Source organism: Nocardioides sp. NPDC006303 (assembly GCF_040613175.1).
GTDB lineage: Bacteria > Actinomycetota > Actinomycetes > Propionibacteriales > Nocardioidaceae > Nocardioides.
In genome coordinates this window covers 112765-170435 of record NZ_JBEXRR010000005.1, presented here as the reverse complement: position 1 = coordinate 170435, position 57671 = coordinate 112765, and the positions used below count along the sequence as shown (strand labels likewise).

Sequence of the window (57671 nt, the reverse complement as noted above, 5' to 3'; positions counted from 1 at the left end):
CCAGGACCGCGTCGAGGTCCACTCGGCTGAGCAGCGCGTTGAGGTCGACGTGTTCCAGGACGATATCGGGGTCGACGGTGACGACGACCCTTTCCGTCACCGCGCCGGCGACCCGGCCAAGGAGCCTCTTGCCGTTCTGACGACCCTCGGTCATGACGTCGCCGGCTCGGACACGTGGAGCGTCACGGCGATCAGCCGGTCAACGACTCGAGGGCGACGACCGCGACGGACACGTCCTCGATCCAGAGGTCGTCGCCTCGTCGTGCGCGCAAGATTCCCATCGCAGGTTCCGCCTCCTCCAGTCGTGGATCGAAGGAAGCCTAGAGCCGCCTGATCTGTCTCTCATCACCCATCTCGTGTGATTCGGCGGCCTCGACGTGGCCTCACGCAGGGCCGTGGAGCGCCGCGGGGGCGTTGCCGGGATCGTCCTTCAGACGCTGGCGGCGGGTCTCGATGGGTGGGCCATGGACCTCCCTCCGCTAGCTGCGTCAGTCCGGTGCACGGGCAGGCGAGGGTGAGAACTCCTGCAGTTTCTCGCGGCCACCCTTGACGATGAGGCAGGAGGACTCCGGCACCTCCCGCCACGCGCCCCGCAAGTCGCCCAACGGTTCGGACACTACGAGGCGTGCGTCATCGGAAAGCTGATGCAGTACTGGGTTGTCGGGGTATTGGAGACGGAGTGTGGCGACGTCGGCGTTGTGGAACAGCGATCGGGACCTACCCTCGCTGGAGTATCGGAATGCCCACGTGGTTTCCCCGTCGGTGGTCGCCACCGACATCTGGGTCGGGTATTCGACTCCGTGGCGTCGCCCCGTCTCCTCGATGAGGCCAACTGCCTGAGCCACCGCTTCCGGCGGGTTCTCTTGGAGTCCGAAGGTCAGGGCGAGGAAGAAGAACAGCTCCGAGTCCGTCGATCCCTCGATGTCGGGGAACAGCCCGGGCTCGACGGCCAGGGTCAGGTCACGCTTCAGCAACGGGAAGTCGGCGATGGCCCCGTTGTGCATCCAAAGCCAGCGGCCGTGGCGGAAGGGATGGCAGTTGGTCTGCTGGACCGCCGTGCCGGTCGTCGCTCGGATGTGCGCGAAGACCCGACCGGCGACAGCGTGGGCCGAGAGCTCTCGGAGGTTGCGGTCGTTCCAGGCGGGCTCGATGCTGTGGTAGGTCCCTGGGGTGTCCTGGGCGCCGTACCAGCCGACACCGAAGCCGTCACCGTTGACCGTCTCCACGCCCAGCCGTGAGTGCTTGCTCTGCACCACGAGCGAGTTCTCCGGCTTGAACAGAAGGTCCTCCAGGAGCACCGGTGAACCTGAGTATGCGAGCCAACGACACATGTCAATCTCCCCTCTCCGCCCCCGACATATATCGGAGCGCGACTGCTCCAGTACAACAGCGAAGGCGGGCCCAGCGGATCACCCGTAGCGGATAGCGGCGGACCCGAACCGGCAGCGTGGTGCGGTCGGACAGACGACCACGCCCGACCACCCGCTACGCGAGATCGGAGGCAGGGCAGGGAACACCGGTCACACCGACCCCCGCCGTGACGCAGGGCTACCTGTACCCGGATCACCACCCTTGAGGGCTGGTGGAGACGCACTTCGACCTCGTGAGCCCAGAATGGGCCCATGGCCCCGCCAACGGGCAAGGTGGTGGACCTCGCAGACAGGCGCAAAAACGCCCCTGCCCTGCGATTCAGGTCAGGGGCGATTCTGTCGGGCTGACAGGAATTGAAAGCGCGGGAATCTCCTCCGGCCAATTCCGGGCCTGACCTCGCAAAACGCCGCCTGACCTGCCGATACATGGCTGAGTGAGCTTTGACAGAGACTGACAGAAACCGTCACAGGCAGACATGCTTCGTGGCAATTTCGTGGCAGACGTTCTACCGTCGAACGGCGGGATCATCCTCGTGGTCCCTTGACCGTGGCACCGCCATTGGCCGCCGTGATGTTACCCATCACGCTCACTCACCCTAGCCAACGGTGGTGACCGTGTCGCGCCACCACGTCCGAAGGGAGTCACCGCATGCCCGAGCGTCGCTTCGGCAGTATCCGCAGGATGCCTCTGCGGACAGACAAGCCCGGCTCCCCCACCGGCCGCTGGCAGATCAGGTATCGCTGCCCAACGTGCCGGGTGACACATCCTGGCGAACTGACCTTCGAGCATCCCGCCAGGCTGGAACGGACGCCCGCCTACCCGGCAGGTGTCCCTGGCCGTGCGCTGAAGAAGCTCGAGAGCGTCCGGGACGACATTGAGCGCGCTCAGCTCGCCGGCGTGACATATCGCTGCTTCCGCACAGAAAGCGACGCCGACGACGATGAGGTCAGCGGTGGCGACCACGGCCTCCCTGACGCCGCCGTAACCACGTTCGAGGAGTACGCCCGGACGTGGCAAGCGGCGCGTGCCGTCACCAAACCTCTGAAGGCTCGGACATTGGTCGAGAACCTCCGCCTCCTTGGGAACGAGGTCTTCCCGACCTTCGGTCGAACCCCGATCACGAAGATCGCGGTCGAGGACGTCGATCGCTGGTGGGCGAAGCTCCTCAAGAAGCATCCTGCTCGCAACAAGCGCAACCGGGACGCCTACGGGATCCTTAAGCAAGCGATGGGCGCCGCCGTCCGCGACCGGCGGTATCCGGCCGTCGTGTCGAACCCGTGCCAGGTAGACCCTGACGACATCCCGAAGTGCAAGTCGAAGAAGATGCAGATCGCGACCATCGAAGAGATCGAGGCGCTCGCTCTCGAGATGCCCGACCGCCTCAAGCTCCTCGTCTTCCTGGCAGCATGGTCCGGGCTCCGGTATGGCGAGCTCGTCGAACTGCGCCGCCGCGACATCGATCTCAGCAGCGACCTTCCGCTCCTGCGTGTCGAGCGGGCGTACAGCAGGGTTGACGGCAGGGACATCGTGGACGACCCGAAGTCGGAGGCAGGCAAGCGAAGCGTACGCATCCCCGATTTCCTCAAGAAGCCACTCCGCAAACACATCGCCACCTACGCCCAGCCCGGGCCCGACGGCCTCATCTTCACCGCCGCCCGACCTGCGAAGGGGTCTTGCATTTGCGGCTACGACGGCTGTATCGGTGGCCACCTGCTCCACGCGACCTTCCATCGCTCGTACTTCAGGCCGGCCCGCGCGAAAGTCGGGTGCCCGAAGCTGCGTGTTCACGACCTACGCCACACCGGCGCGACCCTCGCCGCCCAACACGGCGCCACCCTCGCCGAGCTCATGCGCCGAATCGGCCACAGCACTCCGCAAGCAGCGATGATCTACCAGCACGCCACCGACGAGCGCGACGAGGAGCTCGCCCGCCGCATGTCGAAGGCGGCACGCAAGGCAAAGAAGAAGGCCGCCAAGAAGGCGAAGGAAGTCGCGCCCAACGCTCCAGGGAACCGCGCCGCGTAGAGAACATGCCGGCAACCCGGCTGCCGCACGCTTCAGACCGGCTGCACCTTAACGGGATATGCTGGCCCTCGAGCCTCTCAGCGATGACCGGCACCTTGAACCTCGACTACACATCAAACTCAGCGCGACGGTCCGTTCATAAGCGCGGTGCGACCACGGTCCGTCGAACAATGCGCACGCACTCCAAAGACACAGACAACCACTCCTTGTAAGTCCGGCCTGAGAAATTGCGGCTCGCCGTCTGTCCGTGTCGACGCCACCCTCGGTGGTGGCAGTTCAGGAGTGCGCCATGCCGTTGACCGCTGTTCTCGACGGTCGACCCGTCTATGTCTTCGACCACGATGCCCCCGCGCTTGCACGCATCGCCAGCGCGGTGCGGAGTCATCACCAGTCCTTGCGCTGCCAGGACTGCGACCACACGATGACTGTTGTCATGCCGACCCGCCGTCGATGGCACTTCCGCCACACACTCGGCGCTCCAGCAGAGTGCCGCTACGTCCAGGCCAACGAGTCCGAGGACCACCGCGACCTGAAGCGCCGCATCTATGACATGTGCCGAGCACGCGGCTGGGACGCAGAGGTCGAATGGCACGTGCCGGGCACCAAGCGCCGCGCCGATGTCTGGGCACGGGACCAGCTAGGTCGGCAATTCACCTTCGAGGTTCAACTCTCGAAGATCGCGGACGGCACCAGCTATGCCCGCTCCCTCGACCATCTCCATGCCGGGCTCACGCCAGTCTGGCTCATCGCCGGTGACCTACGCTCGTGGGCGTTCCCCGACGGCGCGCGGCGAGTGCGCCTCCAGAGACACGGCGAGTGGGTGCTCACCGGGCTTGGACACGTGGCCCACGAAAGGGATCTCGGGTGGATCCCGAAAGGCCCTGACACTCCCCACGCTCGCAAGGCGCGCGTCTTTAGCCTCACAATGCTCCTACCGCTCCTGGACTCCCCATCGCCAACTCCGTCATCGCACCGACGTACGAGTCGATCAGCGCTTCAGCCGCCGTTGATCCCTAGACCTCAGCTCGCGCTGCCAGCCCCTAACCCGCCCGTCGGAGAGGTCAGGCGCTGGCCAACCCATCCCCTCGCCGAATGGTGCAGACCGAAGCGCCTCGGGCGGGTGGACCGAGCCAGGAGCGAGCGACAGAAGTCAGAGCGCTCTGTGATCATCGACAGACTGCGAACACTTGCAGGCGTTCTTGCTGTTGGATCCGTCGGTGACAGTTGTCGCTTCCAACGCATGTCTGACCTGCCCACGCCACACTGGACGCACGAGCATTTCGCTGTCGCGCTGATGGAGGTCTGGGCCCATCGGCACTGGCTCTGGGAGCACGGAGTGCCACCGGTCTGCGGCGGCTGCGGGCTGTCCCTTGACGGGGCGTTGATCGATAGCGGTGTCCACATCGGATGCCGCGCACCGCAGACGAGGTGATCTACCAGCACGCAACTGACGAGCGCGGCGACGAACTAGTCAGGCGCATGTCGAACTCGGCCAAGGAGCCGAGGAACGAGCGGGACAATCGCTACAGCACCATAGAGCCGTCAGACGAAGCCACTGCTTGATCTTCCGACTACACCGGTGTCCACGTCCGCGCGAGACCAGCTCCATCGCCTCTGCCTTGCCGACGCTCGGGCGCACTTCGAAGCTCTTACCCAAGTCGAGCAGGAGGAAGAAGCCAGGTGGGTGCAAGACACGATCGAGGCTTACGTCGCCTCCAAGATCCCGCTCACCGTTACCGCGTCCGCTCGCCTGCTGTCAGCCCTCCCCCACGGCCCGTGTGGGCAACCGCTTGGGCAGGTTAGCTTTGGCCCGCAACGAGGAACTCGCTGGGCGTCCCTTCCCACATGACGACAAGTTCATCACGTGCTCGAGTCGCGGCCACGTAGAGCAAAGACCGCTCACGCTGGACAAGGTCGGCACGTTCATCCTCGGAAAGGCCTCGAAGCAGGTACGCCGCGGGGAGCAAGTCAACATCGGCACCGAAGATGAGAACGTGGGTGAACTCCATGCCTTTGGCGCGGTGCATGGTCATGAGTTGTGGACGGCCAGACCGACCCGCGGTCCGGGTCACCAGTTGGACCCCGACGTCACGCTCTTCGAGACCACGGCCGACGCGATCAGCCATGCGCTGGTCTCGCACCAGAATGCCGATGGCCTCGCCGGGAACTCCAGCGTCCTGCCAGCCGCGGACCACAACAGCGGACCGATCGAGCTCATCAGTCAGGGAGCTCGTGGCAACCCGCGCGGGCTCAGGACCGCTTCGCGCCGAGCGGAATCCCGTCGCGTCCGCCGAGACCTCCTCGAGGTCGACGTACGGCTCGCCGGCCAGGATCGAGGTGGCGAAGCCCAGGACCTCGGCCGTGGTGCGGTAGTTGAGCGTGAGCCGTCGGGAGCGGCCGACGATCTTGATGCCATATCGACCCAGCACCACCCGCTGGCCGTAGATTCGCTGCTGCGCGTCCTCGGCGAGGAAGAGGTCATCGGCGCCCGGGGCAACCACCGATCGCAGGAACTGCCACCGGGTTGCACTGAGGTCCTGGCCCTCGTCAACTAGGACGTGATCGAAGACGGGTGCCTCGAGCGCAGCCGCGACGGCGCAGACTTCGCCGAAGTCGACCTCGCCGCTCACGGCGGCAGCGGCACGGAAGGCGCGTACGACCTCCCAGACCCGCTGGCGGTTGGCCCGGTTGAGGGCGACGCCTCGACCGGGGCGGCGGACGTGGAGGTAGTCGGCGAGTGTGGTGACCTTGTTCGGGAGTACGACGGCGGCGTACTCAGCCTCGAAGAAGATCGGCGAGCGAAGATCGGCGGGCAGGTCGGTGTCGGCCGTCGCGATGGCATCACGCCATGCCTTGTCGGTGTCGACCAAGCGACCAGTCGCACGGTTGCCCGGGCCAAGGACCCTCTCGACGGCGGTGTCCACATCGGACGGTTTGGCGGCCGTGAGGATCTGGTTGGCGACCTGGTCCACCCCGGCGACATAGATGCCAGGCTCGCCCAGGGCACTCGCAAGGCGTACGCCTGGGTCGAGATCCTTGAGCTGGCGCCGCATGCCCTCAGCAAGGTTGCGGGTATAAGTGGTCAGCAGGATCCGGGCATCCGGGTTGTCACGGGCAAGGCGGCGAGCGCGATGGACGAGTACGACCGTTTTCCCGGTGCCGGCACCGCCGGAGAGGCGGAACGGGCCGTTGTAGGTCTTCTCAACGTAGGTGCGCTGCTCGGGATGAAGGAAGATTCGCCACCTAGAAAGGTCGCCAGCCTCGATGACGCGGCGAAGTTCGGCGTCGTCCTCAAGCCAGGCGAACTGCATCTGACCAGCGGCGGTCTTCATCGCTGCGAGCAGGCGCTCATCCTCGGTCGCACCGGCAGCGACATCGGGCTGCTCGTCGAGTCCGAGCTCCTCACGGATCTTCGTGGGGGTCCCGCCTGCAGCGAGAGCGAGGAGCACGTCGCCGCGCCAACCGCCCGCGCGCTCGGCCAACTCCAGGAGTTGGTCATCAGAGGTCGCCGACCAAGCCTGGCGTACGAGCTCCTCGTCGAGTCCGAACGTGTCCACGACATAGGCCTCGTCCAGATCTGGCTGGGCCTTCGCTAGCACCGACGACGCGGTCGGTGTCGGCACCGCAGGGGCAGGCGCCGGCGTAACAGCAGCAGGGGCGGGCTCGACGAACTTCAACTCCGGAAGAGCGTTGACCGGGTTGGTGGTGAGCACGGCGGTCCGAGCGATCTCGTTGGCCTTGTCGTGCGGCCATACCCCCGTGTAGACGTAGTGGTCCTGCCCGGAGCCGGTGACTTTGAAAAGCACCGCACGGTAGAAGTCATCAACCCGCCCGGTACGGACCTTGGGGTCGGCAGAGCCCTTGATCGGCTCGATATGAAGGCCGACTGCGGTGTCATCGGCGTACAGCTTGGAGAGGAACGCCGATACCTTCTTGCCGATCGACGGATCGTGGCCGCCGTCCTTGACCGGAGCGAAGATCACCATGGGCATCAGCGGGACACTCCGTTCAGAGCTGCTTGGATCTCGTCGAGACTTGCTGAGACTACCTGCCATCCTTCGGCTGAGAGCAGGTTCCGATCCTCCTCATCGAGGCCGTCGACATCCACAACGATCCGATGATCGACAAAGGCGAACACAGGTACGCCGCCGACCTCGTGCCCGAGCTCGGGCACCTGATCCACACCCACATCTCGCAACGAGTTCAGCAGGGCAGTCTCGGAGGGTGTCGCCATCTCCAGCACAGGCCCCCATACCGCGTCGACCTTCGGCCCTTCGACCATCTCGGGAAGGATCTCCGCGCCTGTGGCGCCGGCAAGCGTGCGTGCGGTGATCGCCGTGCCCGTGATGCGGGCGCCGAGCAGATTGGAATACCGCAGCCAGCTCTGCCAGGCCCCCTTATGGTCTGGCCCGACATGCTCGTCATCGAGGACGAGCACGACATCGGTGGAATAGGTCGTCGGATCGAACCGGTTGAGCCAGACCAACGTGTCCTCACACCAAGCCCAAGCCGAGGGGCTCCCGGTCATTTCCTTGCCCGCCAGCAGGTCGACGGCGGCCGCGGTGAGATCGCCGGAGCCGGCATCGCCCTTGACCTGTGCCGGCCCTGCGACCAGAAACGGCAGCACCTTTCCGATGGCTTGAAGCCCGGCGAGATCGGCGTTCTGGATCCACCAGATGATCAGGTCCATCGCGGAGCCGCCGATCACGTCGACGTGTTCGGGCTTGAGGCCGACATTCATCTGGTTGGCGGTCCCGATGACGGTCCCGGCGTCGTACCAACTCGGCTTCCCAGGATCCCCGGATGTCTCCAGGTCGGTCCATGAGAGGCCGACGACGAGGTTGCCGGACTCGCGCAGCATCCGACGGTTCTCGGCATCCTCTGCGATCCGGTTGGTTTTGGGGCTGGCGTGCCAGCGCCAGCCATCGCAGAAGATCACCATCGGCAGGATGTTGGGATCGGCCGTACGCAGCACGAAGTCGGGCTGGGTGTGTCCCATCTGCACCTGCGGGTCCAGCGACCAGTGTCGCCCGCCGACGTTGATGTCGTAGCGGATCCCGTGCGTCGAGGGGTGCTCTTTCACCGTCGCCCCGAGCACACCGAGCCGCTCGACCAGGCGCTTGCGGAAGAGCTGCTCCATCTTCGACTCAGGGTCGAAGGCAACGACAGGTACGTCGGTCACGGTCCAGGCGTCGAGACGCTGATTGGTCCCGGCACTGAGCAAGTCTCCCAGGAGCCGTTCGGCCTCGGACCGAGACACCAGTCGAGCATCACTGGGCCGAGCAAACGGCAGGAGGCACCGATGGCACGCCAGACGCCCATCCTCGCCACACGCACATCCAGCGACCACCGCGAGAGCCTGCTCCAGCACGGTCCGCATCATCGACGGCTCGGCCAGATCGATCAGATAACCAGTTCCTCCCGGCACCAGGTCGTGCAGCAAAAGGGCGTCGTAGACGAGACCCCCATGCCCATCGCCGACGTCGGTGTCCACCACCGACTCCACCGAGAGGTGATCAGGTGCTCCCCCGATGTGCTCGCGCAGCCCCAGCTTCAGCGCTGCCTCCAACGACGGCACCGCAAACGCATTCCCGGTCGAGGTCATCGGCGGCAGCCGCAGCACCAACCCTTCGGTAACGAGCGACCGTGACAAAGCGATCGAAACCGCGCTCTCGTCGGCCGACTCTCGCAGCGTGCACCAAGGCCGGTGCTCATAGCGGCTGTTCCGACTCGTCTCCTGGTCGAGCTTGCCGCACTCTCCGCAGACCCGGAACAGCTCCGCGTCCACCTCGTGTCCGCCCAGAACTTTGGTCGATCCATGGCCGGAGCGTCGCCCAAGGTTGAGCCAGGTCAGGTCCATGTTGCGCAGATGCTTGACCCCGAACCCATAGTCGGCGACGTACCACTGCCGAGTGACCTTGGCCGGATCGATATCAGCGATGAACCGCTCGTCGAAGGCGACCCGCTCGCGTTCGTCGGATGAGTCGTCAATCCCCGCCTCGTCACGACGCATCACCGAGGAGGCCCTGGTCAGCTCGACGACATCGAGACGCTGGCGTACGTCGGCCATCCCCCCAGCCGCGCACCGAGGACACGCACTGGGCGCCGCATCCGAGGTCACATCGGCACGGAAGCCACAGACTGGACAGAAGGCGTAGGTCCTCACCGCCTCGCCACCGGCGCCGAGGTCGACGGCGTCGATCTCGACCCGGTAGCCGCGGGCGTAGAAGCGGGCCCTCGGCGCGAACTCCCGCAGCGCGAGCGCGGCGTTGCGGTGGTAGTCGAGCGAGTCGGTCTCGTACGCACCGGACTCCGGGTCCATCCAGCGCAGGGCCACGTCGAGGGTCACGGAGTCGTCCATGAGTGTGTAGTTGGGCAGCAGTCCAGCTCGCTCGGCGACCGCGATCCAGTACTCACCCTGGAGGTCTGCGCGGTGCTTGCGGGCCAGCCGCAGCGCCGCGTTGGCGGACTGGAAGTGGTGCTTGTCCTCCTCGGTCGCCGCCGGAGAGTTCGCCTGCCGCTCGAGGACGGGAAGCTCCTTCTCTGTCTCGGCGATCCGGAAGGCGACGGTCTCCAGGTCGTGCCGCCACCGTTGTGACTCCGTGACCAACCGCTCGGCGAGCTCGCTGGTCAGGGGACCGCTGGAGCGGGTGGCCCACTCCCGCAGCCGCTTGGCCGATCCGTCATCGAGCACCGCGAACCCAGCTAGGAACTCCTCGACCACGTCAGGAGACGACTCAGCACGCGCCGCGATCTCGTGCAGCCAGGACCCAGGCGCGACCTTCTCCATCGCCGCCTTCGCTGCACCTGGCATGTGTGTGTCCGGATGCGGAGCATCCGGATCGCGCGCGATCCGGTCTGCGATCGAGGCGATCAGTTGGCGCCGCAAGATCTCCTCGGCATCCAGGTAGGTCGCCGGCGGGCGTACCTCGCCATTGATCATCGAGAGTGGGTCCCCGACCAGCGGAAGCTGCTCACCGCGCGCGGTGACGAAGGCCAGTCCGAGGGCTGATCCGGTCAAGCGGCCACCGCGACCGATGCGCTGGACGTAGGAGGCGACCGTGCGCGGCAGGGAGGCAAGCATCACTGTGGATAGGTCACCGATGTCGATACCCATCTCCAGCGTCGGCGTCGCGACCAGCACGTTAGGCGCATTCGGGGCAGTCTCGACCGACGCCTTGAATCCGTTCTCATAGCGCAGCCTGACATCGTCGGGCAGGAGCGAGGTGTGCTCGCGGGCGATGACCCTCTGTAACTCGTGGGATGCGTAGAAGCGGCGGTAGAAGTTGCCCGGCTCCCCCGCCATCGCGACCAGGCGCCCCTTGCAGCGGGTGGTGCTACACGGTGCGCCGACGAGCTCACCGATGACCCGCGGTGTGCCCGGGACCTGCGTCTGACACTCAGGACAGGCGAGCACCTGGTAGTCGTCTGTGAGCGGCTCGATCACCACCGACCCTTGCGGGATCGAGTAGACCCGGGCATCGGTCGCGGTGACCGTCTCGTTCACCAGATGCTGCGCGGCGAGCTTGCGCATGAGGGTCGCCACCAGTGAGGACGCCTCCTGAGCGGAGACCTTCAGCGAGCGTCGGGTCCAGTCGGTGTACCACGCCTGCGCACCCGTCACCGCGTCCAGCACCGGGTCCCGGAACGAGACGGCCTTACCGATCCGGGGGTACGCCGGCCCTGACCGTCCCGTCGGGAAGGCGGGCATCCCCTCCGACCGAGCGCGCCCGCGCCAGATCCAGTGCCGGTTACCGTCGTTCTTGATCAGGTTGCGGAACCACTCGTGCTCGATCGAGCCCCGCTCCCGCATCCGCTCGAGCACCCCGCGCACCCACGCGGTCAACTCTCGATCATCGGCTGCGACCCCGAGCAGCGCGGTGCCGCCAGCCTCGTCGACCGCATCGCGCGCTGCGCGCACCATCAGCCTGGCGGCCGCGTCGACCTCGACGCCCACTGAGCCGGTGGCCTGCAGCGTACGACCGAACTGCGACTGCAGCCCGAACTCAAGCACCGCGTCAAACGCGACCCGCTTCCGGACCCGGTTGCGGACACCGAGCGGCACCTTGGCCAGCTTTTTGGTCTGCCAGAAGGGCGCGAAGATCTCATGCTCGGCCAGGTCCGGCGGCAGTATCCGGAACCGCAACGAGGCATCGTCGCCCGCTGCCGCGATCACCCGGTCGGCCAGCAGGTCGAGCGATACGGGGCTGGACCCGACCGCGGCCCGCAGCATCGAACGCACTGTCAGCGAGTGGGAACGTGACTGTACGAACCCGGCGCGGTGCGCTGCATCCTGCACCGAGTCGGTAAAGACCAGTGTCTTCTTCTCCGACGAATCCAGGTTGGTGGAGCCGAAGAGAGTGGAGAGAGCCACCGAGAGCTGCGTCGCGATCGCAGAGCCGAGGAACCGGATCCCATCGCGCTGAAGACAGGACGGACACCTGTCCTGCGCGGAAGCCTCGTCAGCATCCGCCACGTGCGTCATCACCGGGATCACCGACCCGTCATGTGCCGCCTCCCCCTCGGGCGCCTTCATGAGAACTTGCCGCTGCGCGACATGGAACCAGCGCAGCGCGGCCTCCGGCTCCGCACCGGAGAGCACCGCCTCCCCCTCACGTCCCGCGTAGAGCACCGGTCGCGTACGACCCGACCGAGTCACGTGCGCCGCCCGAATGTTCTCGTCATCGAGATCGAGATCGGTCTCGTTCGCCGGTGACATCCGCAGCATCCACCCCGAGCGCCCGCAGTGCCGGCAGAAGATCGCCGGCAGCAGGGGTCCAACCCGGGAGTCGTCGCTGGTCCGCACAGCCGCGCCGTCGTCTGCCCAGAAGAACGCCGGCTGTGCCGCTACCTCCCGGTCGATCCGGGTCAGCTCCCGGATCCACAGATGCAACTCCACCGACGGCCACGCGCGTCCCTCAGTCTTCCGCAGATGCGAGAGCATCCCGAGGTACGCTGCAAGCGCCCGCTCCGCGGCGGCCGGATCCGCGTCAGGGAACAGTTCAGCCGCCAGGTCCGGCATCGGCCGCGCATTCCCGGTCGCCTCCAAGAGCTGCCGAGTCACCGGGTGACTCTTCACCTTGAAGGCGTCCTCGACCATCGCGTTGTCGTTGATCGCCCCGAGCATCCGGTTCCCGAGCTCGTCCGCCTCCGGATCCGGCCCGAGCTGGTCGAGCACGCCGTTTACGGCCTTGACCAGCTCGCTCCCGACCACCGGGGCACCGACCCGCATCTGGACGGACCAGTCATCGGCTCCGACCCGGGACTCCGTCACCACCGCGTCCGCCGGGAACGACACCCCAAACACATCCTCGGCGAATGCCAACATCGCCGACGGATCACCCTTCTCCCCAAGGGTCGCCGAGGTCGCCACCGGCGTCAGCGCGGCGTCGTCGTCACGCCCGTAGGCGCGCAGCGCCATCCGCAGCCGCCGAAGCAGCATCGCGACATCGGTCCCCTGCGCGCCGTCATACGTGTGGAACTCGTCGAGTACGAGGTACTGCAATGATGCCGCCGACTGTTTCCAGATCGGCTGGTCAGCCCGCCGCAGTAACAGGTGGTCGAGCATCTTGTAGTTGGTCAGCAGGATGTCAGGGGCGGAGGACCGCATGATCGCCCGGTCCTCGATCAACCCTTCCGCCGTCACCCGAGTCCGCTTCTGCTCCCCCTGCCCGGTGTAGAGCGCCGCGGTGACGCCGTCGAGCCGAGGATCGGAGCTGATCAGGCCAGCAAGCCGCTGCGCCTGGTCGTTAGCGAGCGCGTTCATCGGATACAGGATCAGCGCCTTCGTCCCCGCCTCACCCCGCGTCTTCGCACGCAGCACATGGTCGAGAATCGGATACAGGAACGCCTCCGTCTTACCCGACCCAGTGCCAGTCGTCACCAGCGTCGGCAGCGGCGCAGGCTTGCTCTCCGACAGGTCCCCTGACCCCAGCCGCGCGAACGCCGCCGCCTGGTGCCCGTACGGCGCGAACCCCTGCGGCCACCACGACAATGCCTCGGTCCACCCGTCCGCCGCAGGCCGGAACGGCAACCGCGTCCGCAGGAACGGCCCCCGGAAGATCCCGCTCTCCGGATCGTCGAGAAACCCCCGAAGCACGTCGCGGACCGTCACATCCGAGAGTGAAAACGTCGTCTCCAAGTACTCCAGCAGACCCCGCCGAATGCTGTCAGCCGCCAAAGTTGGCAGCAGTTCACCCACGAGCGCTCCCAGCGGTCAACGATTCATGCTCTGCCACGTCCTTAACGTTAGTCCTAGTCAGCGTTTTGCTCCGCAGATCGGCCAACTTCGATGTCTCGAGGATCACCCGCCGCAGCGCTCTACCAGGACAGTTGGGGGGAGGTCCCTTCCGCAGCTCCGAGCTTCTTCAAGTCGTCGAAGATCCACTTCGCAGCCCTCTGACTCGCTGGCCGTTCATGGTTCGTTTCGATAACGCTGCTCGCCGACGACATCCTCCAGAATGGGCCGCACTCAGACCGAAGCCGGAACTCTCCGCGTATGCGTTCTTCCGCCTTCTCACGAGTGTCTTCCCACCAGACCGAAGCGTCGTCGTCACTCAACGCCGGGAGAAACGCCGCCCGACCGTTGGCACTCCGAATCAGGGCACGGTGGTCAGCAAGTTCCTCAAACATGGCAACGGGAACTTGCACATACTCCATCACCGGCCGGTCCTCCCACCGCAACCCCGTTCCACGGAACCTCGTAATCCCTAGGATCCCGAATGGACCACCGGCTCCACGGCCAAGGCTCCATCCGAAGCGGCGCAGCGGCCCCTCTAGAGCCTCGTCGTAAGCCTGGCATGCAAGACCCATCATCTCGGCGCAGAAGGCGACGGTGGTCGGCCGGGAATAGAGATTCCAGGCCCACGCGCCGCCATCGGTTGGGCGCACATCTGGTGCAGGCACAGGCCGCGCAAGCAGCGGCGGCCCACTTGCAGTTGCGACCTGCCCCAACCTGACCAGATCAAAGCCCGTGATCACCTTCCCCTCGATTGTGATCTGGACCGGATCCGTCTCGATGTTCACGCCGGCGCCGCGTAACGGATCGATGTGGTCGGCGACCCGCTCCCGGACTTCGTCCATTGGAATCGGGTCGTGAAGCATTCCCCGGCGCCCGGTGAGGATGCGTGCGGCCCGCCAAGAACGCTCGCAAGCCCATACCCCGTCATCCGGACCGAGGACGTCGTGCCCTTCAAGCATCGGTATCACTGCGCGAGCCACCCAGTGTTGCACCGCCGACCATGGCCAAAGCGCGCCACTGTCGACGACCCCGGTCTGTATCGGCCACCACCCAGCAGGAATCTGGTCAATCGGGACTAACGGGTGGACATCGTTCGGAAGCACGGTGCAAGCGTCTTCAGCAAACGACCCAACACGTCGTCCGATCGCAAGGAATCTCCCTGGCCCGGACCGAACGCCCAGTTGGACGCCGCCTCCGTCCGCGGCAACCGGCAGTAACTGACCTGAGGCGGGCCCCAAACCGTCAGCCCAAGTACGTACCGCTGCAAGGAGGCGGCGCTCGGCCTCTGCCTGCGGGATTGTTGACGCTGACGGCTCGCGCCATCCGCGGTGTTTACTCACCTCCTGAACGATCCACGACGCGGCGCCCACGTTTCGGTCGAATCCGACCGCAAGAATCGCATCGATCTGGCGAGCCTGGGCACTTAGGATGGCGATGGCGATGGCCCAGCGCCACCGGGAGAAGCTGGATGGGCCGGCGAACCTCGCGGCCACTTCAACGCCTGGCTCCAAGAGGCTCTGGGCCGCGAACCACTGCTCGAAGATCGGTAGCGGGAACCTGACTTGACCGCCATCGATAGTGACTAGGCGTGTCGCACGTAAGCGCTGCCGCTCAAGAAAGTTCAAACCATCGTCTTGGCCGGCGTTGTCAGTTAGCGAGGCGGCGGCATGCACCAAAAGTGAGAAGAGCCCTCCCTCGCTTGTGGCCGACTGCCCACTCGCTCTGCTGAGCGCTTCCTCCACAAGCCCTCGGATGAGGTCCGCCTCACCACGGCCGACGTCGCCGGAACCCAACCGTCGGGCAGCGGCCAAGGCAAAGAACGGCGAGCGTACCGAGTCGAGCAACTCACGCGGCCAGGAGTACGTCCAATGTCGCCGATCGCTAAGTCGCTCGATCAGCTCGCGTGCCTCGTCCTCGGTGAGTAGACCAGCATCCACACCATCAAGCCCAGGGTCGAGTACATTCGGACGAGTCGTCACCATGGCTGCCGAATTTCCGTCGGCAACACACAGACGTACGTCCCGGAGAAGGCGCTCAGCCTCACTGCCATCTACTTCGTCGAGACCGTCAACGACGAGCAGAACCGCATCGTCTCTGTCGTGGCCCTCCGCAACGAACGGATTGTCCAACTGACGAGCAGCGGTTACCGCATCCACCCACAGTGGGATGCGGTTCTCGCGACCCTCGCCGTACGCAGTCACCGCCTGTCGATGCCACTCCTCAGCAGTCTCACTCTTGCCGGAACCAAACCGCCCGACAAGCACACGTACTTCCCCGGGCGCCACATTGGGTAGCCGGCCGCGCAGCGCTGCGAACTCAGGCTCGAGCGCTGCAGGCTCGATCTGGAACGGAGCGAGTCGGTCACGTCGGCGGGCGTCGGATGCCCTTAGTAAGCGATCGGCACATTCCCGGCGGTTCGGCTCGCGCTCAGGACCGCTCCCTCGGGTTGGGTCTGACGAGGCGGATTTAGCGTGGATGCTGCGCCGTCCGAGCGCATTCCAGAGTTCCCGCGCCACTCGCCACGAACGGTCCACGGCGGCGCGCTGCGCCTCTGCGATGAGTACATCCCAGGCCGCGGAGGCACTGCTCGGATCATTAAGCACAGCCCCGATCGCGGTGAGGGCACCTTCGTGCTCGCTACCGCCCGGCTCAAGATCCATGACAAGAACGCGCACGCAACGGAGGAGCCTTCGAAGGTCCTCGTCCCCTGGGATCGCCATGGCTGACCAGGATCGACGGACGTGCCCCAGGAAGGTATCCAGGGCCTTGGCCTCGCGGCGGCTGAGATTCTGGGTGAGCGGAGTGCCAGCAGGCTCACTGCCAACCCTGATAACAGCGTCCCTCAGATCTTTCGAAATCGTGCGGGGCGCCTGAGCGTCCGTGCAGAGCACGATGATGTCTCGTTCTGAATCGAACGGCCTCATCGCTGTATTTCCATCGGCGAGTTCGCCTCGCACGAACTGGGCGACTGCCTGGGCCGCAGCCTTCGCCAGTGGACTCCCAGTTCCCGCTTCGCAGCGGAGGTTCACCTTTGCCTGAAACAGTGCGAACCCCGCCACGTCGTTCAGGACTGCCACATCGTCCACGTCGAAACCAGTCTGGGCGCCAACTCTGGCAACGCCTCCGTCAAGGATCCCTGCGCGAAGTAGGTGACGGCCAGCGACTACTGCGACAGCACACCACGCAAAAACCTGGTTCTCGAACCTCGAGCCGCTTGCCCCCGCTGCGCCTCCCGTAGACGCTTGAGCACCTTGTGTTCCTCCGTCGGTCACTGTCCTACAAGCACCTGCTCGAAATGGGTGTAGGCGAGGCGCATGTCGGCTTCGCGGTCTCGGGGGAGGTAGGGGAGCTCATAGGTGTAGGGAATGTGCGACCCGGGGTGCACGCGAGTGCGGGACTCGTCTGGGAGGCCGACCGCTACCTGGTCCTCGGGAGTGAGCCTGTGGAGGCCGGCCTTGCGCCAGGTTTGGAGGACGGGGGTGGGGACCTCGCGGCCGTTGGCGTCGTAGATGTATTTGGTGCGGTCGTAGCCGTATAGCACAGCGAACTGGGTGCGGTAGATCGTGCACAGCTCGTCCGCGGTCACACCCAGCATCAGTGCCACCAGCGCATCGATCTCCACCAGCGCCTGACGGCGGTCGCTCGCTCGGCGCAGCGGAGAGGCCGAGTTCCGCTCCTCCGTCACATCCCCCAGCGCCGGACGGCCCGGGTAGTCGGGGCCGCCCGTCCACACATCCTCCGTCGCCGCCTTCATCTGCCCGTCGGCCATCACCTCGGACCACAGGTCCGCGTACGCGTCGGTGAGGCAGTTGAGGCGGAGGGTGCGCAGGAGCAGATGAGAGGTCAGGGGGTGCTCGAACGACGCCACGGCTAGCCGATTGAACACTCCCTGATAGATACCGCTCTTCGGAACGGCTCGAACCGCGAAGTCGTTCAACAGGCTCGACGCGAACGCTGCTACGCCGACCAGATCCCTGGGGCGCTTTTGACAGAAGCCGACAGAGAAAACACCATTCGGGTGCGCCGCACCGGGTGGAATGATCGCCGGGATCAACGTCCGCTCGCCGGTGTTCGCGGCCATCGCCCGCCACGCGACTCGATAGTGATCGCGGGCTGGAATCGAGCGGTCCTTGCCCCAGTGCGTGTAGTCGCGGTCGTACTTCGCGCGGTCGCCGCGGCGCTTGTAGGACGTCACCGGCAGGGCGTCGGACGGAAGGGACTCCAGGTCAACCGCCGACCAGTCAAGGTTATTGGCCATCGACTCGTTTGGCTGCTTGTAGAACGGAACGCCGACGTGGAAGTGCGGGCCCTGAAGGATGGCATCGCGCCACGAATCAGCAGCACCCCACTTCTTTCCGAAATAGCCCTTCTTAAAGTCGGTGGTCTCGTTCCACCCTTGTGAGAACTCAAGTCCGAGCTCCCCCACCCGTTCGGCGTGAGCCAGGCGTCGAAGCGCGTCCGCGGACGATCGGTTAACCGTGTACACCATTCGGGTGTGCGAGACAGGGATCTCGCTCGACTCGAGTAGCGAATGCCATGTCCTCAAGGTGTCGATGTCAACGGTCAGAATCCGGCTCCGGTGAGGGCGCTGGTCCCAGTTGCCGTCAGCGTCCTTAAGGCCAGGCTCTGGGCCATTGCCCTGGTGAGCGACCGAGCGCTCGACCGTCTCGGGATGGTAAAGCGATACCGCATGACGAAACGATGGCTCCTCGCGGGCAGCGCCGTAGATGTGGACGCCGTACGAAACATGGTGGTCGATCTCGAAGAGGCTGAGCTCGTTGATGAACTGCCAGTGGCGCCGCAGACGCCGATAGGTGCCGGCCCGCAGAGTCGCCGCCCTCTCATCTGTGAAGTGGGTTTCCGGGTGGATGACGGAGACTACGCCCGAGCTGTTCTGTCGTGTCCACGTGCTCTCCATGAAGCAGCGGTAGAGGTCGGGCCTCAGACCGTCGAGGTGAGGATAGAGAACCGGCGTGGACACCGACTCGCGGATTGCCACCTGGTCGCCAGCCAAAACGACGAAAAAGCCACGCGATCCAGCGTCAGTCAACGCGTCGTCTGCCAGCATCTCCCGGCGATCGTTTGGCATCTTGCCCTCGAGCGCGAACCGTACATCAAGCTCCGCGAGAGCTGCCGCTTCATCCCAGTCTGGCCTGACCCATGGCGGGTTCCCGACCTGGAGGTCAAACCCTCCACGGTCAGCGAATACGGTGGCAAAGTCGAGCTGCCAATGAAAGAAGCCCTGCTGCGCTGCAACATCGTCGCAGACCTTGAGCCATGGGTGAGCTTCGAGGATGCGGGCCATACGGCCAGACCGGGAGTAGACGCGGTCGTCATGCTCTGCATTCTCCAGCTCGTCCCACGTGTCGAGGGAGTCGAGGGTGTCGTCGCCGGTAGCGGCGTGCTTCTTCGACATGGTCTGGGTGGTGCCGAGGATCTGGGTGAGGGCGTCATACCACTCATCCAGGGTCGGGGGATTGACATCGGTCTCGGTGAGGGGCCAGAACCAAAGGGCGCACCACGCGTCCATGACCCGCCGGAGGCGACGGTAGGCACCGTCTTCGTCGGAGAGGGATGCCTCGATCATCTCTCTCGTCACGACTGTGTTGGTCTCGACACCGCTCGCTGCGCTCGCGGGCTCGACCGACGGCTGGGTCCCCCATAGGAGGATGTCGCGGCGTACTTGCTCTTCGGCGATCTCCAGGCGGCGGGTGGCGAGGTGCCAGAGGCGCTCTACGCGGACCGAGAGGTCGGCGAGGCGGTCGATCTGCTTTTTTGTCGGCTTCGCCTTGGTTCCTCGGCGCCAGTCCTTGAGGTCTTTGACTTCGTCGGGGACGAGGTTGCGGATGTCCTTGCCGACCTCGGCCGCGCTCCCCCAGCCTTCGGCGGGGAGGAGGAAGTGGTGGATAAAGCCGGGGCGCTCGTTGATCGGGTCGGGAGCGGCCTTGAGCCACTCCTTCTCCTTCGACTCCACCTTGAATCGCGGGTAGCCGGAACGGCGGGCGCCGATGAGGGAGTTGCCGCGGCGGAGGTGGAGGCCGAACCAGGGGGCGGTGAGGCCGTCGACCATGGTGTCTAGCCAGAGGGAGATCTCGGCGAGCTCGACTGCCGTCGCGTTGAGGTCTACTCCATAGACCTGGTGAAGGGCGAGGTAGGCCTTGACCTTCTGGAGCTCACGGGGGTACGCATCGGGGTCGATGGTCTCGCCGAGCTCGACCTGGCGGCGCTTGAGATACTCGTCGGCGAGCTGGCGTACGGCCTCGATGGCGAAGGCGCCGGAGCCGAGGGCGGGCTCGCAGATCGTCAGGGAGAGGATCTCCTCGGCGGTGGTCGTCTTGCCGTCCTGGTCGAGCAGCTCTTCGAGAGCCTGGCCGACGGTGAAGCGGGTGAGGACCTCGGGGGTGTAGTAGCTCGCCGACTGCTGACGCTCGCGGCCGGCGAGGCGGAAGACGAAGTTGCCTTGCGGGTGGAGCACTGGCTCCATCTCCCCCGTAGTCGGGTTCTCGCGCTTGACGAAGTCTTTCGCGCCGATCGTGTCAGCACGGTCGGCGGGAAGGAGCCAGGAGCCCTTTTCGGCGTTGCCGTCCTTGGCGACCTCGTACAGATCGGTCTCGGCGAAGCGGCCGGTGTAGGACATCAGGCCCTCGTAGACCGCGCCGAGCTGGTTGATGCCGAGCTCGGAGTAAGAGATGAAGCCACGGTCGCGGGCTTTCTTGCCCTTCTCAGCCTTGCTCAGGAGCAGGTGCTGGAGGACCTGCTGGAGGGCGGCGTTGCCGAGACGTACTTCGTTGATGTGGACGGTGGCCTGAGGACTGAAGAGATCGGCGCGCAGGGAGCGGAAGTTCAGTCCCGGCTGGACTCCGTCCTTTCCGGCAGCGTCATGACCCTGGTCGATGAGGCGGAAGAGAACGGCGAGGGAGTCGTACAGGTGGGTGCCGTGCTGGGACCTGGGGGTCTCCAGGTTGACGAGGGTAAGCTCGCGGAGGCGATCGATGGAGTATCCGGCGTCGTACTCGCTGGCTCCGGTTGGGAGTACACCCAGCTCGGGGCTTGCCTCGGCGTAGAGCAGGAACAGGATCCGGTAGAGGAAACGCAGCGCTTGCTTGGCCAGCGGCTGGGCCTCCTCTGGTGGGAGTGGGTCGAGGCCCTGGGCCTTGCGGCGAAGCACGACTTCGTTGGCGACGATCTCGATGGAGAGGCGTACGCCGTCTCGCAGGTCCTTGCTGACGCCGACGGTGTGCTGGACCGACTTGTCCAGGGTGGTCGTCCACCAGGTGTTGCCGTCGGCATCGGGGGCCAGGGAGTCGGCGCTCAAGCAGGTCAGCGCGCGGTCGATCTCGCCACCGACCTTGGCGTCGTTGCGTTCGGCGACGAGCTGGAGATCGATGGCCAGATAGCGGCCCTCGGGCCAGCGCTCGCGCTCGGCGACGAGGCAGTGGGGGCCGGCGAGGAGGAGAACGAAGCCGGGCTTGTGATCCTCGTCGAGGAACAGCCACGAGATCAGCCTGGCGGCGTTGGTGAGCTCGGTCTTGTCGTCGACGGCGAACGAAGCGACCAGGTTGTCGGTGCTCTTGGCCAACAGATCCTCGGGGCTCTCGGCTGGCTTGGCCTGGACGATCGCCAGACCCGCCCGGTCGATGCCGGAGGCGTGGACCATCGTCACCGGACCGTCCTGCTTCTGGATCAGGCCGGCGCGGCCGAAGCCGAGGATCGTCTCGATCCGTTCGTGGAGCTGGGTCAGCTCCTCCGTGTCGGACGGATCCAGGGTCGCGAAGGCGTCGAGGAGGCTTGTGCGCGCGCTGGTGAACCGGGTGCGTGGAGTCTCCTCATCGTCCTCCTTGGCCGCGGCATCCCACGTCTTGCGGCGGTCTCGGACCAGCGCGTTGAACGACTCCGACTTCGCGTCGGTGGTGAAGTAGTGCTCGCTGATCCAGGCTTCGCCGACGACGATCGCATCGGAGGTCTGGGTGATGAGCTCAGCCATTCGTCACACCGCCTGCCGGGACGACGAGGAGCAGGGGGCGTACGGCGGATCGGTCGGGCTGCATCGACTCAGCGACGGCGATCTCGTCCTCGACGCGCATGCGGCGCTCCTTGAGTGTCTGGATCTGCTGTTGGCCGGTCGACTCCTCGACCCAGTTGGTCACCCGGTCATTCCAGGCGTCAATGCGCTTCGTGACGTCCTCGGCAGCCGACTGGTGCAGGGTCTCGGCGATCACCTTGGCCGCTTGGACTGCCGGGGCGACGTACGCGCTCAGGTTCTCGGTGTCCAACAGGTTCCCGGTATTGACCAGATCGCCGGCGACCCCGAGGGCCTTCATCGCCTCACGCAGGGACCCGAAGGGCTGTGGCACAGGGGTGGTGGGCGCGCCGTCGAGGAAGTGGACGACGACGTAGGTCGCAGCGATCATCTGGCCACGAGCGTTGGTCATCGTGCCCTGCAGGATCAGACCGAGATCGTCTCCGGCGATCGCGAAGATCTCGTTGCGGTCCAGGGTCTTCTCCAGCACCCGGTCGGCGGCCCATTCCAGGGCCGGGTGCAGTGGGCTCAGGTAGTGGGACTTGGGCCAGTTCGAGCCGCTGGTGTCCTCCAGGCTGCGGGCGTCGGCGAGCGACTTGGTCCCGGCCGGCTTCGTCGTGGCCAGCTGCATGTGCTCGGTGACCTTGCGCTCGCGCAGGTAGGACTGCGGGAGCACCTCCAGGCGCTGGCGGAGATCGGCGGGCGCGGTGAGCTCGACCAAGCCGTAGGAGGAGTGCTCGGTCCATTCCACTCCCCCGCGACTCTCCGGCAGGGCCGGGGTCTCGAAGGCGACCTGGAGGGCGTCGCGGAGGAAGTCCAGGTCGAAGTCGTAGACACCGTCGGTCGTGGCGGCGTACGTCTCCTTCGGCTTCTCGGGCTGCTGGGGCTGCGTCAGCAACATCTGGAGGAAATCGGGCAGCGCGTTGCCATCGGTCGCCTCTTGGACGGTGGGCACGGTCTCCTCGAAGGTCTGCTCGCCGGCCAGGACCTTGCGGATCGCCTCGGACTCGGCCTCGACGTCGTACTTGCCCATCAGGCTGGCACTGTCGCCGAGCGCCTTGTGGGCCTCGTGCTCGCGCTCGACGAGTCGCTGGAGGATGTGGAGGTCCCCGGAGAACCTGGTGCTCCCGGGATCGAGGAGGAGCGTGGTGATGCGGGGACGGTGCTTCTGGCCGTAGCGGTCGATGCGGCCGTTGCGCTGCTCTATGCGGATCAGACTCCACGGGATGTCGTAGTGGACCAGCTCGTGGCACTGCAGGTGCAGGTTGACGCCCTCGGAGGCGACATCACCGGTCACCAGCACGCGGATCGGGCTGGAGGCGAGCTTGAACGACTCCACGATCTCCTGCTGCTCGATGTCGCTGATACCTCCGTGGAGGACTCTGACCTGCTCATCGTCCAGTCCGAAGTCGCGCTTGATCCTGGCCCGGAGCCAGTGGAGCGTGTCGACGCGCTCAGCGAAGATGACCACCCGCTCGGGGCTTCTCTTGCTGATGCCGACTTCGTTGAGGTGCTTGACGAGTGCGTCGTACTTCGCACTGCCCTCGTCGCTGTTGCGCGCGGTGAGCTCAGCGAGGCGCTCGAGCGCCTGCTTCTCCGTGGTGTCGGCGTCAGTGAGCTTGCGAAGACGCTCCTTGACCGAGGCACCCAGTGCGGCCGGACTGGAGAGGTACGCCTTGGCCAGCGTCCACGGGAACAGGCGGCTCTTCGATGGCGGCCTGCCGGAGGTCGGGTGGAGCCACACAGACTCGAGTTCCTCGGCGATCTCCTGCTCGATCGCGTTCGCGGGGACCAGGATGTTGTGCGGGTCCTGGCGCTCGGCCCAACTGGCGCCCACGATACTGGCGACGTCGGGACTGTGCCGGTGGCGACGGATCACCAAGCGGCGTACCTCATCTTCGATCAGGTCGCCGTTGGGCCGCACCGCACTGGGATCGAGCATCCGGATCAGCTCAGCGAACGACTCTCGCTTGCCGTTGTGCGGGGTGGCGCTGGCGAGGATGAGAGCGTCGGTCTTGCGGGCGAGCAGGCGGGCGAGACGGTTGTTCTGCGTGGAGTCGTTGGTGACGTTGTGCGACTCGTCGATCACGACGGCGTCCCATTGCTGCTTCTCCAGATACGCGAGGTAGCGGTCGGACTTGAGCGTGTCGATCGAGACGATCACCCGCCTGAAGTGCGCGAACGGGTTGCGCGTGGCCGGGATGAGCTGACGGATCCGCTGAATGCCGAGTGAGTCGAGGCGTACGAACGGGAGCGCGAACCGCGTCCACAGCTCGAACTGGGCCTGTTCCAGGACATGCCTTGGGGTGACGACCAGGATGCGTTCACCCCTGCCCCGCCTGACGAGCTCGGAGAGGATCATCCCGATCTCCAGCGTCTTACCCAGTCCGACCGCGTCGGCGAGGAGGATCCGCGGCCTGAGGTTTTCGGTGCTGAGTGCCTGCTCTACCGCCTTCATCTGGTACGGCAGGGAGTCGGCCAGCCCCCGGTCCGCGACGGTCAGACGTGGATCGGTCAAAGGCACTGCGCTTTTGCGCAGCGTGGCCTCGAGCCAGACCTTGGCCTCTAGAAATCCGGCGCTGGTGTCGGCGCGTACTGTCGCCTGCTCGGGGTCGAGCTGCCGGATGCTGCCCTCGTCTTCTAGTGCTGTCGAGAAGATCGCATGTGTGCCTCTTACCAGTGGGCTAAGCCCGGTCACCTCGACGAACCAGCCGTCGGAAGCCCGCTCGACCCTCGTCACAAGCCAGGTTTCGTCACGGACTTCCAGGACTGAACCTGGCGCTGCGGTGAAGTCCTCGAGAATCATCGACACCCTCCCGAGGTTAGTGCAGACCAGATACCTGCCGTGGCGCCATGGACTGCGCTAGCCGGCACGGCTCACCCGCTTGATCAGGTTGGGGCCGACCGGAAGCACGGTCCATCCTTCCGCTGCCAGGTCTCGACGGTCGTCATCAGTGAGATCGAGATCTAGCGCAATCGGACCTTCTGCGGTATCTGGCCAGGAGATCGGGACGGGAACACCGCCCGCACTCTCAGCACCCACCTCGGGGCGTGCAGTGTGGGCGGCTGCGAGGTCAACAAGCATCTCTCGCTCCGTGGTCGAGGCGATCCGATAGAGCGACTCCCATGCCTTGGGTACAGCGACAACGGTCCCAGCATCTTGGTCGAGGGCAAATTGCGGATCGATCTCACCCTGGTCGTCGAGCAGCCGTCGGAGGATCTGCTCGGCAGCACCGCGGGATAGATCGTCGTGCTCCCGCTGGTTCTGATAGCTGCGTAGGCACCCATAACAGGATGTTTCGGGACCGCACTCGCAGGAGCTGACGCGCTTGAGGGCAGCCTTGAGGACCTTCTCCAAGTTGGCTTCGACCTGTAGCACGTGGCCTGCGCCGCCGGACACGCGATCGAAGAGGACGATCTGCCACATGGTTGCTGATACGGGGGCGAGCGACCCACCGATGTCATCCCGGGCGATCTCCAGCACCTCGCACGCGGCTTCGACGACTGCGTAGAGCACAGAGGTCCACGCCGCGCGATTCCCGTGGAAGCCGGGCACGTCGAAGTCCATGGTGAGCAGGTCGGTCTCATAGACGTAGCCGAGGTCCAGCGAACGGCTGTGTCCCTTGCACGGCAGGTTGCGGAGCAGATGGTTGTGAGCAGGAGGCTTCTTGGGATGAAGTGTTCGCGCCGCGCCGTGGCCGCACCACTCGCAAACCCAGAACCCACGCCCACTAGGGCCGTCTGCGACTGCGATCATGCGACCACGGGGACCAACCACAGACTCGATGTTGCCGCCGGCGAGACGTACCGTCCGCGAGCTCGTCTCGGTCGGTTGCTCAAGGACGTGCACAGCGCCGCTCCAGGAGCGTTTGGGCGGCCGAGGCCCCGGCTTCTTGGGCTCTCGGTCAGCGACGAACCCAAACTCGGGGATCGTGAGGGTGCGGGCCACGCTCTCCGAGACCTCACCGCAAAATGGGCAGGCCCCGTCGGGTTGATCCAGGCTGTAGCGGAAGCCGCCACAGGACTTGCAGACGAAGTACTTGTACTCCACCAGGTCGCGTCCGGCCATGCGATAAAGACCCCGAGATGCCCAGAGCAGACCGCCTGCGACGATTGTTGCGTCAGGGGCATACTCGTAGATCGCTTGCGCAAGGTCACGGGTGAGATCCAGGTTGGCACCAGCGCCCTTGCCGTATCCGAACTCGGTGCGCAGTTCGACCGTGTCAACCGGGAAGCCATACTTCGGCAACACGTTGCGATTGGCCAGGAAGCCGAGAAGCGGCCGCTTGCGAAGCGTGTTGGCTACCCGCTGATAACGATCAGCTAGGGGGTACTTGCGCTCCTCGGCTGCCTTGGCCCGCAGCTCGTCGAGCGCCTCCACATCGGCCTCGAGCTCCTGCCTGACCTTCTCGAGGAGATCGAGAAGGTCGCGGGCCCAGCCACCGCCCTCGGCGTCGATTCGCTCGGCGACTTCGGCCGGGAGGATCCGCCGAAGCGAGTCGGTGATCTGCGCGGGCACCGGAGTCAGGAAGCCCTCGACAAGAGCCACCGAGGGCTGGTTGTCGTCGCTAGGAAGGAAGAAAGCCCCGGCGTTCGCATCGATCCGCCCCGTCGTCTCGAAGAGCCACCGGAAGAACGCCGACATGGCAACCGACTGAGCGTGACGGCGGTCGATGCGCTCGTTGGTCAGCGGCACGAACGGCGCGCGAACCGATCCGGTGATCATGACCTCCGGCTCAGCGAACCGCGTCAGGTCGTGGGAGCGGCGCTGCGCATAGGTCACAACGAGCGCGGCCGCACCTGCACGTCGGCCGGCTCGTCCAGCTCGCTGAAGATAGTTGGCGGTGCTGGGCGGCATGTTGCGCAACATCACCGCCTGCAGCTCTCCGACATCGACGCCGAGCTCGAACGTCGTCGAGCACGACAGCGTATTGACTTCTCCTCGAATGAATTGCTGCTGGATCGCTGCCGCCTCGGTGTTGGACCACTGCGCTGTGTGCTCCATGGCCTTCAGCGGAACGGCGTGCATCGATCGGTAGACCGTACGGTAGTGGTCACGGTCCGCCCCGACGGCCGGTGGCGTGAATGGTTCGAGCCTTCCTCCGCACGCGATCGCCGGGCAAACGCCGCGAACGGACACCGGGGCAACCCGGCGACAGGTCGAGCAGGCATATGCCGCGACTCCATCGCCGACCCACTCGATCCTGAGGCGTTCGTGGTCGACCTGATGGACGACCCCCAAGTGTCTGTCGCTCGTAGCGGTCAGCCAGTTGACCTGCGACGCGGGTGCGCTCAGGAGCTTCCAAATGCCCTCGAGGAGCTGCCTGGGATCCGCGGTGGAGCCGAGCTCTGCGAGGACCCGCTGGACGTAGTCGAGGCGCTTGTTCATCCCACGAGTGGGGAGCCACGAGAGGACCTTCATCTTCGGCTCGGATCCCGTTAGCCGTGCCCAGATCGGACCAAGGCGAGGCAAGAAGATGTCGTCGTTCGCGGGCACCTCCTCGGGCATTGTCACGGCACCCTGGAGCCGAAGCGACCGGACCAACTCCTGGAGAAGGTCCCAGGCTTCGGTTTCGCTCAGACCGAGCGCAGTCAGGGGTGCCGGGGTGCGCCAAGATGGGTCGCGATCCAGAGTAAGGCGCACGAGCCCGAGCCCTTCCAGGGACTGGCGGTCGTCGGTGGCGACAACTTCGGCCATGACCCACGGCGCGACCTGTCGAGCCTGCTGACCGGAGGTCTGTCCGGCCGCGAACGTCTTCAGTTTCGCCGCCACCGATCTCGCCTTGAAGACGACATCATCGATCCCAACCGGTTCTTTGTCAGCATGTGCTGCGAGCAGCCCTTCGGCGATGAGTCGACGACGTTGGAGCCTGCCGTAGGAGTCCTCGAGGTATGGCGCAAAGTACGCCGCCGCTTGTCGACTGTCGCTGAACGCGAGGAGCTTTCGACCCTCGCCAGGACGGGTTCCGTCCTGAGGATCCGAGCTGGGCGGCAGGTTCTGATAGAGCGAGGTCGCAATCACCGCCCCGGAAGCGTCAGGTCCAGTCTCGAAGACGCGCACGGTGCCGGAGCCACGGGCCCCGCAGACCAGACATCCAGCAATCTCGTCTCCGCGCTCCTTCAAACGACGGACGGCGCGAAGCCTTGTCGAACTGCACCTGGCGCAGGCGTGTGCATCCGGCTTGAGAAGGATTCCGCACTCGGTGCAGATCTTGGCGTCGTCTGCGGTCAGCTCGACACCGTCGGTGGCAACTGCTTCCTCGTCCTCGTCGGTGTGCTCTGCCTCGTCGCTGAGGACCAACCATGTTCCCCGAGTGCCCGCCTTGCGCGGCTTGACGACGAGATGACCGCCCTCGTGGACCGGCTGGCCGACGACGTGTACGGCGCCGCAGCGCTTGCACGAGCCGATCTCGAACACCGGTGCTGTACACGTGGGGCACGTCTCATGGCGGGCGAGTTGGACATGCGGTCCTGATGTGGACAGACAGGTGAACGCACCTTCGGTGGCCCGAAGGAACAGGTGATAACGGGCCGATAGTGGAGTCGTGCCGTCGGGAAAGCGAGCGGCGCTAGCCATGGCCACCATGGCGGCAAGTCCAGTTCGGGCGCTGGGATCGTCGCCAAAGACCGTTCGGGCCACCTCGTCGAAAGGCTTCGGTCCGGCGGCCAAGGTCGTGCGCAGCGTCGCAAGTCCCTGCTCTGTCGCGAGCTGCTTGGGGTCGGGCGCCTCGCCGGAGGTGAACCGATCGACGTACTGCTCCGCTGTCAGAGGTCCCCAGAAAGGACCCATCGGCGTGGGGACTCGTTTGGCGGTGATCAGGTCCTGGCGTTGCCCGTCACCGTCGATCCATTCGAATTGTTCGCCGAAGAGGCTCGACGCGAACCGCGTCACTGCAGTTGCGTCTGAACCGACCGTGGCGGAGGTGGCGATGCACTGGATCGGTCGAGTTGGAGCGACTCGGTCCTTGACGCGCCGCAGAAGCATCGCGATCTCGGCGCCTTGGCTGCCGTCATAGACGTGTGCCTCGTCGACGACGAGGAAGCGCCAGGTGGAGTCATCGCCGGTGGAGAACAGATCCAGGTCGAGGGGCCGGAGCAGCAGGTACTCCAGCATCGCGAAGTTGGTGAGGAGCAGGTGGGGCGGCGTCTTCCGCATCTCCTCGCGGCTCAACAGCTCGTTGGGAAGCGTCGGTTCGCCGATGTTGAGCTGGCCGAACATCTCGCGGGCTTTTCGTGGGTCAGTCTCGGTGTCGCCCGTATAGCGCCCGAAGGTGATGCCCGGGTAGTTCGCGAGAAGCTGGCGCATGCGCTTCATCTGGTCGTTGGCCAACGCATTCATCGGGTAGAGCAGGAGCGCTCGTACGCCAGGGCCGAGCGTGCCCTGCTCCTGCTCGCGCACGAGGCTGTCGAGGATCGGCAGCAGGAACGACTCCGTCTTTCCCGAGCCCGTGCCGGTTGCCACCACCACGTTGCGGCCGGCAGCGACCTTCCGGATCGACTGTTCCTGGTGGACGTAGAGAGGTCGGTCCAGCGGAAGTGCTTCGCTGTGGAGATCGGCGAATCTCTTGCTCAGGATGCCGCTTTTGATCAGATCGCGCGCACTCGCGCCAGGAGCGTACGGAGGTGTCGCCTCAAGGAATGGGCCCTTGTCGAGCATTGGCGTCTCGTCGATCGTCTTGCGGAGCGCCGCGTCGATCTCTGGGTCGCGCACGGCTAGCAGTGACTGGAGATAGCGGCGGTAGGTGCTCGTGATCTCGGCCGAGGTCGAGACCGCGTCGATGTTGGAGCTCATGCGTTGTTCTCCTTCATCTGGGCGGCACCTGAGACAAGGAGCTCTGCCAGGATCAGATCTGAGGTGACAAGGTCGGGGGCGATCCGAGCGAGGTCCGACCACACCGGGCCTTGCTGGGCGAGCCAGTTTCGAGCGCGGACCTCGCCCCTAGCAGCATGCCGAGCGGCGAAGGCTAACCCCAGCGACAGGGTTGGCAGCACCTTCCAGCCACCAGTGGCTGTCGGATGGCGGCGCGCCGAAACTGCAGCGGTCACGACAGGGTCGTCAAGCATGACAAGCACGGCGTCGACATCCTTAAGCAGCTGCTTGGATTGGTGGAGGATCTTGTCCAGGCGTCTGTTGCGCCGCTCACGGACGAAGGCCATGGTCGCCATCGTTCTGGAGTCTCCGCTCAGGAGCCCTCTCGGAACCAGACCCATGAATCGCACCAAGGCCTCGCGCTCTTCCGCCTTCTGGTCAAAGATCTCGGCGCCCTTGTCGAGTCGCCCGCAGCTCGCAAACGGGTCTCGACCGTCGAGCAGATCGACCACGACATCGCCGATCACGCCGATTGCGGCGGCAACCTCATCCGCGGACCACTCGCCATCTGCTGCGGAGAGCAGGGTGCTCGGCAGCGCACCCCGGAGCGACCAGGGTGGCGAACTGTCCTCATGTGCCTCAGCTAGGTCCGCCCAGACGATTCCCGACCTAACCAGGAGGAATGGGATCATGTTCGCAGGCGTACGCGACTTGGGAAGGGCCAGTAACGCTTCCCGAGGGTTCTTCCCAAGGAGCCTTTCGAGCGCGGTGACGACCTCCACCAGTCGCTCCCCGAGACAGAGGCTTGCAGCGAGGGCCCGGGCGGTCCAGACCTTGCTCAGGTCGAAGACGTTGTCCGGCAGCTCTCGGACTCCGGCCAAGAACCCTGACAGCGCCTGGGACTCTTCATCGCCGTCGGTCACCCATCCGTCAGCCAGCACCAGCTTGACATCGCGCTCCGGCGCGATCTCGGGGATGGGCTCGGGCGCCCACGGATCCTCGATCCGAACGAGAACACTGAGCGGACCCGCATCAGTAAGCCATGTCGGGAGAAGTGCTCGGCCAGAGCTGATGGGAACGACTGCCGGTCCTCGCCATGGTGCCCGGGCCGCGTAAACGAGCGCGGTAAGTCCTTCGACGTCGATGCAGTCGCCGAATACGAGGGTTCCGCTCTCGTACCCAACCGATGAGAACAGCCGAGCGGGACGGATCGAAGCCACAGGCAGCTCACCGGTCTCGGCGAGGGCAAGCCGACCTTGTGGGTGAACGGTGAGTGTGTCCACGAGCTTTCCCAGGTCGAACCGGAAGACTCCCTTCCGCCCGTCCCCGTGAGGAAGTGTCTGAACCACCTCACGTCCGACCACGTAATGCAACGTCGGGTCCGCGTCATGCCCAAGGTCGAGGATCAGCGTGCCGGGCACGTCCGTCACGCTCTCCCTGCTCAGGTGGAGCGGCTGGATCGACGGTCGCAGGGTCGAGTTTCCGGACTGGTAGGCGATGGTCATGTGCGGAGGCGTGACAACGAGCGTTCGGGCTCGACCTTCGGCACTCGCTTTGACCCGGCAGTCTCGGCTTCGTGCACCCAGGTCAAGCAAGGTGCGACCGGGCTCGATCCCGGTAGCGGTCCTTATCGTTGCGGTGCAATCCTGAAGGCCGCGCTCGGTCAACCTTCGCCATTTCGGCTCGAACGTCGCCTCAAGGCCCTCAACGATCTCGAGCGTGCGGGAAGCTCCTCGGCCCCATGGGCCGCGCACCCTGACTGTGTAGGTCCCGACAACTGGTTTCGGGACGCGGCTCCAGACCGAGTCTGGGCCGGTGTCGGTCTGGTTGCTGGTCCATCGACCGATACCGTCGCCGTTGCCATCGAGAAGAGTCACTTCCCAACGCGCTTCGCCGAGCCCGGTAGGTAGCACGACCTGTGGCAGCGATGGCACCACCGGCAGTCCGGCCTGGGTGCGGACGCCATGCACTGGTTCGTCGACCAAGATGCGAGCGGCTGCGTGCTGCCGCACTGGGTGACTTCGGCCGATGGCGACACCGACCTCGGTTGCCTCAGCGAGGTCGAGCTGCAGAAGGCACCAGCCAGCCCATCCAGGAGGCACGGGACTCTCCGCAATCACCGGCGCGTTGCCCTTCAATCGCAGGTCGCCGGGTTCTCCCGGAAAGAGCAGCCAGGTCGGCCTGCCCGGCAGAGACAGACCCGCAGGCAGGCGCAGGCCGTCTTCGCCAAACGCAAGGAGCGGATCGTTCTCATCGACAACGTTCAACGACACTTGAAGGTCGGCGTGACCTTCAAGTGCTGCCGTCGCCATCCGCACCTGCGTCGTGATGGGCACGTCGGTCTGCGGTGCTGGTTCGTTCTGACCAGGGAACAATGCCGCGGTGGCCACTCGACGCACAGAGTCATCGAGCCCAACCACCCACGTAGCAGTGCCGTCGGGAGCGTCGCCGACCGATGGCAGACGCAGCAACAGTCCTTGCCCAAACGGGTCGATGACCAACTGTGGCTGCTGCGCTCGTTTGACGGAGTCGCGCCGACTGCGATTGCGAGCGGTGAGCGCGCCAGAGGCTTTGAACTTCTGAGCGGACTCTCGAAAGCGGTCAGGCAGTGGCACGTCGGACCCATCGCCTCCGGCTGCCACGACATCGAGTAGGTCGAAAACGCGGTCGCTTATATCGACGGCGAAATCCCCGCCATAGCGCATGAACCTTGCGACGGGCATGTCAACGTTGTAGAGCTGCCGCTGTGCAGCTCGGGCAGCTGCCCACGCGACGAACTCGGCCGGATCAAGACCAGCGATCTTCTTACGGCGCTCGACAATCACCCGGTAGTAGTCAGTAAGGCAATACGTGGGCATACCGGTGTGCATCAGGATCCGGCCGACGTACTTCGTCCCGACATCCGCAGCCCCGCTGTCGAACGTGGGCAGTTCGAGTGCGACCAGATTGTCGAGGAAGGCGTCGCCCCAGATTCCGTGAAAGGCGGGCTCGTCGGGAACGCCGAGGGCGTCGGTGAGCTTGGGCCAGAAGCCTCCGGGCCCCCACTTGTCCGTCGCCACGCCAGTAGTCGCGACGACCTGAGCGGCCGGCCACCGTCGCAGATTTCGTGCCCAGTTGTCGGGATTGCTGCTTCTACGGAGGACGAGGGCGAACGACTTGATCGCGTTCTCCCAGGCCCGCTGTTTCACTTCGAGCTCAGCCGCGAGCAGGGCAGCGTCAAACTTCTTGCGCCACTGCTTGTCGCAGAGGTCGAGGTACTCCTGCGCGGTCACCATTCGCGTCTGCTTTTCGTACGGCGACCAGGGTCACTGAAAATCAAGAACGGTCCGTTTCGAGACAGAGGTTGAAGTCACATCGGCAGCGGGCCCGCTCGTGGCCGGTGACAGCGACAAGGTTAAATCGCTAGCGCCTGTCGTCAGGTCGTTCTTTCATAGCTACCGAATTTGGGGGATCGCCGTCCATGGTCAAGCGGCCCGGGCGGATTCGCAGACCGAACTGCAGCAGGTCGACGTGGCTGGTTGTGGGGAACTCTGGCAGATCTGCAACGAGAGGACGACTCATGGCCCCGTGATCGCCGGGACGGCGCGCTCGGTCATTTCGGTTGCCGCCGTGACCGCGGCGTCTGCGGCTGCGCGCTTCGCCAGCATGGTGTTCCGAGCGTTCACCTCGACGGCACCGGCCGAGCGGGCCGGGCATAGCCACGGATTCCTCTCCGCGGAAGCGGCCGAGTTGGAGCGGTTGGAATGGGAGCAGCGACTCGAGGAGCCGATTTGCGACCACGAACCTGAGCCCAGTCTCGGCTTTACAGACAGAGCGGCGCGGCACTAAGCGCTTCCCAGGTAAGCAGGTGCCGCTCGTGAACGACAGCGCATACCGCGGCGCCGTCGCATCGCTCACCATGGATCCCCCTCTCGCCTCCAGCAAAGTTCTACTGCCTATCCCGTCGACGCCGCGCACCCGCATGTGATGGTGCTTCGGACCCCGGATTGCGCGGTCAGCCGAAGGAGACAAGTGCCTTACCGGTTGTGTCGTTAACGATCTGCCCACCTCCGCCAGGCGGGACGTTGAACGACCGGAGCCGTGCGAGCGCCAGCTTCGCGAGTGGAGTCTCACGTGCCGCACTTGCCGGGGCCTCGACTGTCGGCTCTGCGAGCCAAAGGACCGCGTCGTAGTCGAGGGTGAGGCCGGCGGCGATGTTGCCGTGGGCATCGGGGACCCGGAAGTACATGTCGTTGCTGGATCTCTTCGGGAGGAGTTCGTCGAGCGCTCGCGCGGTGGCTACGCGGAGTCTGCCGGTCTCTCGACAGGTCCCGACGTGGGCCTCGATCCCGCGCAGGGCGAGGCGGTTGATGAGCAGCTTCAGCTCAGGCGCCGCAGCGTCCGCCCATTTGGCTCGGTGCTCCTTAAGCTTTTCAACGAGGGCTTCGAGCCCTCCAGCGGTGCTCGGGAGGCCGTCGCACATGGTCGTGACCTCGAACATCACGGCTTGATGGGTCCTGTTCGTCCAGTCCCGCAGATCCTTGCCGAGGGCCTTCACGTCCTTCGGCTTGAGAATCACGGTGCCCGACTCCGTGGCACGCGAACTCACCAACTCATTTCCTTCCATGACTGCTCCGCTGGTTCTCGGCAACGCTACTTGAGACCACCGACAAGCGGTTGTCGAATGTGGATGTGCGCCTCACCCGACTCCAGTTCGTTTAGCCGGTCCTGCGCATCCCATAGCTCATCGGTCGCCCAGAGGGCCTCATCAGTGGCTTGTCCATACGCCTCCTCGGCCTGCTTCAGCAGGGTCTGAGCATTCGTGGCTTGCTCGCGAGCCTTGCCGAGCTAGAGACGACGCGGCAGCGTCGAGCATCGCTGCCCACGGTCGGCCGCGAACGCTGTCGCTTCCATCAACGGGCTCAAAGGAGTGCCCGACCGGTGGCCGCGGTGTGGCCGCGCAGTCCCGCAGTCCCGAGATTTAGGTAAGGGGCCACGATGCGAGGGGGTCGTTCGGGCGGATGAGGGCAACATTGAGGTCATGCCCGTGCTGTGCGCGCGGAGCGATGCGATCAAGCCTGCCTTCATGCGAACCTGGAGTTTCTTGAGTTGTCGTTTCCAACCGCCGACATCGTCCACGGCGAGATGCTCTTCTACAGACTCAGCGGAATCGCGACGAAGCTCAACGAGACGCTGGAGGACTTGGCGCTGACAGCTGAGGTCGGCCACACGCCAACCCTTGAGCAGTACATCAAGGTGCCTCTCACCGAGGGCGGCGCCGTCATGCTTGTCTGGTACGGCCGGTGGCCTGGCGCATGGGCCCTCATGTGGCCACAGGGCCGCGAGGTCGTTCAGACTGCCTGGCCGCTCGCGCTCGACGACGCCGTCCTCATCGATCTCGTGATGGCCGTGATAGGCGAGTGCGTGGATGGAAGCGAGCTTCCGTCGCCGTACCGCTGGGGACAGGTCGAACGGTCTGGCTTGGTCGTTCTCGCCGACCACCTTCATGCCTATGGCGTGCCTGAGTCTGCGATTGGTCTCGACCCGCTGCGTCGAATCGACGACGATGGAAAGGTCCGGTACGGCGGCGCCAGTAACGAACTGTGGGTGACAGACAACAACGACGAGCAGCGGTCACTAGTTGTTCGGCTTCACGAGGACATCGGCTGGACGGTCGATCAAGTAATGCAGGCGCCAGGGGCTTCCGGCAGACTCGACCTTGCCTCCGCGCTCGGGTTGAAGCCGGCTCTACCACGAGTAAGCAGTGAGGACCTCGATGCGCTCAGACTCGCGCGAATTCTAGCGGACGATACGTCGTGGAGCGATGACAATGATGACGACGACCCGCGCTGCTTGTTCTTGTACGGCGAGGCCCCCGAGGTGTCGAGTGTCCTCTCCAAGGACGACGCCGAACGAGCAGCAGCAGCATGGCTGAAGTGGGCAGGGTTTGTGGAAGCCGACAGTGAGGTCCGGGGAGGAAGGATCCTCAGTCGAGCTATCGAATTGCACGTTGTCTTCTCGGGTCGTCCAGTACCTCTCAGTGGAGTCCAGCGCTGCATGGGCATTGCCTCGGTGAGCGGCCGAACCCCGGTAATGGTGGCCAAGTCCGGATTCTCGCGGAATGGGTCAGAGTGGGCGGACGTCGCAGGCATGTTGCTCTTCGACATAGGCGACGACGGCATCCTGCACGCTGCCAACAGACTGGCGAGGTCTCATCAGCCGCGGGCCATGGGTCCGCGGCCCGAACCGTGTTACGACGAGGCGTGCCGATCCATCGGCTGCGTGCTCGACGATGAGTACTGTTCAAGCTTGGTGGGCAGGCGTAGGCATCCCGAAGCCGATCGATGGCGATTGAACTAGCTGGTCCGTTGCAGGGTGCGGCTGCGGGGGTGCCGAGCCGATCAAAGCCATGAAGGGCCCTTAGAGGCCGGATATCGTCGGAGCCGCAACTCGGCCCGCGCCCGCTACCTGAGTCGCGGCGGCGGACTTTGCAGTTCGCAGCGCCATAGTGGCGCGATCGGCGTCTGTGCGCTGCGCTACCGATTCGGGTCGCGGGCCGAGCGCGTGGTCGCCGTCGATCTGGTAGCGGGCGCGGTAGGCGGCGATGGTCACTACAGATTCCATCCACCGGGCACGGAGCTCCGACGCTGTCGGAGGCGGCCCGAGCTGGCGTAGCCACGGGGAGTGCGTGCAGATCGCCTCCTCAGCGAGACACTGAGCCCGCGCTTCGATAAGCGCAGCCCGCTCGGACAATGCAGCGTCGTACCCGGCAGGCAGACGACCGGATGCCCGGGGCAGGAGACCCGCCACGTACGGCCCTAGCAATGTGGCTCTGCGGTTCGACGCCAGGCGAAGGCGATGGTGCAGGACTGCGGCGACATCTTCAGCGTCGGCAAGGCCTCGCCGGCTGACGCCGCTCTTCAAGACGCGTTCGGGGTCTCGGCCGTCGGCCTCGATCCTGCGGAGAATCGCGCTGAGGGGGCCGAAAGCGTCGGATTCGATGACGTCGTCTGCTTGTTCGGGGGCGAGCCCGGAGGTGCGGAGGAGGGCTGCCCAGCGGTCGCGCTGGGCATGGGCGGCGAGGGTTTCGAACTCGGCGGCGAGTTGAGCGATGGAGGTCCAGGTATCCTGCTCGGTCTTAATCGTCTGGTGTGCGGAGGCTTCGGCGCCGACGTGTTGGAGAACGCGGTGGAGCACTGTCGCGGCGGTGCCGTCGTCGGTCTCGGGCCCAGTGTGGGCCTCGTCGGGCTGGTCGATGGCGACGTAGGCGGTATTGGCATCGCGGCCACGAGTCATCGCTACGTAAAGGTGCTCTCGGGTCGTTGTGGCGCCCACTAGGACGTGGGCGGTGTCGACGGTGAGGCCCTGGGCGCGGTGGGCGGTGACGGCGTAGCCAAGGTCGACGTGCTCGGCTACGTACTCCGGCGGGAGGGTGAGGGTCGCGGCGGGACCGTGCTGACGGCGTACGGTCATCGAGCCGTCGACGTGGACCGTTTGAACCTGCCAGCGGTGGCCGTTGCGGACCCAGACGCCGGCGAGTGTACGAAGGCGACGGTCGTTGTGGCGGGTGATGATCCAGTCGCCGACCGAGGCACGATGGTCGTCGGCGAGGATTGCTTCTCGACCCGCAAGGGTTTCGCCGTTGCGGATGCGGGCGGCGCGTACGCGTTCGTTAAGGGCGTGAACCTGCTCAGTGGCGTCGGCGATGAGGAGGGCGGCTTTGCCGTTGCGTACGTCGCCGTGCCAGGCGGCGTGGGCGGCGTCGGCCATGTCTTCGCTGGTCCCGTCGCGGAGGCGGCTGTGTCGGGCGTAGGTGCTGATCACGGCGGTGTCGCCGTCGCGCAGCGCCAGGGAGGCGTGCTTCTCCCAGTTGTGGGTGAAGCGGTGGATCTCGGTGAGTGTCGGTACGTCCGCACGGCGGGATACGAGGAGGTTGAACGCTCCCCCGGCGTCGACCGCGTCGATCTGCGCAGGGTCACCGACCAGGAGCACCTTCGCTCGGGCGTCCTCGGCGATCGCAGTGATCCGGTCGAGGGTGCGGGTGTCAGCCATCGTGGCCTCGTCGATGATGACCAGGTCGTTTCGTCGCAGTTCGTAACCCGGCTTCTCACGATCGTGCTCGAGAAGCCACTTTGTGGTGTTCTCACAGGCGATGCCGAGGTCATCGCCGAGCACCTCGGCCGTTGCCGCGGACGTGGCGAGGCCGGTGACCGACTTGCTCCCGTACGCGGCGGTCCACGTCTTGCGCAGGGCTCGCATCGTGGTGGTCTTGCCCGTGCCGGCGGGGCCGACGAGTATGTCGAGGCGACGTGCCGAGCTGGTGATTGCCTTGATCGCGGCGTACTGCTCACCGCTGAGTGTCCCGCGGTGCCGGGCTGTCGCGGTGGCCCACTCGGCAACCTGCTCGTGAACCGTGGTGGCCGTGGTGTCGTCGGCTCGGGCAAGAAGACGGTCCTCGGCAGCGAGGTGCTCGGCCGAGGAGTAGACCGTCGCGTGGCGCGGCCGGAACACCGACGTGCCATCCTCGCGCTGAAATTCCGGGGGGCTCGGCGCCAGCTCGGGTGGGGTCAACGCCACCGATCCTCGCTCAGCCGCCTGGACGATGCGGTCCACGACCGCCTCGCGGTCCTCGACCGTCGCGAACCGCCATCCCATCGTCTGCCGCGACGCCTCTGCCCAGAGGTTCCAGCGCCGCCAGGTCGTACGCTTCTGCCCGACCTCGGCCACCACGTTTGCCGCCACGCTGCCGACGATGTCCTCCGGAATCTGGCTCGGGTCGACGCTCCTCGGCCGGCCAACGGTCATGATATCGCGCACCCATGTCGTCGGATCTGTGCCGATGATATCGGCGGCGCGGGCACGCCACTCTGCGGTGAGCTCGGCGAGCGACCGGACCTCCTTCTCGGGCCTGGTCGCGAGCGTGGCCTGCGCCCGCAGCTCCACGATCGTCGCGTTGCTCGGGCGGCGACCGTGCTTGGCGACGTACGCGTCGATCAGCCGTTCCTTCTCGACCTCGATCTGCTTCGTACGGCTCGAGAACTCCCGAATCAGTTCCTCCCCCACCCCGGCGATCTCCCACTGCCGGTTGCGGTCCGCTCCCCTGTCGCGCTGCTCCCACGCGAGGCCGAAAGTGCCCGTGAGGCGGTCGGCGAGGACGGCGTTGTAGTAGGCCGAGAGCGCCGTAACCGCGTGATGCATCGGTCGCCCGTCCAGACTCCGCCACCGCCCGTCCAGCACGGCATTGACTTTGTTCGAGATCACTACGTGGATGTGTAGCTGCGGGTCACCGACGCGGGAGTCCCAATGGTCGAACGCCGCCGCAATCAGCCCCTCGACCTTGACTTGGGCAACCGCGCCGTTGCCGTTCGACACACCCGCCCGCGTCGCCGCCACCTCGCGCTCCATGTACGCCAGCACCTCCGCCACCGCGGCATGGTGCGCGGCCACGATCATCTCTTGGGTGCTCGCGTCCGCGACCGCCCACAACACCGAGACCGACTTCGGCACCGAGAACGTGAAGTCGTAGCCCGCCACTGCCCGCTTGGTCGGTCGATTCTTCTCCTCGGCCTCGATTCTTTGCACCTCTGCTGCCCACTCGGACTTGTCGAGCGTCGATTCGAGGTTGCTTACGCGGTCACTGACTCGCTCCGCGAACGGCGTGGGCTCGGGGTACGCCCTTCCCAACGCCTCGCCAGTCACCGGGTCGTTGCCGGTACCGATCAGCAGCGCGAGCTGCGGCTCCGTCACTTGGTCGCCCGCGGACAGGGCCCCGTTGCCGAGTGCCAGGAGACCGGACCCCAACCATCGTCCCGGCGGCGTCCCCGTCTCGGCGTAGTAGCGCGTCAACGGACTCGACATGGATCGGTCCCCATCTCCCGCGACCACGTTGCGCAGGAGATAGCGGTAGCCGCCGCCAGCTGACATCACCCGCATCGACACTGTCACAACATCAAGGTGCACCGCTTCCTCCCCATGGGAGAGGGTCAAAGGGGCGCCGCAGTTTCGCTGTTCCAATGCGCGCAGTCGTCGGACCTGGAAGCATTGGACGCGTGAGCGAGGTACTCGGGCAGTTGCCAGCGCTCGCAGGTGTAGCGCTCGGAATAGTTGGCACGCTCGCGACGACGACAATCGCCGACGCAGCACGGTGGCGTCGAGAGCAGAGCGTCCGATTCGATAGTCGCCTTCTCGACGCATGCGCTGAGTTCTCGGCCGCCGTTCGCGATCTCACGTTCATCGTCGCCGTGATCAGCGCGGACCGCCGGCCTTGGAGCACGGTCCCGCACACGCGTAGTGATTCCTCTCCCGAAGATCTTCGCGCCGCCACGCAGCGTGTGGAACTCGCCTGGGAGGCACTATGCCTTCTCGCGGACGACGCCACGGTTTCTGCCGCCAGGAATCTCTCGAACGAAGCCAAGAAGCGTCGGGAGTACGTTGAGTCCACGTCCGGAGAGATAGACCAAGAGGTCTGGCGATCCATGCGGGCCGACCTACTCGACGCCCGTGACGAGTTCGTGACCGCCTGCAGAGAGAGTATGTCCGTCAAGCCTTTGGCCGAGACAGCTGCGCTCGAACCGTTCGTGGCCGACCGCGCCACGAGTGTCCAGGCGTGACCCCGTTCCCTCGATCTGCAAACCGTGTGAAGCAAGTGAGAGGAGGAGAGCGACTGCGCCGGAAGAACGTCGCGTCATCGTCGCGACAGGGGTGCCTCATCGACTCGATGCTTGCGCGGTCGTTTTGAACCATGAGCGGTGGTCGCTTGTACCTTGACAGGGATGTGTATTTCACCCTTCGGGTGAGGGCTGACGCTCGGTGCACCCCGGGTCCCTTGACCTGGCTGTTGAGGTCGATGAAGCCTCTCGAGATCGGGCGATCGTTGCGTGCCCGCGAGATGAAGTCCATCGACCTTCTGGCCCGGTTGTACAGAACCCTGCGGTTGCCGCGACCCATCGCTGACGTACCGCCAACACTCGCGGGAGCATGCACCTGACCAGCAAGGATGCAACTTGCTCCCCCATCCACCTCCTCGGCGAACGGCTTCGAAGGTAAGCATCCAGGTAGCCGCCGCAGTCGATCATCGAGCACATGAACAGGTCTGGCAGCGGTGGTCCGGGAGGTGGATGCGAGCGCCGGCCTCCAGTCCTCTTTACCGAACAAGGCCATCGCTACCCCGAGCCGAAGGCCCTGCGCCGAAGTCAGCCATTTCGAGAGACGCCTGCGATTCCGCCGGCACCGATCTGTCTTTGGCCGGAAAGCACGGTCCCGGTGACTCACCGGAACCATCATTCAGATGTAGCAGTCAAGAACCCGACATCGCAGTGGCGTCCTGGCCACGAAGCCACGCGGCGCAGTGGCTCACCGGTTCGACACCTTCCGGAGCGGGGACCTCGACGCCAGATGGTCGACCTACCGATAGACGGGTCGGCCAGATCCGGCGTGCACAGTAGCCAACGGGTGCTCACCCAGTCGGACAAGTCGTTCAGGACTGATCTCTTCGACCGACGAAAGGGTCAATCCGTCCCACATGGGCCCGACGCCATATGCCAGGGTATTGGCGCCGCCTCGTCGAGCGACACGAACGGGAGTCATGCCCACCTCCTGTGCCCCTCTGAGTTCGTCGCCACCGCCATCACCGACGTAGAGAGCCTCCTCCGGACGGGCGTCGAGACGCTCGAGGGCTTCTCGGTAGAGCACCGCGGACGGCTTCAGAGCACCCGAAGTGCAGGAGAACACGGCATGGTTGACCTCCTGGGCGAGCCGACCGGGTAGCCATGCCTCAGCGATCTCGGCGCTCGCGTCGCTGATGAGCCCGATGCGGATGCCGTTCGCGCGGAGATCGGTAAGCAGCGCGGAGACCGACCGGTCCGGCACGACTCTGGGAGTAGCGAGGCTTCGCCACATCGCAGCAACCCGGCTCGGCGACGCAGACGAGCAGAGGTGCTTCATCAGGTCGTCGACGAGTGAGTCGACATCCGGAAGCGACCCGTCGTGTCTGGTCATCCACGATTCATCGAGATATGCGTCGACAGCTGCGGTGCTGCTTTCTGTCACGGCGCTGAGTGCGTGCACGGCGGCGGCTCGATCCGAACGCGATGGTGCGGCCACCAGCGTCCCGAACAGATCGAAGATCGCCGTGGTGGCTGACATCGACCGGTTCCGTCTGCCTCAGATGCCGATGGTAGCGCGTACGCCGTCGAGGACGGGGCGGGCGCGCTTCCTGGCTTCCTCGCCTCCGTTGTGCAGGATGCGGTCGAGCTCGCTGCCCGGCTCCATGAGGGTGTCGTAGCGCTCCCTCATCGGGCCGAGTTCGCGTTCGAGGATGTCGGCGAGGTCGTTCTTGAGCTGTCCCCACCCATATCCGCCGGCAGTCAGTCGCTGTCGAGTCTCTTCGGTCTCTGCCGGGGTGGCGAACTGGGCGAGGATCTGGAAGACGTGGGAGGTCTCAGGGTCCTTGGGCTCCTCGACCGGCGTGCTGTCGGTGGGGATTTTGCGGACCATCTTCCGCAGCTTCGCCTCGGGCAGGAAGAGCGGGATGGTGTTGCCGTAGGACTTGCTCATCTTGCGGCCGTCGAGTCCAGGCAGCGTACGCCCGGAGTCCTCGTCTGGCACCGAGGCTTCTGGGATCTTGAGGGTGTAGGCCTTGCCGTAGAGGTGGTTGAACGTGCCGGCGATGTCGGCTGCGTACTCGACGTGCTGCATCTGGTCCTTGCCGACCGGGACGATCTCGGAGCCCATGATGAGGATGTCGACGGCCATGAGGACCGGGTAGTTGTACAGGCCCATGTTGATGCCGGCGTCTAGTTCGTCGCGTCCGGCTGCGGCGTTCTGGTCGCGGGCGGCCTTGTAGGCGTGGGCGCGGTTCATCAGGCCCTTGGCGGTGATGCAGGACATCACCCAGTGCATCTCGAAGATCTCGGGCACGTCGGACTGGCGGTAGATGAGGGTCTCGGTCGGGTCGAGGCCGGCGGCGAGCCAGGTCGCGGCTACCGAGCGGGTGTAGTGGCGCAGGAGCTCGGGGTCCCTGATGCTGGTCAGGGCGTGATAGTCGGCGATGAAGTAGATCGACTCGTGCTGCTTGGTCAGCTCGAGCGCAGGTCGGATCGCGCCGATGTAGTTCCCGAGGTGTGGCTCACCTGTCGGCTTGATCCCGGTCAGGGAAACCTTCGCGTCTGTCTGCGACATGGGCTGAAGTCTAGGGGTGGTCAGGTTCGACTCGGTGGTCATACTCGCTCTCCGGTCTTGGTCAGGAGATTCGCGTAGACGTCGGCGTGACGTTCGCTGATCTCGGCACGTTCGGCCAGTCGAACAGCCCGTACGTGCTCCTGGTCCTCCGTTGCTGTCGCGCTGCTGCGGTCGGCGGTGTCCATGGCGAGTTCGCTCGCGTGGCGTAGGCATGTCGGGAAGTCGTCGACGGTGAGCGAGTCGAGTGCGAACCAGGCGACGGGCAGATGTTTTCGTGGGCCTGTGGTGAGCTGGCCGTGCAGGCTCGCGATGTCGGGCGCGATGACGGGGAGGCCGATGTCTCGAGCGAGCTCGAGCTGACCGGAGTGGGTGATGTGGGAGTAGGGCAGCACGAGTGCAGATGCGCCGGTTAGCCAGTCAACCAAGTCGTCGTCGCCGAGCATGGTGTGTGCGACGGTCAGATGTAGTCGTGGATCGGTGCGTGCGGTCTCTTCGAGCAAGTCGAGGAGCGCGGCGTCACGTTCTTGGTCGGCCCGAGTGACCGATCGAAGCAGCACTCGAAGGTTGGGGCGCTCGTCCCCCAGGTGCTGCCACGATCGCACCAGGATCTCGAGCTCGCGGTAGGGACGGAAAGCACCGAACACGGCGAGCCCACCGCTGCCTCTGACGGGAACGGCCGGAATCGACTCGATCGAGATGGCGGCGCCATGGGGTGTGATTTCGGCGGGCTCGGCGTGAGGTGCCAGGGCTGCGATCTGTTCGGCTGCCTGTGGCGTGAGGGTGAACACGTGATCGGCCTCGGCCGCAATGTAGGCGACCTTGGTCAGGAAGTCACCGACGTTGGCCTCGATGTTGGGCACGAGGTCGTGGATCGTGGCGACAAGACGTACGCCCTCAGCGACTGTGCGCTTGCGCAGCTGGATCAGATCATCGAGGGTCACGAGTTCCAGTGAGTGGAGGTGAACGATGTCGAAGTCCCACCGCGGTTGTGCCAGGAGGTCCGCGATCCGAAGAGTCGGGCTTGCCACCTCCGGGGTGGTGTGGGCGGGGCCGAGCGCTTTGGCGTAGGTCATGTGTGACGGGATCTGCAGCACGGTGGGCAGGGTCATCGTCGGGCTCCCAGGTGTCGGGTGAGTTCGGAGAGTGTGGGGGCGTCGATTCCGTCGGCCTTGTCCTCGACCAGGCGTACGGCGGCCATGTGGAGTGCGGCTAGGCGCGCGTGACCGGTCTCGCTCGGCGCCAGTGCGTGGTGCCTCTCGGCGCTGTGGATGAACGTGACCACGGTGCTGGGATCGAGTGGAGTGCGCAGGTCCGGGCGCCAGCTGTGGGTTAGCGATGCTGCCGCATAGCCGACTGCCTCGGCGACGGGTACGGAGATGAGGATCTCCCAGTCCAGGACAGCCAGGACGGCGTTGTCGGCATAGAGGAGGTTGTCGGCTCGCCAGTCACCATGGGTTGTGGTCCAGGAGTGCGTGCCGGCGAGCGCGCTGATCCGGTGCCACGACCCGACGATGGCGTCCCTCAGTGAGCTCGAACGAGCGGCGTGTGCCGCCTCGCGGCTCCGCGCCGGCAGCCCATCCGGACGGCGAGGAACCCAGGGTGCGCTCGCACGACGAAGCACCTTGAGCTGCCTCGCGAAGACCTCGGCTGCGGCATCGACCATCTCCGGGGTGGGGTCGGTGCGGTGCTCGCCGTTGACGTACTCATGAACCGTTGTGGGCGGCTCTGATGACCAGTCGAGCATCTCGGGCATCGGCACGCCGGCGGAGCGGAGCCGATGTTCGATCTTGGACAGTGCGCGGACGTCCTCGCCGCACAAGTGCGTGTATTCCTTCAGCACGCAGGGTCTACCGGAACCGTCGCTTACGAGTCGGGTCCGGTTGCGTTGGCGTGGGTGGGCGAGCGGGTCGCTCGTCATGGCTGCGGCGCTCATCGTGCGCAGCGCTTCCACTGGTCCGCGTACCCGACGAACGTGTCGAGGTAGTCGGACTTCACCTGTGCCCAGGTGATCGGATCGGCGTCGCGAGCATCGTAGGAAGAGCGTGCTGCACGGATCTGCGCGTCGCCCCATCCGCTGGCCAGGTCGATTGCCGAGAACAGTGCCGGCTGGTCCGCCGGGGCATCGCTGAGGATCCTGGCTCTGAGGTCGTCTGCGTTCATGCCGAGGTGGATGGCCGATGCGGGGATGCTCTTGGACATCTTCGGATATCCCCCGAGTCCACCGATGACCCGGAAGTAGACCGCTCCGACCTCGGCCTCCCAGCCGAGACTGAGATCTCCCGCGGTGCGTTGTCGTTCGAGGACGATCCGTGCGAGCTGGGTGAAGTAGGCCTCTTCCATGCCGGAGACCATCAAGATGTTGCGGGCGCCGTTCTCGGCGGGTCCGAGGATGTCGGCGACGGTATAGAGCGAGTCGACCGTCAGGCCGACCTCGCCACCGAGCAACCCATGGGAGTCGTAGAGGTCGTTGAGGTCCTCGCAATGCTCGGCCAGGTCCGTGGGGGTCAGATAGCGGGCGATCCGACCGGCACGGGTGAGGTTGCCCTCGTGCAGATGCGTACGCAGCTCTCCACGGTTCTCGTCGAACCCGATTGCCCGAAGGAAGGCCAGCATCTGGTCGCGCACTCGGAGCAGGTCCGCCCAGGCGACGTTGCGGGAGTTCCATGCGCCAAGCTCGGAGACGATCACCGTCATCGGGACGCCGAGTCGCTGCTGCAGCTCGATGATCCCGATCATGACCGACAACGTTCCGGCTGTGGGAGCGTTGGTCGACCCGAACCCGGTGACGACCTCGAGATCAGTGAGGTCCGCGGGAAGGACATCTGCTGCGCCGTTCTCGTGGGAGAACCGGCGGGCGATCGGCCCCAGACGATCGTGGACCCTCCGAGAGATCGGTTGAACCGTGGAGATGATGGGCGACGTGGCGGCGGTCATCACAGGACCCTTTCCTGGAGTGTGATCAGCAGGTTGTGGGCACGTCCGGAGATCCGCGCCTCGTGAACGTGGCGGAGCGCATCGGCGAGGCTGCCGAGACGGCCGGTGGACTCCCACGAGATGAGAGCGGCGTTTGTCTCGACGAGGTCGCAGCTCGGGCCCGAGTTGCGAGGTGCGAGGGACGCGGCCAGCCGGGCGGCGTTGGCATCATGGTCGCTTCCGTGCGCTACGGCATGAACCCAGTGCGGTGGCGCGTCCGGGTACGTCGCCTCCTGGACACTCACCGATCCATCACCTGCGAGCGCGTGGCGCGCCCGGCCGTACGGCACGCTCTCATCGATGATCCCGCCCGGCCGGGGCTCGGCCATGACCACGCTTCCGTGAGGCAGGTCGGGTCGGCACGCGCTGATGGCATGCGCCGACAGGCCGACGCGCGGATCAGCGATGCCGTAAACGAAGGAGCCGGCACGAACACCAAGCACGGCGATCGGCATCATGAAGCTGAACGGGTTCACCTGGGTGAAGACGTCGTCGTACTCGGCGGCGTACCGGGGACAGAACATTGCGTACGGCACGAACGCGATGCCCACCTCGTCGACGGCGCGCCTGAGCTCTCCGACGCTCTTCACCGGCTCGATCCCGAGGTTTCCGAGAACGTCAGCGGAGCCGCTGACGGCCGACACGGAGGCGGAGATCCCCTTCACGACGCGGGCACCGGCTGAGGCCGCCAGGACAGCGGCGGCTGTGGACACGTTGAAGGTCTTCAGGGTCTCTTTGCCGCTGCCGGCGACCAGGACGGTGGCCGAACCAAGGTCGATCGGGTCGGCGAGATGTCCGTGCAGCACCGGATCGAAGTTGACGACCGTCTTCCACAGGTCGACGAGGTCAGCCGCTGTGGTTGTCGTAGCGCCGGTGAGCTGGTGAGCCCACATCCGCCAGCGGCGGTCCCGGTCCGGGCCACGCGAGCGAAGGAGGTCTTCGAGCTCCTCGGCGGCCCCGGGGCTGGGGACGGCGGTGGTCGGGGGTGGAAGAGTGTCGATGCTCATCGTGGTGCTCCTCGAGATCAGCGAATGATGGGTGTGGCGGCATGACCGACCCGACGGCGCCGTCGACGTCGTGGGTGGATCTCCTTGGCTGCGGCTGGATCCAGCCGCGGACTGGTGGCGCTGTTAGTGGGTCAGCTTTCGAACGCACCCGGCGCAGATGTCCTCGGCCGGGATCGCTGCGGCTGACTGCGCAGGTTCGATGTGCCAGCGGCCGAGACGCCGTCCGCATGCGGTGAGCAGGTAGCTGCTCCTCCGCCGGCCGACAGCCTCGTAGTGCCAGAAACTCCCGTACACGGTCTTGTAGACCGCGGTCGTGGTCCGCGCCGACGACGATGAGTTTGCGCTAGCGTTGTTCATGTCGACGCGCGCCTCCGGATTCTGGCTGGTGATCAGGGCAGTTCGATTACTGAGATCCAGTCAACGCGAGGCCGGGCGCTGTCGACATGGCACCGATGTCGCACTGTTGCCGCATCTGTGCAGCAATGCCGCATGGCAGGTGCGTTCAGCAGGTTTCGATCCGGCTTGGGAGGGTGGATGGCACGGCGTAACGACCTCGTGCGTCAACGCAAACTCGCGGGCTTCTCCCAGGAGCGCCTGGCGTACGCGATGGAGGTCGACCGCTCCACGATCGCCCGATGGGAAGCCGGCGAGGCCACTCCCCTGGCCACCTTCCGACCGCAGCTCGCAAAGCTTCTGAACGTCACACCGGCCGAGCTCGAAGGGATGCTCACCGAGGGTGCGGAAGCCGTTTCAGGCCCGCCATGCGTGGTCATCAGCGGCAGCCGTACGCCGGGGTGTGACGACCAATTGCTCGACGCGACCGTGGCCGCGCTCGCGCGACTCGTCGCATTCTCAGGCATCGTGGTGAACCACGGGCCGGTAGGCATAGGGATCGAGGTGGTCACCTACGTCGCTGACCAGTTCCGTCCCGCAGGATTCGCGATGAGCACCGCACGATTCGGTCGGGAGAACGTCGTCCATGGTGCTGACCTGATGATCGTCGTCGGCGGAGCGTCAGGAACCGCTGCTGAGGTCAGCATCGCCCAAGCGCTCGGTATGCCAGTCCTGCCCTACGGTCCGACCGGCGGCACTGCAGCACGTACGTTGGAAGCCCTCTGCGCTGAAGGCGGGACGAGCACGAGCACTGGGCTCGTCGCCGAACTTGCGGAGTGCGTAACCCCTACCCAGTTCACCGCGATCACCGAGCGCGCGATGAACGAGATTGGAACCCTGCTGTGACTCGTCCCTATGTCTTGCTCTCCGTCGCTGCGTCCCTGGACGGCTACATCGACGACGCCACTTCGGAGCGGCTGCTGTTGTCCAACGATGAGGACTTCGATCGGGTCGACGAGGTCCGGGCGGGGGTAGACGCGATCCTCGTCGGAGCCAACACCATCCGCGCCGACAACCCGCGTCTCATGGTCCGCTCCGACGAACGACGCGAGAAGCGCGAGGCCGACGGCCGCACAGCGACACCGATCAAGGTCACCATCACCACCTCCGGTGATCTCGACCCGAACGCGAAGTTCTTCGCCACTGGCGAGGTCGACAAGATCGTCTACACGACCGACGCCGCAACACCCGGCCTCACCGATCGTCTCGCAGGTTCGGCGACCGTTGTCGGGCTCGGTGAAACCGTGACGCCCGGTGCGGTCCTCGATGACCTCGCCGCCCGCGGCGTTCAACGCCTGATGGTTGAAGGCGGCGGGACGATCCACACCATGTTCCTCACCGCCGGCCTCGCCGACGAGCTCCACCTGGTCTTCGCTCCGTTCTTCGTCGGCGATGACAATGCGCCGCGGTTCGTGAACCCCGGCAACTTTCCGCAGGACCCGAGCCATCGCATGAAGCTCGCCGAGACGCGGCAGATCGGTGACTGCGTCCTGCTCCGCTACCTTCCGCGATGAACGATCGAGCCGCCTCAGACCTCGATCGCCGCCTGTTGCTTCGGGCGATCGAACTGGCCGAACGCTGCCCGCCATCGACCACTGCATTCTCAGTCGGAGCCCTCATCACGGCCCCAGACGGAGCCGTTCTCGGCGAAGGATGGTCACGGAAAGACGATCCGCACCAGCACGCCGAGGAAGCGGCGCTCGACTCACTTCCTGTGGGCACCGACCTCACGAACGCAACGATCTACACGTCGCTCGAGCCGTGCAGCACCCGCGCCTCGCGTCCGGTCACCTGCACCCAGCACATCCTGGACGCAGGCATCCCACGGATCGTGTACGCCTGGCGCGAACCATCGACCTTCGTCGACTGCGTCGGCGCCGAGACACTCGAAGCAGCCGGCCGGACCGTCATCCAAATCACCGAGCTGTCTGATGCAGCCCGCGAGCCAAACGCGCACCTCATCGACGTTCCCTGACAGGGAGACGACACTCCGTCCCACCGGCACGCGCCTGCGTTCGGAAGAACAGACATCGGGCAGATCCGTGCTGGCCTCTGATCGCCAAAGTCGGGATCCTGGCCAAGCCTATTGGACCCTACTTGACCCAGGGCACTACAGTGCGCCAGCAGACTGGCTGGAGTCGACGCGCTTCGCAGTGATCGCCGGGCCATTCGCCGAGCACGGAGACGCGCTGAACCGCCGCTAGAGACCCACCGTCGAACCCGCGGCGACCGTCCCCCTTCTGTGCCATGCTCAACTTTGGGGATGACGCATACGGACTTGGTAGCGGCCGCCGACAGCCGTTGCCAAAGTTATCGCGCCCTCCTCGCGATGAGATGGCGGAGTAGGAGGGGAAATGAGCACGCCGTACGTCTCGCACAGGCGTCTAGTTCAGAACTCGATGGCCGCCATGTTGTCTGCGATCGAGATCTACAACAAGCCGATGATGACCTACCGTGACGAGGTCACGGTCATGCTCATCGTCAACGCGTGGGAGCTTGCACTCAAGGCCGCCCTCCGCAAGGCCGACGTACGCATCTTCTACCCCAAGAAGCGCAATGAGGCTTACCGCTCCTTCGCCCTCGACACGGCGCTGTCGAAGGTAACCGGCAAGCAGCTTTGGCCGGAAGATGTTGACGGCGTCGGCGTCACGGCGAATCTCAAGGCGCTTGCCGACTACCGCGACCGCGCCACTCACCTCTACAACGTGGAGGGGCTCGGGGCGCTTATGTACCCGTTCCTTCAACAGAACGTCCTGAACTACCGGGATTTCGTCCTAGGGATCTTCAAGAAGGACCTAGCGGACTCGATGACCTGGCAGTTGCTGCCCCTTGGAGCGACGGCACCGGCGGAGTCGGTTCAGTTCATGAAGGCGGACTCCAGTAGTACTCCGGTCGCCGAAGTGAAGCACTTCCTTGATGGGCTGCGCCGGTACATGGACGATGCCGAGGCTGCTGGCGGTGACACCGCTCGCGTGGCGACCGTGTACGACATCCACATGCAATCCGTGAAGAAAGTGACGAGTGCGGATCTGACGGTCGCGGTCTCCCCAACCGCCGACGGCCAGGTCGTCGTCAAGCGCGCCGACCCGAATCAGACGCATCCGTACACAATGACTGAACTCTTGGCGAAGGTAAATGCCAAGCGCAACGGGCGGAAGATCACGAGTCACGATCACCAGGCGGTGTGCTAGAAGGAGAGCCTCCGCGACAACCCAAGGTACGCATGGAAGCACAGCAATGCGTTGTCCCCAGTGTGGTCGGGGGACGCTGTGAGCTATCTCGCCGGTCTCTCCGACGAGTACTACGACGGGGTGCGTAACGCCTACCAGAGTCGGCCGCGCAGCAGCGGGTGACCCGAGACGTTCGTGGCTTCTGGATCCCGACCTGACCTGGGCTGATCGTCGTAGCCGAGTGGGGAGCTCAAAGCCACATCTATAGTCCCAGGGCATCACCACGAAGCTGGCCAGGACATCGGCACGCCGCCAGCTCGAGCGAGCCGCCAACTCACAGGCCAGCGTGTGGATACGGTCCCGCTGGCGCCTCAGGAATCTCGATTCGATGTGCTCCTCACAGTCACGACACTGAGGGCCGCCACCGCGGCTGCGCCGCCCACCATGGCGGCCTTCTGGCCGACTTCGAGGCCAGCCTTCTTCAGCTGCCGCGGGTCGCGGACTGCCTCGGTCCACCGCATCGAGGTGAGTTCGTCGCGTTCCATGTTGATCCCGAGCGGGGCGTGGAAGTCATCGACGACGGTCGCCGTCGCATTGAGTGAGTTGATCACGCCTCGTGCTGCTGCCGCATGCAGAAGGACATGCTCCATTGCAACTGTGCCTGCACGATCCATCTGCGACATGAGACCCTCCGTATGCTTGAGGACCTTCGCCCGCCTGACCTCACGCGCTTTCCGCACCCCACGCCGGTGGCCGTCGAGGCGCTTGGGCGAGGTGGCGAGCACATGATCGAGTTCGATGACGCTGAACTCGTCCTGCAGCTCGAAGCAGCGCGCCAGAACGGCAAGCTGGATCGCAACTTCGCGCTCGACTTCGCGTGTCGCCTTCATCAGTTCACCAGGCTTGCTCTTCTCTTCAATTTTCTCAGCCAGAGCTCCGAGGGCTCTCAACGCCTCGTTCTGGACCTCATGAAGAGTCTTCGACGCGCCGCTGACCTTGCCCCAAAGTGTCTCTGGGTCACCGCCGTGGTGGTGGATGGTCATCGCTTCTTCTATGGCTTCCGCAGCCGCGTCCATCTTGGCCAGCACATGATCTCGTTGGGCGCGTCGCACGTCGTCCAGTTTCTCGTCGATCCTTTCGAACAGCTCTTTGAGCTCCTGGGCCTCAGACTGCTGGGCGAGCTGCGTCATGATCCCGCCGACCCCGGAGAGCACCGCAGGGTTGGTGAGGAGGGAAGTTGGCCCGTCTTCGACCTGAATCCACTTGAGCGAGTTCTTCCCTGTCTCGCCGACCATCGCGTGGCTGACACCTTTGGTCTTGGTCTTCATCAGACCGCCGGCTTCTTGAATCTTCTTGGCCGACTCTGGCGTCAGTTTCAGATAGAGGGCGGACTGCTCAGCGATCCCCGCGGCGGTCTCGGCGAGGTCTGCGCCGCTCTTCAACACACCCGACACGCGCGCCAGATCGAACTGTTCGGCGTGCGATCGCAGATCGACATGGTCCAAGAAGCGCTCAAGAGCCGACGTGCCTCCCACGACAACAACGCCGTCATCGTCACCAATCAGTTCGATCTCGTTCGTCATCACTCGCTCCTTCAGGGCCGAGGCTTGTGCAGGGGTCGACCAACCAGGCGCGGCAATTGCTGGTTCTCCCCCGCCCGTTGGTCAGCCCAACCACGATAGACATCGGACGCTCCCGCGTCTCGTCTTCGTGCAGCGACATCCACCTTGTCGATCAGGGTCAAGCTGGCTGCTCAGCGGTGAGAGCCGAAATTCGACCTGCCGCTCGGTCCTCCGCAGCAAACTGATCGTCACCCTGTCCGTCAACGACATTGCTTCAGATACTCGATGCGAAAGACGACGCTCGTGACGACGGACTCTTAAGCCGACTCGACCGCTGCCTTGGCTTCGGCGAGTCCGACCTTCGTTGCTTCCCGGTATGCCTTGATGGCGCCCAGCTTGTTCCTGGCTTCCAACTGCACAACAACGGCTGGAAGGTCCCACGGCGACGGAAGGCCCGCTTTGAGTTGGGCATTCCGCTCGACCCGTGCCTCTGCTCGCTCAGCAGCGACACGCTCCGCCGTGCCGTTCGCTCGCCTTCGAGTACGCACCAGCCAAACGGCGAGGAACCCAACTGCGACGGCGGCCGAGATCACCGGGTCGTACCAATCGATTCCTTCTGGGGCGGTTCCGTTGCTGACGCCGGCGAAGTTGCGTATCGCTTGCTGGCCGAAAAACGCTGCCACAAGGATCCACCAGTGCCGAGCGAACCATCCGGTGCTGGCCGTCCCCTCGCTCGTCGACGGGCGCGCCTGAGCATGATCGTCAACCACCCGCTGGTCGCGCTCTGCATCTGCGACCAACTGTCGCGCAGTGAGGTTCTGGGGCGACATCTCGCCCAGTAGGTCGTACTTGAACAGCGCGATGCCCATGTCGTCGGCGTACTCGACCGCCGGGCGCGCGAAGCCTACGCCGGAGAAGAACAGCAGGGCCTTCTCCGTCTCGTTTCTCCGCGCGCCAACGAGCCTCTGAACTGCAGGAGCGCCAGTTTGGTGAGCTTCGAACTTAACCTGCGCAAGAGCGCTACCTGCAACGACGTCGATGCCGCCGTCCGGGCCAGCCGGCGTGCAACGGGAATCGGTGAAACCCCAATAGCGCATCCAACGAGCCGCGTTCTCCTCCGCGGCCTTCCATGAATCGATCTGCTGCGGTTCGGGCTTGCTTTTCACAACTGCACATAATGCACCAGCGCACCGACAAGTCTGTCCGCCGCCCGCCTGTCGCAAGTACCTCGCCTATCGTGGCAACAGTCCCGGTGAACCTATGTCGGACGACACAGCGCGGGCGAGTCCCCGCGATCGTCCCGTGGCACGATGCCACCGTGCGTCCCCTCTGCGGTTCTGTCAGCGCTGTCACGCTTTAGAGACCGCCCAGACTGCCGACCTGTCCTTCACGATCACGAGGTGGCCTACGATGGCTGACCGTCAGGCGAGAGCCGCCGCTATGGTGACCGACTTCGTCTGCACCTTCTTGGCCAACACCTGGAGCATGAAGGCGGACAAGGACGGCTTGTTCGACAGCTACCGGAACCCGCCATGCCCGGAGTGCGGCACCAACGGTGCCGACCCGAACGACTACGGTGATTGGAAGTGCCCCGACTGCAATCACGAGTGGCGCAAGTACGGTAACGGTGGCCTGGTACTCGGGATGTGGCCCAACTGTCCTAAGTCCGCCACCACGCCCGAGCAGGCGTGAATGCGCGACCGGCTCACTCGCTCTCGTAGGCATCCATCTCCTCGAGCAGCGCCTCAGCGAGCTTTTCGTCCATGCGGTACTTCCGTGCGTTGTAGTCGGTCTCGTAGACGGGGCCGACGCCGCCGCCGATCTGGTTGCGACCGAACCCGATCGCAGACATCCGCCCGCCCATCGCCTTGCCGTCGAAACCGTCGACCCCGGTCTGCTCCTCCATGTGCGCGAAGACCTCGTTCAGGTCGACGGCAGGAGCGTTCTCTGCGATGTAACGCAGCCCGGTCCACGCGTCCGATCCGTCGAGCCACTCGACGAGCTTCTTCAGCCGCGGCCTCGTCCACTTGCCCGGCAGGTAGTCGTCACCGGTGCCTGGCGTCTCATCCTCGTCGGCGTTGTACGGGACGCCGTAAGCAGCATGGATGGCCTTGATTGCACTCTCGAAGGAGTCTCCAACCGTATCAATACTGATTTTCACTTGATTCCCCGCTTCTCTTCGTTCACATGAACAGGTCTTGCCAACATCAGTAAGACTACAGCAAGTGATTGCCATCTCTCTAAATAAGACTTGGACCATTCAGATGCCGTCTCAGGGACCAGATGGAGTTCGTCGGCCGGTTCGGACCAGGTGGCACCGAGGGCTGGTCGTGACGTTCGAGTGGGATCCACGGCGCGACCTCATCGGTGCCTGACCCAGACGAGTACTTCACCCTCTCGGCGGTGACGAGGCCGACACAACTTGCTCCTGACCACCTCCGTGTCGAACGTCGGGAGCAAGCAACGAGGACAATCACAGTGCGGCTCGCCCATCCCAGCGCGAACATCAACATCAGCCCAACACCAACAGCTCGGTCATCGCCCAGCTTGGTGAGGATGTGGCCGACGTGATGATGATGATCAGCCTGATCTGCAAGGATCGCCGGATCCAGCGGCGGCAGCGTTCGCCCCGCTCGTTCGTGCAGGAGAAACCGTGCTTCAAGTGGCGATAATCGGCGGGTACGTCCTTGAAGAGGTGGTCGCCAGGATGCTTCGCGGCAGTGGCTACTCGCTCCTGACCTCGCCGCAGCAGGACGAGAACTACCTCCTCAAAGACAAGCACGGCCTGCTCGTACGAGGACGTGGAACCGACCACCAGGCGGATGCGCTCGGCGACCTGGTTATCCCGATTCCATTCTCGTTGCCCGTGCGGCTGTTCGCGGAGGCGAAGAACCGCGCCAAGCCGACCGGCATCGATGCCGTACGCAACGCAGCCGGCGTCATAACCGACGTCAACCAGTTCCAACCACATCCGAGACGGCTCAAGGTCTGGCGAGGCGACTCGACCTACCACTACCGCTACTCGCTGTTCTCCACCTCTGGCTTCACCGCCCCCGCCCAGGACTTCGCGCTCGCTCACCAGATCTCGCTGATTGACCTGAGCGGCCCGTCCTTCGCCACCTGGCGCTCCGCCGTGGAGACTTTCGCCGCCGAGGTCCAGGGCCTGGCGATCCAGGCCGGCCTGACCACCTTCCCGACCGGGCAGATGCGTGCTGCACTCCGCGCCGCGCTCCACAGCACCGACGACGGCCCCGCCGCGGAAGACCCGTCGACGCAGGTGCTGACTCCGATGCCCGAAGGCGTCCTCGAGGCACTGGCCCAAGCCCTCGCGAGGTCGATCGAAGGAAGCCTCGTCCTCGGCTTCCCCTCCGGCCCTCAGGTTCTCGCGCTGAAGCCGGACGACCCGCGTAGGTTTGCGACGTGGACACGTGATGCACGGCCGGTCGTGCCGATGGAGCTGCGCTACGCGCCCGGTCGTCGGCAGCAGGGCGAGTGGGCGCTGCTCCCGTCGCACGATCCCTGGGGCCGGAGCCTGGTTCTCAGGTTCGCGACACCGCCCGCCCTGGCCGAGTGGCTCTTCGCCCTGGACAGCGACGAGCGGGACAGACTGAATCGCGCGAAACAGGGGGTCCTCTCCTCGATCACCATCTTCGTCGACGGCCGGACCATCCGGTTGGAACTGGACACCGAGACGCGGGTCCGTAAGGACACCGGGTACGGCGAGGAACCCTTGCAGGAGCTTCAGTACGAGCGCAGGGCACCCGACCTCTCCGTGGAGGAACCGGAGGCTCCCCCGATCGAGATCGAGAGCCCGTGGAACCCGGACGTGGCCGCCGCCTACGTCAACCTGCTCCGCCAACGCCATGATGGCCCATGGGCCGACCTGCTGCTGTACGCCGCCGCCCACCGCGACCACGTCCCTCGCGGCGCCGTCTACGACATCATGGGTTTCGAGCCGCAGCGCAAGATGAACGGCATCACTAAGCCGTTCGACACCGCCTGCAAGAGGATGGCCGCGCTCGGCCGTCTTCCGCGTGGCGTTCCCAACCCGTTCAAGGCGCGCTATCCCCAAGCCAGTGGCTGGGCCCTTGGTCTCGACCTGGACGCCGCCCTAGGCCATGCACTTCGCCACGCCATGCCTGACGACCTCGACGACCTCGACCTCTGACCGGAACGGCTTGGGGACAATTTCCGGGGAGGCGACCCCCGAACCCTGCCAGCGTCGCGCATCTTCACCGCGCTGCCGCGCTGCGTCGAGGCAGCTTGACGACGTCGTTCGCCTTGAAGCGCCGGACAGAGCCGATGCGATACGACCTCAAGACGTCGCTCTCTGTCCACCTGTCCACGGTGCGTATGGAGACGCCGAAGTGCTCAGCTACCTGACGCGCGGTCAGCCAGTAGATCTCGTTCGTCGATCGAGCCATCGGATGCGCTCCTCACTGTCGGGACGTCAGCAAGGTGCGTCCGATGCGCCTCGCACCAAGCGGCTCATCAGGAGCGGCAAACCGTCCGACATTCGAGACAAGATCGGACAAGAATCCGATTTGGTGGCAAATCCGTGGCAGACAGCCGAAAGCAGAACTGGCTCTGACCTGTTTACCCAGGTCAGAGCCAGTTTGTTTCGGTCGGGCTGACAGGATTTGAACCTGCGGCCCCTTGACCCCCAGTCAAGTGCGCTACCAAGCTGCGCCACAGCCCGAAACTGCGAGTGGATTTCTCCGCTCGAAGCGCTCCGAACATTACCGCACGGCGTCACACGCTCACCAATCGGTATCCCCGTCCGGCGGGTCGTCGGCGGACGCGAGGGCCTCGGCGGCTTCGTCGATGATGGCGCGCATGGCTTCCTCGGCGGCTGCCGGGTCGCCGTTGCGCACGGCGATCGCCACCTTCTCGTGCAGCTCGATGGCGGTCGGGTTCGGCTTGTCGGGCATCAGGTGGTGGTGGGTACGTCCGGCGAGGAGCTCGGCGACGAGGTCGCCGAAGGCGGCGAGCATGTCGTTGCCGCAGGCGTTGAGCAGGACTCGGTGGAAGGTCGTGTCGGCTTCGAGATAGGCCTCCAGGTCGCCGGCAGCAGCGTGGACCACCATGTCGGCCACGGATCGGGCCAGCTCACCGTGATGCTGAGGCTCCGCCCGCTCGGCGGCGAGCCGGGCGGCGATCGGCTCGAACCCGAGCCGCAGCTCGGAGAGTGACAGCAGCTGCTCGCGTCGACCCTCACCGTCGAGCCGCCAGCGGATGACCAGCGGGTCGAAGACGTTCCACTTCTGCCGCGGGAGGACGGTGATCCCGACACGGCGCCGCGTCGTGACCAGGCTCATCGACTGGAGGACACGCACCGACTCCCGTGCGACCGGGCGCGAGACGTCGTACGTCGCCTGGATCCCTTCAAGCGTGAGAACGGCGCCCGGCGGCAGCTCACCAGAGACGATCTGGCGCCCGAGCGCGTCACGGACGCTCTGGTGCAGTCGATGTACTGCCTCACCGCTCGAACTCGTCACAGCGGCATCGTCGCACAATCCAGGCGCGACGTAATCAGAATCCGTTATGACACCCCGCCTTGCCAAACGGATGCCTTTTGATGCACCCTGTGACGCGTGACACAGAACCCCCTCCTCGTCGTCATGGGAGTCTCCGGCTCCGGCAAGTCGACCGTCGGCGCTGCGATCGCCCAGCGCCTCCGAGTCCCCTTCGCCGACGCCGACGACTTCCACCCGCCGGAGAACATCGCGAAGATGGCCTCCGGTCGCGCGTTGAACGACCACGACCGGCAACCCTGGCTGGAGACGCTCGGCGGCTGGCTCGCCGAGCACGAGCAGACCGGGGCGGTGCTGAGCTGCTCGGCGCTCAAGCGCAGCTACCGCGACCTGCTCCACAGCCGTGCCCGCGGTCTGCGGCTCCTCCACCTCAGCGGCACCCCGGAGGTGGTCGAGGCACGCCTCGCC

At 65.3% G+C, this 57671-nt stretch carries 33 protein-coding genes and 1 tRNA gene (2 of these 34 only partly in view); 11 read left to right on the top strand and 23 right to left on the bottom strand.

Annotated elements, in window-relative coordinates; all coding sequences use genetic code 11:
• Together ABZY89_RS06415 and ABZY89_RS06410 are read right to left on the bottom strand one after the other, a co-directional pair.
• Positions 1-154 carry the 5' portion of a hypothetical protein gene (locus ABZY89_RS06415; protein ID WP_355225595.1) on the bottom strand. It extends 326 nt beyond the left edge of the window, so the window shows 154 of its 480 coding nt (coding positions 1-154); the start codon lies at positions 152-154; its stop codon lies beyond the left edge, outside the window.
• Positions 155-488: 334 nt separating this feature from the next.
• Positions 489-1298 carry a class II glutamine amidotransferase gene (locus ABZY89_RS06410; RefSeq protein ID WP_355225593.1) on the bottom strand — a complete coding sequence of 270 codons (810 nt, stop codon included), beginning with the start codon at positions 1296-1298 and terminating at the stop codon, positions 489-491.
• Between the two features lie 754 nt (positions 1299-2052).
• Between ABZY89_RS06410 and ABZY89_RS06405 the strand changes: the two genes are divergently transcribed.
• Positions 2053-3396, top strand: a complete 1344-nt coding sequence (locus ABZY89_RS06405) for a site-specific integrase (protein ID WP_355225592.1) — start codon at positions 2053-2055, stop codon at positions 3394-3396.
• A gap of 289 nt (positions 3397-3685) precedes the next feature.
• Positions 3686-4828 (top strand): competence protein CoiA family protein, encoded by a 1143-nt coding sequence (locus ABZY89_RS06400; RefSeq protein ID WP_355225590.1) that lies wholly within the window; start codon positions 3686-3688, stop codon positions 4826-4828.
• A 367-nt stretch (positions 4829-5195) separates the two neighbouring features.
• On the opposite strand, the gene ABZY89_RS06395 is transcribed toward ABZY89_RS06400, so the two are convergent.
• The 8 genes from ABZY89_RS06395 to ABZY89_RS06360 form a co-directional block, all read right to left on the bottom strand.
• Positions 5196-7388, bottom strand: coding sequence for a 3'-5' exonuclease (locus ABZY89_RS06395; RefSeq protein WP_355225588.1), 2193 nt, complete (start codon positions 7386-7388; stop codon positions 5196-5198).
• A complete protein-coding gene (locus ABZY89_RS06390; protein WP_355225586.1) occupies positions 7388-13510 on the bottom strand; it encodes a DEAD/DEAH box helicase in 6123 nt (2040 codons plus the stop codon). The genes ABZY89_RS06395 and ABZY89_RS06390 overlap by 1 nt, the downstream gene beginning before the upstream one ends.
• 206 nt (positions 13511-13716) lie before the next feature.
• Positions 13717-16722: a hypothetical protein gene (locus tag ABZY89_RS06385; RefSeq protein WP_355225585.1), complete on the bottom strand. Its 3006-nt coding sequence runs from the start codon at positions 16720-16722 to the stop codon at positions 13717-13719.
• Between the two features lie 182 nt (positions 16723-16904).
• Positions 16905-21620: a class I SAM-dependent DNA methyltransferase gene (locus ABZY89_RS06380; protein ID WP_355225584.1), complete on the bottom strand. Its 4716-nt coding sequence runs from the start codon at positions 21618-21620 to the stop codon at positions 16905-16907.
• Positions 21613-24462, bottom strand: a complete 2850-nt coding sequence (locus ABZY89_RS06375; RefSeq protein WP_355225654.1) for a helicase-related protein — start codon at positions 24460-24462, stop codon at positions 21613-21615. Before ABZY89_RS06375 ends, ABZY89_RS06380 begins: the two co-directional genes overlap by 8 nt.
• A 57-nt stretch (positions 24463-24519) precedes the next feature.
• A complete protein-coding gene (locus tag ABZY89_RS06370) occupies positions 24520-29448 on the bottom strand; it encodes a DEAD/DEAH box helicase (protein WP_355225582.1) in 4929 nt (1642 codons plus the stop codon).
• Entirely contained in the window at positions 29445-32741 is a 3297-nt protein-coding gene (locus ABZY89_RS06365) for a hypothetical protein (RefSeq protein ID WP_355225581.1), read from the bottom strand. The genes ABZY89_RS06370 and ABZY89_RS06365 overlap by 4 nt, the downstream gene beginning before the upstream one ends.
• 719 nt (positions 32742-33460) lie before the next feature.
• Entirely contained in the window at positions 33461-34054 is a 594-nt protein-coding gene (locus tag ABZY89_RS06360) for a hypothetical protein (RefSeq protein WP_355225580.1), read from the bottom strand.
• A 500-nt stretch (positions 34055-34554) separates the two neighbouring features.
• On the opposite strand from ABZY89_RS06360, the gene ABZY89_RS06355 reads away from it, so the two are divergent.
• Positions 34555-35805: a hypothetical protein gene (locus tag ABZY89_RS06355; protein ID WP_355225578.1), complete on the top strand. Its 1251-nt coding sequence runs from the start codon at positions 34555-34557 to the stop codon at positions 35803-35805.
• A 60-nt stretch (positions 35806-35865) separates the two neighbouring features.
• On the opposite strand, the gene mobF is transcribed toward ABZY89_RS06355, so the two are convergent.
• Positions 35866-39390: a MobF family relaxase gene (gene mobF, locus ABZY89_RS06350; RefSeq protein ID WP_355225577.1), complete on the bottom strand. Its 3525-nt coding sequence runs from the start codon at positions 39388-39390 to the stop codon at positions 35866-35868.
• Between the two features lie 104 nt (positions 39391-39494).
• On the opposite strand from mobF, the gene ABZY89_RS06345 reads away from it, so the two are divergent.
• Positions 39495-40055 (top strand): hypothetical protein, encoded by a 561-nt coding sequence (locus ABZY89_RS06345; RefSeq protein WP_355225575.1) that lies wholly within the window; start codon positions 39495-39497, stop codon positions 40053-40055.
• A 793-nt stretch (positions 40056-40848) separates the two neighbouring features.
• On the opposite strand, the gene ABZY89_RS06340 is transcribed toward ABZY89_RS06345, so the two are convergent.
• From ABZY89_RS06340 to ABZY89_RS06315, 6 genes are all read right to left on the bottom strand, one after another.
• Complete coding sequence (locus ABZY89_RS06340) at positions 40849-41589, bottom strand: HAD family hydrolase (RefSeq protein ID WP_355225573.1); 741 nt, start codon at positions 41587-41589, stop codon at positions 40849-40851.
• Positions 41590-41607: 18 nt separating this feature from the next.
• Positions 41608-42624 (bottom strand): tryptophan--tRNA ligase, encoded by a 1017-nt coding sequence (locus ABZY89_RS06335; protein ID WP_355225572.1) that lies wholly within the window; start codon positions 42622-42624, stop codon positions 41608-41610.
• Positions 42625-42662: 38 nt separating this feature from the next.
• Positions 42663-43733, bottom strand: coding sequence for a hypothetical protein (locus ABZY89_RS06330; protein ID WP_355225570.1), 1071 nt, complete (start codon positions 43731-43733; stop codon positions 42663-42665).
• A complete protein-coding gene (locus tag ABZY89_RS06325; protein WP_355225568.1) occupies positions 43730-44464 on the bottom strand; it encodes a phosphotransferase in 735 nt (244 codons plus the stop codon). The genes ABZY89_RS06330 and ABZY89_RS06325 overlap by 4 nt, the downstream gene beginning before the upstream one ends.
• 89 nt (positions 44465-44553) lie before the next feature.
• On the bottom strand, positions 44554-45558 hold the full coding sequence (locus ABZY89_RS06320; protein WP_355225567.1) for a hypothetical protein: 1005 nt from the start codon (positions 45556-45558) through the stop codon (positions 44554-44556).
• Positions 45558-46604, bottom strand: a complete 1047-nt coding sequence (locus ABZY89_RS06315) for a hypothetical protein (protein ID WP_355225565.1) — start codon at positions 46602-46604, stop codon at positions 45558-45560. Before ABZY89_RS06315 ends, ABZY89_RS06320 begins: the two co-directional genes overlap by 1 nt.
• Positions 46605-47093: 489 nt before the next feature.
• On the opposite strand from ABZY89_RS06315, the gene ABZY89_RS06310 reads away from it, so the two are divergent.
• The 4 genes from ABZY89_RS06310 (at position 47094) to ABZY89_RS06295 (ending at position 50188) form a co-directional block, all read left to right on the top strand.
• Positions 47094-47843 (top strand): helix-turn-helix domain-containing protein, encoded by a 750-nt coding sequence (locus tag ABZY89_RS06310; RefSeq protein WP_355225564.1) that lies wholly within the window; start codon positions 47094-47096, stop codon positions 47841-47843.
• Positions 47840-48511 carry a dihydrofolate reductase family protein gene (locus tag ABZY89_RS06305; protein ID WP_355225562.1) on the top strand — a complete coding sequence of 224 codons (672 nt, stop codon included), beginning with the start codon at positions 47840-47842 and terminating at the stop codon, positions 48509-48511. The genes ABZY89_RS06310 and ABZY89_RS06305 overlap by 4 nt, the downstream gene beginning before the upstream one ends.
• Entirely contained in the window at positions 48508-48972 is a 465-nt protein-coding gene (locus tag ABZY89_RS06300; protein ID WP_355225560.1) for a dCMP deaminase, read from the top strand. Before ABZY89_RS06305 ends, ABZY89_RS06300 begins: the two co-directional genes overlap by 4 nt.
• A 379-nt stretch (positions 48973-49351) precedes the next feature.
• The gene (locus ABZY89_RS06295) at positions 49352-50188 is read left to right on the top strand and encodes a DUF3644 domain-containing protein (RefSeq protein WP_355225559.1); all 837 of its coding nucleotides are present in this window, start codon (positions 49352-49354) and stop codon (positions 50186-50188) included.
• A 350-nt stretch (positions 50189-50538) separates the two neighbouring features.
• On the opposite strand, the gene ABZY89_RS06290 is transcribed toward ABZY89_RS06295, so the two are convergent.
• The gene (locus ABZY89_RS06290; RefSeq protein WP_355225557.1) at positions 50539-51750 is read right to left on the bottom strand and encodes a hypothetical protein; all 1212 of its coding nucleotides are present in this window, start codon (positions 51748-51750) and stop codon (positions 50539-50541) included.
• Positions 51751-52046: 296 nt separating this feature from the next.
• Positions 52047-52895 (bottom strand): restriction endonuclease, encoded by an 849-nt coding sequence (locus tag ABZY89_RS06285; RefSeq protein WP_355225555.1) that lies wholly within the window; start codon positions 52893-52895, stop codon positions 52047-52049.
• A gap of 244 nt (positions 52896-53139) precedes the next feature.
• On the opposite strand from ABZY89_RS06285, the gene ABZY89_RS06280 reads away from it, so the two are divergent.
• Positions 53140-53421 (top strand): hypothetical protein, encoded by a 282-nt coding sequence (locus ABZY89_RS06280; protein ID WP_355225553.1) that lies wholly within the window; start codon positions 53140-53142, stop codon positions 53419-53421.
• A gap of 13 nt (positions 53422-53434) precedes the next feature.
• Here the strand turns inward: ABZY89_RS06280 and ABZY89_RS06275 are convergent, their stop codons facing one another.
• Entirely contained in the window at positions 53435-53890 is a 456-nt protein-coding gene (locus ABZY89_RS06275) for a hypothetical protein (RefSeq protein ID WP_355225551.1), read from the bottom strand.
• Positions 53891-54436: 546 nt separating this feature from the next.
• On the opposite strand from ABZY89_RS06275, the gene ABZY89_RS06270 reads away from it, so the two are divergent.
• Positions 54437-55897: a hypothetical protein gene (locus ABZY89_RS06270; protein WP_355225549.1), complete on the top strand. Its 1461-nt coding sequence runs from the start codon at positions 54437-54439 to the stop codon at positions 55895-55897.
• 64 nt (positions 55898-55961) lie between these two features.
• Here the strand turns inward: ABZY89_RS06270 and ABZY89_RS06265 are convergent, their stop codons facing one another.
• The 3 genes from ABZY89_RS06265 to ABZY89_RS06255 form a co-directional block, all read right to left on the bottom strand.
• Positions 55962-56153 carry a helix-turn-helix domain-containing protein gene (locus ABZY89_RS06265; RefSeq protein ID WP_355225548.1) on the bottom strand — a complete coding sequence of 64 codons (192 nt, stop codon included), beginning with the start codon at positions 56151-56153 and terminating at the stop codon, positions 55962-55964.
• 201 nt (positions 56154-56354) lie between these two features.
• Positions 56355-56428 (bottom strand) — tRNA-Pro (locus tag ABZY89_RS06260).
• Positions 56429-56489: 61 nt separating this feature from the next.
• Positions 56490-57227, bottom strand: coding sequence for an FCD domain-containing protein (locus ABZY89_RS06255; RefSeq protein WP_355225546.1), 738 nt, complete (start codon positions 57225-57227; stop codon positions 56490-56492).
• A gap of 123 nt (positions 57228-57350) precedes the next feature.
• Between ABZY89_RS06255 and ABZY89_RS06250 the strand changes: the two genes are divergently transcribed.
• Positions 57351-57671: the 5' portion of a gluconokinase gene (locus ABZY89_RS06250; protein WP_355225653.1), read on the top strand. 183 nt of this gene lie beyond the right edge of the window; only the first 321 of its 504 coding nucleotides appear in the window; the start codon lies at positions 57351-57353; the stop codon falls past the right edge of the window.

Bases quoted from the DNA above. Each gene is read 5' to 3' on its own strand.
- ABZY89_RS06405 (WP_355225592.1), top strand. From the start codon at position 2,053: ATGCCTCTGCGGACAGACAAGCCCGGCTCCCCCACCGGCCGCTGGCAG.
- ABZY89_RS06400 (WP_355225590.1), top strand. From the start codon at position 3,686: ATGCCGTTGACCGCTGTTCTCGACGGTCGACCCGTCTATGTCTTCGAC.
- ABZY89_RS06395 (WP_355225588.1), bottom strand. From the start codon at position 7,388: ATGCCCATGGTGATCTTCGCTCCGGTCAAGGACGGCGGCCACGATCCG.
- ABZY89_RS06380 (WP_355225584.1), bottom strand. From the start codon at position 21,620: ATGGCTGAGCTCATCACCCAGACCTCCGATGCGATCGTCGTCGGCGAA.
- ABZY89_RS06375 (WP_355225654.1), bottom strand. From the start codon at position 24,462: ATGATTCTCGAGGACTTCACCGCAGCGCCAGGTTCAGTCCTGGAAGTC.
- ABZY89_RS06370 (WP_355225582.1), bottom strand. From the start codon at position 29,448: ATGAGCTCCAACATCGACGCGGTCTCGACCTCGGCCGAGATCACGAGC.
- ABZY89_RS06365 (WP_355225581.1), bottom strand. From the start codon at position 32,741: ATGGTGACCGCGCAGGAGTACCTCGACCTCTGCGACAAGCAGTGGCGC.
- ABZY89_RS06340 (WP_355225573.1), bottom strand. From the start codon at position 41,589: ATGTCAGCCACCACGGCGATCTTCGATCTGTTCGGGACGCTGGTGGCC.
- ABZY89_RS06335 (WP_355225572.1), bottom strand. From the start codon at position 42,624: ATGTCGCAGACAGACGCGAAGGTTTCCCTGACCGGGATCAAGCCGACA.
- ABZY89_RS06330 (WP_355225570.1), bottom strand. From the start codon at position 43,733: ATGACCCTGCCCACCGTGCTGCAGATCCCGTCACACATGACCTACGCC.
- ABZY89_RS06320 (WP_355225567.1), bottom strand. From the start codon at position 45,558: ATGACCGCCGCCACGTCGCCCATCATCTCCACGGTTCAACCGATCTCT.
- ABZY89_RS06315 (WP_355225565.1), bottom strand. From the start codon at position 46,604: ATGAGCATCGACACTCTTCCACCCCCGACCACCGCCGTCCCCAGCCCC.
- ABZY89_RS06310 (WP_355225564.1), top strand. From the start codon at position 47,094: ATGGCAGGTGCGTTCAGCAGGTTTCGATCCGGCTTGGGAGGGTGGATG.
- ABZY89_RS06300 (WP_355225560.1), top strand. From the start codon at position 48,508: ATGAACGATCGAGCCGCCTCAGACCTCGATCGCCGCCTGTTGCTTCGG.
- ABZY89_RS06295 (WP_355225559.1), top strand. From the start codon at position 49,352: ATGAGCACGCCGTACGTCTCGCACAGGCGTCTAGTTCAGAACTCGATG.
- ABZY89_RS06290 (WP_355225557.1), bottom strand. From the start codon at position 51,750: ATGACGAACGAGATCGAACTGATTGGTGACGATGACGGCGTTGTTGTC.
- ABZY89_RS06280 (WP_355225553.1), top strand. From the start codon at position 53,140: ATGGCTGACCGTCAGGCGAGAGCCGCCGCTATGGTGACCGACTTCGTC.
- ABZY89_RS06270 (WP_355225549.1), top strand. From the start codon at position 54,437: ATGCTTCGCGGCAGTGGCTACTCGCTCCTGACCTCGCCGCAGCAGGAC.
- ABZY89_RS06265 (WP_355225548.1), bottom strand. From the start codon at position 56,153: ATGGCTCGATCGACGAACGAGATCTACTGGCTGACCGCGCGTCAGGTA.